This is a genomic window from Thermosipho sp. 1244 (genome assembly GCF_018588215.1).
GTDB classification, from domain to species: Bacteria; Thermotogota; Thermotogae; order Thermotogales; family Fervidobacteriaceae; genus Thermosipho; species Thermosipho affectus.
Genome location: NZ_LNGA01000032.1, coordinates 57,672 through 113,521 on the forward strand (window position 1 = coordinate 57,672; position 55,850 = coordinate 113,521).

Consider the following 55,850-nt stretch of genomic DNA (forward strand, 5'->3'; position numbering starts at 1 on the left):
AAGTTCAGCAGTACATAAAGTCAAATGTGCCAGATAGATATTCTTTGATTATTCAAAGAAGAAGTATGATGAGAATAGCAAACAAACTTTCAAAGAAAAGAAAAGCCAGTGCAATTATAACGGGTGAGAATATTGCGCAAGTTGCAAGTCAAACACTTTCTAATTTAAGAACTATTGAAGATGCTTCTGATATTCCAATTCTACGACCATTAATTGGCTTTGAAAAGCTAGATATTATTGAAAAAGCAAAGGAGATAGAAACATATGGAATTTCAATATTACCTTATATAGACAGTTGTGTGGCTTTTGCACCTAAAAATCCCGCAACTAAATCTTCGATTGGAGAGTTAAAGGAAATTGAACAAAAACTTGACAAGCTATTTGAATTAGAAGAAAAGGTATTTAATAGTATGGAAAGTTATGCGTTAGGGAGGGAATCATGAGAAAAATATTTGAGTTTTTTTATACGTTATATTTTTTGATTGGGGCCTTTGTTTATATTGTAATATACGGTGCGATAGTTTTATTTGTAGGATTTTTCATAGGTTTATTTAACAAAGAAGTATCTAGAAGGTTTGTTGTAAAGCAGATTGAAATTTTTGGTAAGATGACTTTTAAATTACTTGGGATTAAGGTGCACGTATTTGGTAAAAAGCCAAAAATAGATGAAAATTATATTGTTGTGTCTAATCATCAAAGTGCTCTTGATATTCCTTTAATTATTGGATTTGTTGAACCTGTTGCGTTTATTGCCAAAAAAGAATTGGGAAAGATACCTGGAATAAATTGGTTTTTAAAATATCTTAGAAGTGTTTTAATTGATAGAGGGAATGTGAGAAAGACGGCAATGTCTTTGAAAGAAGTGATAAGGAAACTAAATGAAGGAGTTCATTTTGTTTTGTTTCCCGAGGGTACGAGAAGTTTTGATGGGAAAGTTCTAGATTTTAAAAATAGAAGTTTGGAGATAGCTTACAAGTATAAGATTAAGATTTTACCAATTTCCATTTGGGGAGCGCATAAAGTACTTAGAAAAAAGAGTTTGTTTATAAAAAGGCATCCTATATATATTAAAATTCATGATTTAGTGGATCCCAATATTTTTGATAGTGAGAAAGCTTTAAGAGAATATGTAAAAAGTGTAATTTCAAAAGGCGTTGAGGATTTTGAAAGGAGGATTTTGGATGAAAAGGGCGACAATTAAAGCATTGGCATTGGATAAAGTAAATAATTCACCAGTTGTGATTTTATCTATTGAAGGTACTAAAAAGATACTTCCAATATGGATAGGTGCATGCGAAGCAAGTGTACTTGCTATGATTTTGGAAAATGTAACTTTTGAAAGACCGTTAACTCATGATCTTTTACTTTCAATGGTTGAAGGACTTGAGGCAAAGATGGAGAAGATATTAATAAACAAAATTGAAGATAATACTTTTTATGCAAAGGTAATATTGAAAGATTTGACTGCAAACGACGAAGAGGATGATGGATTGATAGAATTTGACGCAAGACCATCTGATGCTATTATTCTTGCTTTAAAGACATCTTCGCCGATATATGTTTCAAATGAGTTAGTATTGGATTATTCAATTGATTATCCTAATGAGGATTATGACAAAGAAGATGACGAGTTTAAAAAATTTGTTGAAAATTTGGACTTAGACGAATTTAGAAAAAAATTTGGGAAAGGTTCACAGGGGGATAATTAATGGATTTTTTAAAGAATATTTTAGGGAGAGCAAAAGAACTATTTGGAAAATTATTTGGTAGAGTAATTGAGTTATTGAAAACTATATACAAAAGAAAGCTTTTGCTTTTGTTATCTATATCTATTGTGATAGTTGCAGTGGCTTTTGCTATATTAATTGGTCAGTTTTTAAAGAAAAAGTCTCAAATTGAGATAAAGGCGCAACAAGAAACAACTGTTGTGAAAAATCTTTATATAAATATTCCAAAAGGTGCCTTTCCGTATGAAAAATCTTTTAGGTTAAATCCTATTACGCCGGATACTGATCCAGACTTATTTAAAAATTATCCGTTTATAGACACGGTGTACGATGTTATTCCAAAAGATGGGAAGGTTGATTTTGCATATAGGCCAATTACTTTTAAATATTATTTTCCATCTGATTATTATTATGGGATAGATTATAACAATGTTGCACTTGCGTACATTCCCGATAAAGGTTCTGCCTATAGGATCTTTCCCGGAAGTTATATAGGAAAAGATGAAAAAGGATATTACGTTGAAACTCAATCTTTCCATAGTTCAAAGATAGGAATCGTGGCTTTAAACCCAAAAAAACAAGAATTGGGTATAAAGGTGCTTGTTGAAAAACTCACACCAAAACCCGCTATTTTGGTTATTCCAGGCTCAGATAGAAATTTCAAGGGATATTTTAAATCAGATGATAGTCCAGATTTAAATTTTTGGTCGGTTGTATTTTCCGATAGAACTATAATGATGTATAATTATCCACTTTACGAAGTAAGATCAAAGCTATATAAAGATATGGTAGATGATTATTTTAAACGTTCAGAGTTAAAAAGCTATATTGAATTTGAAGCTGAGAAGCTTGCATCTGAGTTGAAAAGATTCAAGAATTTCAAATTTGATGTTATAGCTCAAGATATTGGAGGATTAATAATTTCTTATTGTTTATTGTTACATCCAGAAATTAACAATGTTAGAAAAATTGCATTTATTTCTGTGCCATTTAAGGGTACAAATATTTCGAATCCTGTATATTTTGGTTCACTTTTGTATGGAAAAACCCCAGAGGCGTTATCAAAGATTTATAACCTTGATGAAAACATGATTTCTTCAATTCAGACACATATTTATACTTTTATTGAGACAGTAAATACATATTGGAGTGAAATTTTACCGGATTCCAAACTTTTGGAAAAGATGAAGACACTTTCAAGAAAAGATAATGTAAGCATGATTTCATTTATGGGAACAACTCCTCCTTTTGGTATAGACGTTAAAAATAGTACTCTTGAAAAATTTTACCCTGAGCTTGTTAGTGGAAAAGGTGATGGAATTGTTTCAGTAGATTCTGCAAAAATAGATGGAATTGATCTTATTCAAATAAAAGGTGATGCTTATTCGTTTTATTCTTCTAACGAGTTTGTGGAAAAGTTAAAACAATTTTTAGAGTTTGGTGAAATTAAGATCCCCGAGTACAAAGATGATAACTATAGAGAGTATGTATCAAAGACTGAAAAAGAAAAAGAAGTGTATTTATCTAAGTTGAGACCATATAGATTTAATGGTGCAAGAATTTCAAATTCAATAGTTGTGGATTTTGACAAAAAGTTGAATTTTCCTGGAAATCAAATTGCCATTTTTAGGTCAGTTATTTACACAGGAGGACCAAATGGATTGTATGGAAATGGTACGAAACTCATGGAAGGACCTATATTTAACTTAAAAAAGAGCTTTGGTGGGGTTTCCTTTAGAACGGCAAGTGAGATTTACTTTTATAGTCCAGCTATAAAGAAAAAATACAATGTTGTTTATGTAGCAGATTTTCTTGCAACACAAGAAGGTGTGTATACAGCGGTTAATTCCGGGGAAATTGTTAGTTTTTGGGATCCATTTGGTAAGAAAATAGTAGATTTAAAAGGACAGTATGGGAGAATTAAGGTGGTTGAAAATTATCTTATTTTATATACAAATAAACAAATTTACATACCAAGATTAAATCTGCTTTTAAGTGTACCTGAACTTAAAAATAAAAGTATTGATATTTCAGATGTAATAATTTATAGGAATGAAGTTTTGGGAATTACAAGAAGTTATGGATTTTTATTTTACGATATAGGTTCGACTGTTGGAAATTATATAGGTGAAGGTTGGATAGGTAATATAGCTATTTTTAGAGTGGGAAATTATTTCTTAACTATTGGAAGAAATTTTATTACAATAATTGATATTCCAGAAAGAAGGGTATTGAGGATTATAGAGAAACTTGACAATGAAGTTTTGACAGCGGATTCAGATGGTGAATATTTGTATCTTGTAACTAAAGATGGAATATTGAAATATAAAGTAAAAAAGGATTAGGAGTGAGATGATGCTGCACCTTTTTTTAGGACATTATGTAGCTGATCATGGATTTACCCACAACAGCAAATTGAGGCATTTAAAAGGATGGAATTTTATACAACACCTAATTTGGTCTGCTTTTGCAATTTTAGCTTTTACTTTTGATACGCTACTTTATACCGTACCTGTGATTTTATTTACTTTCATAGCTATACATCTTTTTTTTGATTATCTACGTGTTAAAGTAAATAAGAAGGTGTATTATCATTTAATTGAAATAGCCGGGATGATAATTGCTTTAATATTTAATTTTGTTGTTTCAGATTATTTTAAAACTTCGTATCTTTCAAAAGAATTTGTCTTGTATATACTTGGTATGGCTTTGGTTACCACGGCACTTTCCTACTTTTTTAGGAATTTTTATCCCGCAATAGAGAATTACGAGGATTTGGAAGGTATTTCAGAGCGATTGGCATTCTTTATATTTTTTCTTGCTGGTAAACCATTTTTTGCGTTCTTATCTTTGTTTTTTGGATTTTTATTTAGATTGTGGAAGGTGAAGAAATTTGATCATGTATGGTGGATAAGTCCTGTTTTTGCTATATTTTTTAGTATTATTTGGAAGGGGATTGTGTTTTAGGAGGGGTATATTTGGAAAATAAGAAAAAATCATATTTGTATTTACTATTTATAGTTTTAAGTATTGTAAGTATAGTATTAATTATTAAGTTCACCCAAGTTGAATCTCCAAGGGTTAATCTAATATTTCCAAAAAATAATTTTATTTTGAATAGTAGGAATGTGGAATTAAAATGGGACATTCAGTATAAAAGGGAACTTTCTTTAATTTCAGAGTTGTTTTTGGGTACAAATGAATTGGAAAAGGTGTATGATGGTATAGAAACAAAATATCCTATTTTATTAAAACCCGGAACTTATTTTTGGAAGGTTGGAATAAAATTTGGAAATGATTATATTGAAACCCCTGTAAGTAGTTTTACTATTTTAAATGATATTCCCAAGATTTTAGATGCAAGAGCCACTGTAAATGGCAATAGAGTTACTTTTTCATGGGATGCAGAAGATAATGATAAGCTAAATTATACTTTGTATTTAAATAATAGAGAAATTAAATTAAAGGATAATAAATATGAAATTGTGCTTCCCACTGGAAAATACAAATGGAGTGTTCAATGTGAAGATGAGTTTGGGGCAAAAGTGGTTTCTAATACCTTCGAATTTTACGTTAATCCTGTAGATATCAATTTTGAAATTATAAAAGAAGAGGGAAAGTATAAAGTAAAATATAAGAAGTATAATGATTTTGAGTATTATTTAGAAATCAACAACGAGGAAATAAAATTGAATTCTTCAGAGTATATTTTAAGTATTAAACCAAATGTAAAATACAAGTTACGTTTGAAAGCTGTAAATTTAGCAGGAGAGTACGTATATAGTAGTTATAAAGAGATTTACGTAAAAAATGAAAAACCTAAAATTAGAATAATTTTTCCTAAAAATGGTTTAAAGGGTGTTGGGAAAAGTATAACCTTTAGATGGAATATAGAGGATGATGATGAAACGCTTTCAACTTTGTATTTTGGTATTTCAAAAGATAAGTTGAAACCTGTTATAAAAAATTATAGGGCTAATGTATATGAAATTAAAGATTTATCACCCAACTCAAAGTATTATTGGAAATTAGAAGTTACAGATGGATATAACACAATTGAAACTCCTATTTTTGAATTTTACACAAATCCTACCGTAAAGATTTTAGGTGTAATAGGTTCAAAGAAGGATGACCACGTCTATAACTATACGTTTATAGATGGAAATTACTATATTCTTGGAAAAGAAGGAAAAAGACCGTTTATTTTAAAAGATGGGGTTAAATTTTATTTTGATTTGGATGGTGAGTTGGTAGATTTAAAAAAGAAGGATGGTATTTTCTATGTGTTAGCCAATAGTGCACAAGATATAATCCTTTATGCTTTAAAGAACGATATAATTTTATGGAAAAAGATTTACGGTGGAAGATATAAAGATAGGGGAAGAGAAGTTATAGTTGAAAATGATGGGTTATTAATTTTTGGAGATACTTGGTCTGATGATTTTATTGATTTAAACGGATGGTCTGATGTTTTTTTAATGAAAGTAGATTTTGATGGAAATATTATTTGGAAGAAGAATTTTGGTGGAAAGTATTTGGATGAAGCAGTATCAATTTCTAAGGGTAATGGTGGTTATGTTATCTTTGGAAATACTTTTAGAAAAAGTCGAGATTTAATGGTTATTTTTGTAGATTATTTTGGTAAATTAAGGTGGATAAGATTTTTTGGTGGGAAAGAAGATGATTTTGCAAGTAAGGCTTTTGTGTATAAAGACAAGATTTATTTAGTTTCAAATGTTTATTTTGATAGCAGAGGGAATATTACGGATGATTCTAATATTTATATTATGATTTTAGACTCAAATGGCAATAGACTAAATGATTACGTTTTAGACGGTAGTAAAGATGATATATGCAATGATATGTTAGTTGGTGACGATGGGATATATCTTTTTGGGAAAACAGCTTCTAAAGACGGTGATTTTCATTCATTAAATTACAAAAAAGGGCTTGTTGACTTTTTTGTGATACATCTTAATCATTGGATTTTTGTGGGGGGAGGATATGGATTTGACGAAATAAAAAGGGCATTGAATGTATCTGGTAAGATAAAGTTTGTTGGTGAGACAAATTCTTTAAATGGACTTTTTGATAGACATCTTGGAGGCTTAGATATTTTTGTTGGTGAACTTGAGAGGTGATGTTTTTGATTAGAGAATTTATAAAAAAGAGATTTCTTTTTTACTTGTCTGGGATTTTTACTTTGATAATTGTTGATACATTACAACTTATAGTTCCAAAATTTATATCAAAAGCTGTGGATAGTTTGAATGTAAAAACTCCAGATATCCATGTTGCAAAATTAATGGCTCTTGGAATAATAGGTATAGCACTTGGTATGTTTATTACCAGATTTCTGTGGCGATTTTTTATAATAGGTAGTGCAAGAAAATTTACCTATGAGGCAAGAAAGATTCTTTATGAAAAAATGCTGTCATTAGACATGTCATTTTTTGATAAACATAGAAGTGGAGATTTAATGGCGCATTTTACAAATGATATGAACAACCTTGAAAGGATGCTTGGACCTGGTATAGTTATGATGGTTGATGCATCTTTTATGTCAGTTGTTACAATATTTTTCATGGCAACTAGTGTTGGTTGGAAATTAACTCTTATTGCTTTAATTCCTTTGCCATTTATAATGTTAATTTCCCTTATCTTTGGTAAATTTATATACAAAAGATCAAAAAAGGTTCAAGATACTTTTTCGGATTTAAGTGGTTTCACTGAGGAATCTGTAGATGGTATTAGAGTACTCAAATCATTTTCAATACTACCAAAGTTTGAAGATTTATTTTCAAAAAAGGCAAATAATAATTTTGTGGCAACATTATCTCTTGTTAAAGTTTGGGGTATAATGTGGCCGTTAATTCATTTTATAAGTTCTTTGTCGTATTTTATTACTATTGCATATGGCGGACCAATGGTTATAAATCAAAAGATAACACTTGGTATGTTTTTTGCCTTTAATAATTATATTGGTATGATTGTATGGCCACTGACTGCGTTTGGATGGGTAATTAATATAATTCAAAATGGTAGAGCTTCTTACAATAGAATTTTAAAGATTTTAAATACAAAATCAAAAGTAAAAGAACCAGAAAATCCCGTTGAAATAAACGAAATTGAAAATATCTTAATTAAAGAACTAGATTACAAATATCCTGGTACAGATAGGTATGTTTTGAAAGGTGTTAATTTAGAAATAAAAAAAGGTCAGCTTGTTGGTATAGTTGGTACGGTTGGAAGTGGAAAATCTACTATAGTTAAGATAATAAGTAAACTTTATCCCGTAGACAAGGGGCATGTGTTTATAAATGGATATGATATTAACGATATACCATCTGAGGTAGTCAGGACAAAGATTTCTTACGTACCTCAAGAAACATTTTTGTTTTCGACTAGTGTGAAGAATAATATAGCATTTGGATTGGAAGATTTTGATGAATGGCAGGTAAAAGAATATGCTATGTTGTCTGCTGTACATAGTGACATTGAAAAATTCCCCAAAAGCTATGATACGGTTGTAGGGGAAAGAGGAGTTACGTTATCAGGAGGGCAAAAGCAAAGAATAACTATAGCCCGAGCACTAATAAGAAATAGCGATGTGTTTATCTTTGATGATTGCCTTTCAGCTGTTGATCCAGAGACAGAAGAGAGAATAATTGAATCTCTTAGAAAAAATATGGAAAGTAAAACTATGATTATTATAACGCACAGATTAAAGGTTTTGAAGGATGCGGATGTTATTTATGTCTTTGATAATGGTCAAATAGTTGAAAAAGGAAATCATGATGAATTAGTTCAAAAAGGTGGATTATATGCAAATATGTTCAAAAAGCAGTTAATTGAGGAAAGTTTGTGATAAAATATAATTGCAAACTATAAAACAGGGAGGTGTGTTGTATGAAGAAACTCAGGTTGTTTATAACGCTTTTTGTAATATTAACAATTAGTTTGTTTGCCACAAAAATTTCTATTTTTCACATTAATGACACACATGGTCATGCATGGGCATTTAGTGAGTACCATAATCCAAATATAGGTGGATTTGCCGTTATTGCATCTATAATTGATGAAGAACGTGCAAAGAATCCAAATGTTTTGTTCTTACATGCGGGAGATATAAACACTGGTGTGCCTGAATCTGATCTTTTAAATGCATTACCAGATATCTTTGCATTGAACAGAATGAAACTTGATGCAGTTGCCGTTGGAAACCATGAATTTGACAAATCAAGAGATGTATTAATGTATCAAATGAGTATTGCAAAGTTTCCATTTTTATCTGCAAATATATATAAGGATGGCAAGCCTTTCTTTACACCATATATAATAAAAAATGTTGGTGGTATTAAAGTTGCAATATTTGGTTTGACAACTGAAGAAACAGCAATATTGGAACCGCTCTTTAGCAAAGATTTGGAATTTAAAAATGCCATTGAAGTTGCCAAACAACTTGTTCCTGAACTTAGAAAAAAGGCTGATATTGTAATTGCACTTACACATTTGGGAATGGGTCAAGCATACGAGGGAAATTACACTACGTCAGAAGAGTTGGCAAAAGAGGTGGATGGAATAGATATAATTGTAGACGGGCATAGTCATACAAAACTTAATGAGGCAAAGGTTATCAACAATACAATTTTGATTCAAGCATGGGAATGGGGTAAGATTGTTGGAAAACTTGATTTGGATGTAGAAAACGGAAAGATAAAAGAGTGGTCATGGACATCTATTCCAGTTAATTTGAAAGTTTATAAAGGTAAAGATAAAAATGGTAATTCAATGTACGAGTTTGTGGGAAAAGAATACAAACCGGCAGAATATGTAAAAGTTCCACTTGATTACTTTGCAAAGATTGGTTCTAAAAAACTTGATACTGTTATTGGAGAAACAAAGGTGTTATTAGACGGTGAAAGAAAGCATGTAAGATCTGGAGATACAAATCTTGGACACCTTATTACCGATGCCATGATGTGGAAAACAGGTGCGGATATTGCGTTCCAAAATGGAGGAGGAATAAGGGCGTCAATAAAACCAGGAAAGATAACTATAAGAAATATTTTGACGGTATTGCCATTTGGAAACACCGTTTATGTAATGAAGATGAAAGGTTCGGAAGTAATAAAAGTGTTGGAATATGCTGCAAAGCTTCCTGAAGGAAAAGGAGCATGGTTACACGTAGGAGGTTTAACCTTTAAGAGTGAAAATGGAAAAGTAACAGAAGTAATGGTAAATGGAAAACCACTTGAAATGGATAAAGTTTATACTGTTGTAACTAATAACTATATGGCAAGTGGTGGAGATGGATATTCAATGCTTTCAGAAAATAAAGCATCAGGATATGATACAGGTTTTGTTTTGGCGGATGTGGTTGTTGAATATATCCAAAAGGGATTAAATGGTTTGATTGAAAAGTACGATGATACTCCAAGATACATAAGGAAATGATTAAAAGGGAAGCTTCTTGGCTTCCCTTTTTTATTGGGGGTATAAAAGATGATTCGTAAGATAAATAAAGATGATGATTTGTTAAAAGTGGCCGAATTAATTTATGATACAGATGAGAGGTTGTTTTATTTTTTGTTTGGAAAAAGAGAAGAAGCGATTTTGAAACTTGCGGAATTAGTTAAGAGAGAAGGAAATCCTTTTTCATATAGAAATGTGTATGGCTATTTTGATGGAAAAGAAATAAAAGGTATATTAATAGCATATGATTTAGAAAAAAGATGTACAAAAGGTAAAATAAAGGATTTTTTTGAAGTATTTTCGTTTTTTAAGTTGGTTGATCTTTTTGTAAAGAACATATTGATAAATAATATAATTAATCTAAAAGGATTAAAGGGGATATATATACAAAATATTAGTGTGGATAAAAAGTCGAGGGGAAAAGGAATTGGTACGAGACTTTTAGAATATTTTATAAAAGAAACTGAAAAAAAAGGTTATAGGGATATCTATTTGGATGTTGAAAAAAATAATAGAGCAAAAAATCTTTATTTAAGAAAAGGTTTTAAAATTATTAAAGAAAAGAAAGCATTAATAGGAAAATTTAAGATATATAGAATGAAAAAAGAATAAAAGGCACAGTCCTATATGGGGCTGTGCCTCTCCTAATCAATTATTCTCTTGGAAAGACGATGAATTTTAAAGCAGTTCTAGATTCGTTTTCGATACTTACATCGGTAAAAGCAGGTACACATACAAGATCAATACCACTTGGAGCAAGATAACCCCTTGCAATTGCAATGGCTTTAACAGCTTGATTTACTGCACCAGCACCAATTGCTTGAACTTCAGCTTTCCCTTTCTCTCTGATTACTCCTGCAAGAGCACCGGCAACTTTGTTAGGATTGGAACCTGATGCAACTTTAAGAACTTCCATACTAATACCTCCTTTACGGTGATGTTATTTAAAAGTTTGCTAAATCTAAGTGGAAGAGCTCAGATGGCGCGCCCGGCAGGATTTGAACCCGCAACCCTCGGATCCGAAGTCCGACGCTCTATCCTATTGAGCTACGGGCGCATTTTATCAAAAACATTATAATATGAAAAATGGGGTGGCTAGTGGGATTTGAACCCACGACCACCTGATCCACAGTCAGGCGCTCTACCACTGAGCTATAGCCACCACACATAATAAAATATTAAATTTTGGCGCGCCCGGCGGGAGTCGAACCCACAACCCCCGGATTAGAAGTCCGGTGCTCTATCCTATTGAGCTACGGGCGCACTAGACCCCTTCGAGTCTGGAGCGGGCGACGGGACTCGAACCCGCAACCCTCGGCTTGGAAGGCCGATGCTCTACCAATTGAGCTACACCCGCTTGTGGTCGGGGCGACTGGACTCGAACCAGCGGCCTCCTGTTCCCAAGACAGGCGCGCTAGCCAACTGCGCTACGCCCCGTTTCCAGAGACCGTAAATGATTATAGCATATGTGTATTTCAATGTCAATACGTATTTAATGTAAATATTTTTGTATTTTTGTTTTAATATTATTCTAAAACTCCTGTTATCGCCTTTGTTGGGCATCTACTTTCACATAACCCGCAACCGAAACATTTTTTTATGTCTATGTTGACTTTTTTATCAATTGTAATTGCAAAGTAAGGACATACTTTTTCACATAACTTACATAGTGTACATTTTTTATTGTTGACTTTAGGATGTTTTGGTATATATTTTACTTTGTGTGTAAGTTTTGTTTCTTTAACTTCTTTTACACTGTTGAATCCATATTTTTCAAGTTTTTTCGGTAGATCATTTATTATTTTTTCATATATATCTTTACCGAATATTAGTGCTGATGAAAGAAGTTGGATTGCATCTGCTCCGGCCAACAAAAATTCAATTACATCATCTGCATTTTTTATTCCTCCGACACCAATAATTGTAATTTCAGGAAATGCATCTCGAAGTATTTTTATAATAGCAAGTGCTACAGGTTTAATTGCAGGACCTGAAAGCCATACTTGCCCCTTTTCATTTCCAATTAAGATTTTTCTATTTTGTATATCTATCTTCATCGTAGGACCAAGAGAGTTAATTGCGACTATACCGTTAGCTCCGTTTTTTAAAGCTACTTCTGTAAATTTGATTGGATCTGGAATATGTGGACTCATTTTCATAAATATAGGTTTATCTGTGTTATCCCTAATTGCTTTTACTATTTCACCAATAGTTTCATAAGTTTTTCCAACATAATGAGTGGATATTTCAAAGGCATCGGCAAATTCGTTTAATTTTGGTATTAATTGTTTCATGTCTTCTTTTGAATATCCTGCGCTTATGATCAAAGGTTTGGATAATTCCTTTTTTAAACGAGGTAGGAATTCCTCCAACCATTTTTCGGAAGGATATTCTGACCACAGTTCTGCGTTCATAGCAAAGTCGTTTTCTCCGTATATACATGGTCTTGGAACTTCGGCTGCTTTTGTAGAAATTGTTTTTGTAACAATGGCACCAACTCCAGTAGAATCAATGAATTTAATCTTTTCATAATCACCCACTAAAGGTCCTGAAGCTGGCATTACAGGATTTTGGATTTTTATGCCTGAAAGTTCTGTTGAAAGATCCACGATAATCACCCCTTTAGTTGTTTTTAAGGTTAGATCTTAAAGAAATATCTAATACAACAGATTTGTCAATTATTAAGTACAATCATTGTTTGTTTTTTAGGTTGATTGTAGAATATAAATCATTTTGATAATAACTGTTTATCAATAAAATGTTACTTTGTTTATCTAAGTTACCACTAATCATATATGTTAAATATAGATTACCATTTATTTTTAAATCGCAAATTAAATACAAAGACATTGATTTTGAAATTAATAATATTCCTTCAAAGCTTTTTGTTATATAATAATGCTTCTAGATTGTTTTTTTCTGTTTGACACCACAAATTAAGTTGCGGATAATAAAAATACACATATTTTTTCTGAAAGGATTATTATTTATAATTTTCACTCAAGTTTTCCCACAATCTTTGTGAGACTTTTCTGGCTTCTTTATAAATTTCATTGACATCATCTGTGGGAACCGTTATTTTGTAATTATCCATTAGCAATTTGCCGTTGACAATTACATGAGATGGTCTAAAGTTATCAAGCAAGCCAAAAACAACATGTCCATAAACATTTTCCTCACTAATAGGTGTGGGAGGAATATATGGAACAATTATTAAATCAGAGACATACCCTGGTTGTATTTTTCCTAATTTGATTTTAAGTAGTTTACTTGCTATTTCGTATGTATTTGATATAGAGTATTTTAGGTCATCTAACGAGAATGCAAGAGGAGATTTACCTTTTAGCTTCATTGAAAAGAATAAATTTAGTAATTCTCTTGCCAAGTTAAATCCTAAACCGTCATTACCTATTATCGTTTTTACATTATGTTTCTTCATTTTTTGGTAATCTGGAAGACCAACTCCGTTATTCATATTGGAAGAAACGTTTAAAGCAATATAACAGTTATTTTGACTGATGAGTTTGAGTTCCTCCTCAGTAACGTGGACACAATGTGCAAGGATAGAATTTTCTCTAAGTAGGCCAAATTTATTCAAGCGATTTATAACTCGCATTCCATATTTTGAAAGTGAATCTTCTACATCATCTATACTTTCTGCTGTGTGAACATGAATAGGTCCTTTGTAAAGTTCGGATATCTTTTTTAAGGTTCCATCAGACAAGCTTAAAGATGCATGTAATCCAAATAATCCTGCATACATATCAGTATTATTTTCATTTAAAAATAAAAGATTTTCTTGGATACATTCTTCTACGTTGAATCTGTCACTTGTTTCAAAACAAAAAATTCCTCTTAATCCTATTTCATCGCACAATGCTTTCCTTAATGTATTTAAACTTCCTTTAATTTGTTTTCCACTTGCATGATGGTCAATAACTGTTGTTATGCCATTTTTGATAAATTCAATCCCTGAGACAAGAGCGCTAAAATAATTTTCAGTTTTACCAAGCTCTGAATCAAGTTTCCACCATAGTTGATTTAATATATCTTTAAAGTTTGTAGGATTAAATGGTAGACTTAATCCTCTTGCAAATGTTGAGTAAATGTGTGTATGTCCAATAACTAAACCTGGCATTACAAAATTTTCATGTGCATCAATCACATGTGATGCACCTGGAAATTTTTCCATACTACCAATTTCAATTATTTTTTTATTGAATAATATATAATAATTTTTGTGAAAATTATCAAAATCAAATATGTTAGCATTAATTATAGCTTTCATCAATATTACCTCCTGATAAATTTTCCGAGGGGTGAATTTAATAATTGATTATCTATCACTAAAATACCATCTTTAATTACTTTTTCTATTTTTCCTTTTATCTTTGTATTTAAGAAGAGATCATAGTCGGCTTTTGTATGACTTTCTACTATTTTTCCGTTGTAATTAGGATTGAAAATTATAATATCAGCATCGGATCCTGGGAGTAGTGCCCCTTTTTTAGGATATAGACCGAAAAATTTTGCCGGGTTTATTGTAAATTTATCGATTATTTTCTCACCAAACAATGAGTACATTAATATGAATGAATGTTCAATTCCTCCAATTCCCATGGGAAGGTTTCCTGTTTTCTTTTTTCTTTTGTCTTTCTTGTTAAATGAACAATGATCAGTGCCAATTGAAAAGATATTGTCAATGTTTGCTTTTAGTTTTTCTTTTTCAATTTTACTTCTAAGGGGAGGTGTCATAGTGTATAGATAGGCATCTTTTTTACTGTATACTTCATCATCAAAATAAAAATAGTGCGGGCAACTTTCAAAAAATAAATTCTTGTTATGAATTTTTGCAAATCTATTTTTAACTTCTTCAATTGAAGTTCCACAAGTTGTATGCACAATATAAGCAATTCCTTTTGTTTGATAAATAAATTCGGATATTTTGATTATTTCAGAAATTTCAGAAATTTCTGGTCTTGCCTTTGAATGGAGATTAATTGAAACATTTTCAACTATCATGTCTTCATTTTCGGCGTGGATTAAAATTGGCACGTTATATTCTCTTGATTTTTCGAATAGTTTGTACAAAAGTTTGTCAGATGTTCTTCTTTTACTAGCAGAATAAGCGGTAAATACTTTTATAGACCTTGTTCCCAGTTTTTTTGACATTTTAAATAGCGTATCTAAATCACCATTGAACTGGCCAAGTGTAACGTGAAAAGAAAAATCTATTCTTGAATTTTGTGCTGCTTTTAATCTTTTATTAAACGCTTCTTCAAGTTGATCAAGAGAATTTATTGGGTCTAAAAAGTCAATTATTGTAGTTACACCACCAAATAAAGCAGAAATACTTCCACTCTTAAAATTGTCAATAGATGTATATCTTCCGAGGTTTAGTTCGAAGTGCACATGTGGATCAATAAAACCGGGAAGGATAATCTTCCCGGTTGCATCAATTTCTTTTTTGCATTTTTGATAATTTGTTGATAAATCAGATATTTTTCCTGCATTGATATATACATTTAGATGGATAAAAGTTCCATCTACAAATACTTTTCCGTTTACAATGCCAATATCATACATTCTTAAAATCTTCCTCCCATTAGCAGTGTCATAACGGCTTTAGCTGTGTGGAGCCTGTTTTCCGCTTCGTCATAGACTACAGAATGAGGACCATCTATTACGCTATCAACCACTTCTTTTCCTCTGTCTGCGGGAAGTGCATGCATATAAATGGAATGTTTTTTAGTAAGTTTCATTAATTCTTCTGTACAGATCCAATTTTTATGCTTTGCTTGTTCTGCACGAATCTCATCTGGATTATCCGATACAAAGAAACCACCCCAATTTTTTGGGATTACTACATCTGCATCTACAAATGCATCTTCCATCTTGTGAGAGATATTTAATTTTCCACCATACTTTTCCGCATTTTTATTTGCTTGTTCAACAATTTCTGGCATTAAATCAAATCCTTTCGGATAAGAAAGTGTAATGTCCATTCCAAATCTTGTAAATAATAAAATTTGAGATTGAGGGACTGATAGTGGTTTTAAATGACTCTCAGCATATGCCCAACTTATTCCTACCTTGAGACCTTTTAGATTTTTTCCAAATCTTTCTTGAATTGTTAAGATGTCGGCAAGTACTTGAAATGGGTGATATATATCGTCTTGGAGATTCATAACAGGAGCCTTTGAATGTTTGGCTATTTCGTTAAGGTATTTATTTCCTTCACCAAATTTACAATATCTTATTCCAATTCCATCTCCAAATCTGGATAGTATAATACCGGTATCTTTTGCGACTTCTCCATGTGCTATTTGCATTTTATCAGGTGTTAAGAATATTCCAGTACCTCCTAATTGTGCTATACCCGCTTGCATACTATTTCTTGTTCTTGTACTTTCATCGAAGAATATCAAAAATAACGTTTTGTAAAGTAAATATGGAGTTGCTTCACCATAGCTGAATTTTATTTTTAATTCTCTTGCAAGGTCTAACATTATATCTATTTCTTCATTTGTGAAATCTTGAGTTGTTATAAAGTGTCTTCCTCTGAAAAACGTAGACATAGTCATTCCCCCTTTAAGTTTTTGATTAATGTTTTTGGAAATGTAGCGTAAAATGCAGCAGCCTTTATAAGATGTTCAATTTCCACCTTTTCATTTGGTGCATGAGCATATTTTTCATCACCTGGTCCAAAGCCAACGGTTGGAATGTTGTAGACTCCTGCTGTGACTGTTCCATTAGTCGAGAATATCCATTTGTCTATTTTCGGAGAGGAATTAAATAGATCTACATAGTTTTTTATGGCGCTTTGGACAATAGCACTCTCTTCTGGATAAACCCATGCAGGGAAATATTTTTCCGTTGGATATACCACACCAGTATACGATGGTTTTTTGTATTCCAATTCAATAATTTGAGCATCTTCAACACCAGCTCTTTTAAATACTTCTTTAATTTCATTAAATACCACTTCTTTTGTTTCGCCTTCAGTTATTCTTCTGTCTATCTGAATCTCACATTGATCAGGTACTGCATTGTGTGAAGGAGATTTAAAAAATATTTGTGAGACTACTATTGTCCCTTTTCCCAAAAATGAGGTGCTTTCCAACCTGTAATTTAGTTTTTCAATTTTGTTTATTATTTTTGCCATTTTGTATATAGCATTTATTCCTCTTTCTGGTGCACTGGCGTGTGCGGATATCCCATTTGTTCTGATTCTAAATTCTATTCTTCCTCTGTGGCCCCTGTTTATTTTTAGAGATGTTGGTTCAGTAATGAGAACAAAATCTGGTTTTATCTTCTCTTTTTCAATGATATATCTCCAGCAAAGACCATCACAATCTTCTTCCATAACCGTACCTGTAACATAGAGTGTGAAATCATCAAAAATGTTTAGTTCTTTGAGTATTTTTGCTCCATACACCATTGAACACATTCCTGCTTTTTGATCAGATGCTCCCCTACCATATACGTATTTTTCATCAAAACTTCCGGAAAATGGGTCTCTTTCCCAAAGTGTTTCATTTCCAATATCTACAGTATCAATATGGGCGTCCATTGCAATTTTTGTTTTACCGTTTCCTATTTTTCCGATTATATTTCCCAGCCCATCGATTTTCACACTATCAAATCCGACCTTTTCCATTTCACTTTTGATAACTTGTATAACTTCTTTTTCATCACCAGAATAACTTTTTGCTTTAATTAATCTGCTCATGAAGTGTATAATGTCATTTTTGAATTTGTATGCAAGTTTTAATGCTTCGTTCAATTTAATCACCTCCGTTGTTTCACAATTATAAAGGAAGTGTTGAAATTCAAAAATATGCGAAAATTAAAAAAAAAGAAAAGAAATTTAATTTTTTTTTAGATATTATTAAAAAATGGTCAAAAAATAAAAAAGTTGACTACATGGATTATATGTGATAAATTATTAAATGTAGTTGGGGCCGTAGCTCAGTTGGGAGAGCGCTACCTTCGCACGGTAGAAGCCGTGGGTTCAAATCCCATCGGCTCCACCAAAACAAAAAACGGGTAATCATAAATGATTACCCGTTTTTGTTTTGTTTTATTTTCATTTAAGTTCTTCTAGAATTTTATCTACTATAATCTGACCAACTCTTAATTGCGCTTCAACTGTAGATGCGCCAATATGTGGTGTTGCTACAACATTGGGAAGTTCAAGAAGTCTTTTTCTAAGTTCATCTGTTGGTGGTTCAACTTCAAATACGTCCAAACCTGCTGCGTATACTTTTTTAGCGACAAGAGCATTGTAAAGTGCTTCTTCATCAACTATACCACCGCGAGCGGCATTTACAATTATAACACCATCTTTCATTTTTTCGAAAGCTTCTTTGTTTATAAGATGTGTGGTTTCTGATGTTTTAGGTACATGAATTGTGATAATATCAGATTCCCTAAAAATAGTATCCAAATCGACTAGTTTTACATCTAAATCTGTTTCTTTTATAAATGGATCATATGCTAGGATATTCATATCAAAGGCAAGTAACCTTTTTGCCACTTCTTTTCCAATGTTTCCAAATCCTATTATTCCAACTGTTCTTTTGTATAATTCATGACCTTTTAATTGTTTTTTACTCCAAATACCGTTTTTTAAATCTTCTGTACCCTTTGCTATATGTCTTGAACAAGCGATCATTAAACCAATTGCAAGTTCAGCAACTGAAATACCATTTGCTCCTGGTGTATTTAATACCTTTATACCTTTTTCTTTGGCTTTTTCAACGTCTACGTTATCCAATCCCGTACCAGCTCTTGCTATTATTTTCAACTTTGAACCAGCTTCAATTACATCTGCTGTAACTTTAGTAGCGCTTCTTACTACCAAGACATCAATATCAGGCATTTCTCTTATAAGTTCTTCTTTTTCAAGATGTGTATCTGTTACTAAGTGCCCGGATTTTTTAAGCCTTTCCATTGCGCTTTTATCAAGGGGATCGTTCACGTGTATTCTCATTACTTATTTACCTCCTTGAATAGTACCTCTTGAGCAGCTTTTACACCGGTACCAAATTCAACTTTATAACCAAGTTCGTTTAATACAAATTCCAAAGCGGAAATTCCTACGATTGTATCAAAAATACTCAAATAACCAAGTGTGGATATTCTGAAAATCTTACCCTTAAGGTGTTCTTGACCACCTGCAATTGTGACCCCATATTTATCCCTCATGATTTTTGTTAATTTTTTGCCATCTACTCCTTCGGGCACTTTAACTGCTGTTGCAACGTTACCAGGACGTTTGGAGAATAGTTCAAGACCTAGCGCTTTAACAGCAGCTCTTGTTGCATCTGCAAGCATTTGATGTCTTTTCCAAACATTTTCTATTCCTTCATCTTTGATCATTTTTATTGCTTTTCTTAACATATAGATTAAATTTACGCCAGGTGTCCACGGGTTATCTGGATATTTTTTCGCGTATGCTTTAAGATTGAAATAATAATTGGAGTTGTTGGATTTTTCCACTAAATTCCACGCCTTATCGTTTAGAGCAATAAATGCAAGACCTGGCGGAAGCATAACTCCTTTTTGTGAGCCACTTACCACAACATCGATACCCCATTCATCCATTTTTAGTGGTTCTGCAAGCAATGCGCTGACTGCATCAGTTACAAGCACAACATCTGTGTCTCTTGTAACTTTTGCTATGCCTTCAAGATCGATGACAGTACCTGTAGAAGTTTCACTGTATGTCGTAAATACTGCTTTTGCATCTGGATGTTTTTCTATTGCTTCTTTAATTTGTTCGGGAGTTACTGCTTCTCCCCATTCGAGTTTTATTGAAACTATATTTATGTTATACCTTTCTGCAATTTCTCTCCATCTTTCTCCAAATTTACCAGCTTCCACTATAATGGCTTTGTCATTTGGGTTTAAAAGATTGGTAATGGCAGCTTCAAGAGCACCAGTGCCAGAGGAGAGTAGAGTATATACTTTATTTTCCGTTTGGAAGAGGTATTTCAATTCGTTTAAAGTTTCTTCTAAAATACTAACAAATTGGGGTGTTCTGTGGTGAATTGTTTCGCGTGCTCCTTCAAGTAAGATATCAAAAGGTACTGGTGTTGGACCAGGTGCAAGTAAATAATTCTTCTTTATCATATTTCCACCTCCTAGAATTTTAATATGTTTCACACTTTAATTTTAAATAAAATAAATAAATTGTAAATACAGCATTTTAAGAGTTTTTTCTAATAAATTGCGAAAAATAAGAGATTTTAGCGTTAAACTTATCTATTTGGAGTTTTACTAATTGCTAATTATATTGTACACTTATTATAGAATTATTTCAATTCTGAAAAAATGCAAAAAATTGCATGCAAAAAATTGCAAACAAATTGAAAATAAAATATATTTTTGGAGGTGGAATTATGAATTACGATTCAAAGTATTCAAAATTAGGTAATAATTTAAGTTCCTCCTTAATTAGAGAGCTGTTAAAATATGCTTCTGTTGAAGGTGCTATTTCCTTTGGTGGAGGAGTACCAGATCCGGAAACTTTCCCTAGACATGAACTTTCCAAAATTGCTTCCGAAGTCATCGAAAATGAGTATAAATATGTTTTACAGTACAGTACTACAGAGGGAGATCCAGAACTTGCAAAGCAGATGATACGTCTTTTAAACAGAGTTTATGAAATAAACGATTTGGATGAATCCAATATAATGTTTACTACGGGATCGCAACAAGCATTGGAGCTTGCAGGTAAAGTTTTCTTAGATGAGGAAAGCATAGCCATTGTTGAAAATCCGTTTTACTTGGGAGCGGCTAGTGCGTTTAGAATGAGATTTTCGAAATTTGTTTCTGTACCTTTAGAAGATGATGGAATGAACGTTGAAGTGCTTGAAAAAAGATTAAAAGAACTCGATGAAAAAGGTGAAATAAAGAAAGTAAAATTTATATATGTTATTCCAAATTTTCACAATCCTGCAGGTGCTACTTTATCTCTTGAAAAGAGAAAGAGGATAATAGAGCTTGCCGAAAAATACGACCTTTTAATTATCGAAGATGATCCATATGGTTTGTTAAGGTTTGAGGGAGAGCATCTACCACCATTGTTTAAACTCGCTGGAAAAGAAAGGGTTATTCTTTTGAATACATTTAGTAAGATACTTGCGCCTGGATTAAGAATTGGAGCAGTTATTGGAGATGAAAAACTTGTCAGAAAATTTGTACTTGCAAAACAAGGAACAGATTTGTGTAGTCCTGCTCTCACACAGAGAATTGCTGCAAGATATCTTGAGAGATATGATTTAATTGAACAAATTACCCCCACAATTAAATTGTATAAATCAAAAAAAGACACGATGATGAAGGCATTTGAAAATACATTTTCAGATATTAAAGGAATAAAATGGATCTATCCAGATGGAGGACTCTTTACATGGGTAACTTTACCAGAGGGATTTGATACGTTGGAAATGTTTGAAATAGCAAAGAAAAAGTTGGTATTTTATATTCCAGGTCAAGCTTTTACACCGGATGATAGTGTTTCTTCTTCTATGAGATTATCTTTCTGTTTACCACCACATGAAAAAATAATAGAAGGTGTAAATAGACTTAAGGAAGTGATTGTGGAGTATGGAAAGTCTAAGGGGTTGATATAGTGTTAATATTAGTTATTAACCCTGGTTCAACGAGTACAAAAGTTGCAATTTTTGATGATGATAAAAAGTTAGTTCAAAAGACGTTAAGACACGATGTAAGCGAACTGGAAAAATTTAACGATGTTATGGAACAAGAGGGGTTTAGAAAGAAAGAGATTTTAAAGTTCCTTTCAGAAGAAGGTTATAAAGTGGAAGATTTTTCTGCAATAGCGTGTAGGGGAGGTATTTTACCACCGCTTGAAAGTGGAACTTATAGAGTAAATGAAAGTATGGTGGATTATTTAAAAAATAAGACCAAAGTCAAGCATGCTTCAAATTTAGCGGCTGTAATAGGGTATTCTTTGTCAAATGGAAAAATTCCTGTATTTATAACTGATCCTGTTTCCGTTGATGAGATGATAGATGAAGCTAGAGTTTCTGGTATTCCAGAAATTGAAAGATTGAGTCTTGCACATGCGTTAAATATAAAAGCAGTTGCTAGAGAAGTGGCAGAACAATTGGGAAAGAAATATGAGGATTTAAATATGGTAATTGCGCATCTTGGTGGAGGAATTTCGGTAACTGCCCATAGAAAAGGAAAGATGATAGATGTTAACAATGCAAATGATGAAGGACCTTTTAGCCCTGAAAGAACGGGAGAGCTTCCAGTAGGAGATGTAGTTAAACTTGCTTTTTCTGGAAAATATTCAAAAAAAGAATTGAAAAAGATGTTTGTTGGAAGAGGAGGATTAGTTGCGTATCTTGGAACAAATGATGTGAAGAAAGTATTAGAAACGGGAACGGATAAGGAAAAATTTTACGTTGATGCTATGATTTATCAAATTGCAAAGGAAATTGGAGGAATGTGTGCGGTATTGAAAGGAAAAGTGGATGCTATTGTTATCACAGGTGGTATAGCTAACAACCAAAATGTTGTTGAAAAAATTAAGTCATACGTATTTAAGTTTGCACCTGTTTTTTCTGTACCTGGTGAATTTGAAATGGAAGCTCTTGCAAAAGGTGCATTAAGGGTTTTAAAAGGCAAAGAAGAGGCAAAGATTTGGGGTGAGAAAAATGAATAAGTTAATGGAAATTCTTGAAAAGGCAAAAAAAGTAGGGAAAAAGACTGTAGCGGTTGCGGCAAGTGAAGATGAAGTTGTATTGAAAGCTTTGGATAGAGCGTATGAAGAAGGAATTATAAATGCAATACTTGTTGGAAATGTGGAAAAGACAAAAAAGATAGCGGAAAATATGGGAATAGATATTAATAAATTCGAATTCGTTCAAGCAGGTGATTATGTAGAAGCTGCTAACAAAGCGGTACAGCTTGTTACTGATGGAAAAGCACATTTTTTAATGAAGGGAAAGATTAAAACGGGAGATTTAATGAAAGTAGTATTAAAGGAAGAATATGGGTTAAGAACGGGAAGAACTCTCTCTCTTGTAAGTATATTTGAAGTACCAAATTATCATAAACTTTTAGTTGTATCAGATGCCGGAATGACTATTGCACCAACTTTGGAACAAAAAGCCGATATTATAAATAATACGGTTTTAGTTGCAAAGAAGGCTTTAGATGTAGATAATCCTAAAGTTGCTATATTAGGAGCAGTTGAAATAGTTAATCCAAAAATGCCTGCAACTGTTGAAGCGGCAATTCTTTCACAAATGAATAAGAGAGGCCAAATAAAGGGTTGTATAGTAGATGGGCCTTTTGCACTTGATAATGCAGTATCAAAGGAAGCTGCGGAACACAAAGGTATTAAAAGTATAGTTGCTGGAGATGCTGATGTATTAATTATGCCGGATATTGAGGCAGGGAATATATTCTATAAAGCTATGGTATTTTTAGCAGGGGCCAATGTTGCCTCAACAATTGTTGGTGCTAAAGTTCCAGTTGCTTTGACTTCACGAGCTGATTCAGATGAAACAAAGTTGTTGTCGCTTGCCCTTACCAATTTAATGGCAGGTGATGTAAATGTATAGAATTTTAGTTATAAATCCAGGTTCTACAAGTACAAAGCTTGCAATTTTTGAAGATGAGACACAGGTTGCATCAAGGACTTTAAGGCATACAGCAGAAGAACTTGCGCCATTTGAAAAATTGATAGATCAATATGAATTTAGGGTCAATGTAATAGAGAATTTTTTGAAATCTTTGGGATTTAAATATGAAGATTTTGATGCAATAGTTGGTAGGGGAGGACTTGTAAGACCAATCCCAAGTGGTACTTATAAGGTGGACGAGTTAATGGTAAATGAACTAAAGGAAGGAAAGTATGGAGAACATGCATCAAATTTAGGTGCTGTTATTGCATATGAGATTTCAAAAAAACACGGAATTCCCGCGTTCATCGTAGACCCGGTAGTTGTAGATGAAATGGATGAAATAGCAAAAGTTTCTGGATATCCTTTGTTTAAAAGAAAATCTATATTCCACGCTTTGAATCAAAAAGCGGTTGCTAGGAAGGCAGCAAGTGATTTAGGAAAGAAGTACGAAGATGTAAATTTAATAGTTGTACATATGGGTGGAGGTATTTCTATAGGTGCACATAAGAGAGGGAAGGTTGTTGATGTTAATAATGCATTAGACGGAGATGGTCCATTTACACCTGAAAGAAGTGGAACACTTCCGCTGACACAATTAGTAGATTTATGTTATTCAGGGGATTATACTTTGGATTTCATAAAGAAAAGGATAAAAGGTAAGGGAGGATTGGTTGCGTACCTTGGAACAAATGATGCAATGAAAGTTCAACAAATGATATCAGAAGGAAATAAAAAGGCAGAATTGATATATAGAGCAATGGCCTATCAAATTGCAAAATGGATTGGAAAGATGGCTGCAGCGCTAAGAGGAGAAGTGGATGCAATAGTGCTAACAGGTGGGCTTGCGTACGACAAAGAATACATAGTTAAGTGGCTTAAAGAACACGTGGAATTTATTGCTCAAATTTTGGTTTATCCAGGTGGTGATGAGGAAAAAGCACTTGCAATGGGTGCATTAAGGGTTTTAAATGGTGTTGAATCCCCAAAAGATTATAGTGAAGAGGTGCAAAAAAGTGTCTAAAAATTTTGTGTTTATAGGTTTATTTGGTAGTGGGAAAACAGAAGTAGCGATAAATTATGCCTTAAAATTAAGACAAGATTATGAAAAAGTTGCAATTGCAGATGTTGATACAATTTCTCCTTATTTTAGAACAAGAGATGTAGTAGATGAACTTACATTGAAGGGATTGAAGGTTATTACACCTCCGGGTGCACTAAAGCATGCAGATTTACCGATAGTTACTGGGGCGGTAGCTGGATATCTAAATAATCCGGATTATAAAACTGTTTTGGATGTTGGTGGAGAAGAAAATGGAGTAGTAGTTGTAGGCTATTTAAAACCGCATTTAAAGGATGCTGAAGTTTCCATGGTTATCAACACGAGAAGACCCTTTACTTCCAATGTAGATGGGATTGTAAAGACGTATGAACAGTTGAGTAAAGTTGCGAAAATAAAGATAGATTACCTTATTAACAACACTAATCTATCTGTGGAAACTACTAAGGAGATAATCTTAGAGGGTGAAAAGATTATAAAAGAGGCTTCTAAAATATTAAACGTTCCAGTAAAATATACAGTTATCCCAAATTTTCTTGAAGACTTTGAAACGGAGTTCCCAAAATTTTGGATAAAAAGGTTTATGAAAATGGATTTTTAAGGAGGGTGTTAAGATGCCTAAAGTAAAAGGATATATTGAAATTGATCAAGAAAGATGTAAAGGTTGTGGATTATGTATTGCCGCTTGTCCAACTAAAGTGATTGAGTTCTCAGAAGGATTTAATAGTAAAGGATACCACCCAGCTGAACCAAAACATTTAGAAAAATGTATAGCATGTGGTTTTTGTTATAGAATGTGTCCTGATGTATGTATAACAGTTTATAGGGAAGAGTGAGGAGGGAAAGATATGGAAAAAGTAATGGTAAAGGGAACAGAAGCAATTGGCGAAGCTGCTATCAGAGCAGGTTGTAGACATTTTTTTGGATATCCAATAACCCCTCAGAGTGAATTGCCGGAGTATATGGCTAAAAGATTACCAGAAGTTGATGGAGTGTTTTTACAAACTGAAAGTGAAGTTGCAACGGTAAATATGTTGTATGGAGCAGCTTGTACTGGTAAGAGGGTGATGACTTCTACTTCATCACCTGGATTTAGTTTGATGATGGAAGGCGTCTCTTATATGGCATGTGCAAAGCTACCCGCAGTTTTTGTTAATGTTGTACGTGGTGGTCCGGGTCTTGGTGATATTCAACCAGCACAAGGTGATTATTGGCAAGCAACAAAAGGCGGAGGTCACGGAGATTATAGATTAATAGTGCTTGCACCTTCTACAGTTCAAGAAGCAGTAGATTTAACAGTACTTGCCTTTGATTTAGCGGATAAGTATAGAACTCCTGCGTTAATTTTGGCTGATGGTTTGTTGGGACAGATGATGGAACCTGTTGAATTTCCAGAATTTAGGGATTTATCAACATTGCCAGACCATAGTGATTGGGCATTAATAGGGGCAAAAGGAAGGGAACCACATATAGTTACATCGTTTGATATTGATCCTTATAAATTGGAAAAGATGAACTTGGAATTAGTTGAAATATACAAGAAAATAGAAGAAAATGAAGTGAGATGGGAAGAATATAAAACAGAAGATGCGGAAATAATAATTACAGCTTTTGGAACAATTGGAAGAATAGCAAAGAGTGTTGTTGATATGGCGCGTAAAGATGGAATTAAGGTAGGATTATTTAGACCTATAACCGTATGGCCATTCCCATATAAACCTTTGGAGGAATTAGCAAATAAAGTGGATATGTTCTTTGATGTAGAAATGAACATGGGACAAATGTTAGAAGATGTAAAACTTGCCGTAAAGGACAAAAGACCTATAAAATTCTACTCGAGGATGGGTGGAGTAGTTCCAACACCAACCGAAATACTTAACGCACTTAAAGAGGAAATTAGGAGGTGATTGTAATGAAGAAAGTTCTTTATAAAATGCCGGAATCTTTGACGGGAAAAGAATTTACGTATTGTCCAGGATGTTATCATGGAATAGTTCATAGATTAGTTGCGGAAGTTATCGATGAATTAGGTATACGTGAAAAAACACTTGTAGTATCTCCTATAGGATGTTCTGTATTTGCATATCAATTTTTTAATATGGATGGTACTATTGCACCACATGGAAGGGCACCAGCTGTTGCAACGGGCATGAAAAGGGCTCGACCGGATCTTTACGTTTTTACATACCAAGGTGATGGTGATTTAGCTGCTATAGGTACTGCTGAAATTATGCATGCAGCAAATAGAGGAGAAAAAATAACTACTATTTTCGTAAACAACGCTATCTATGGTATGACTGGTGGTCAGATGGCTCCAACAACATTGCTTGGTATGAAATCTACCACCACACCATATGGTAGAAAGGCAGAAAATGATGGATATCCAATGCATATGTGTGAATTTTTAAAGGAAGCAAAAGGTGTAGCGTATCTTGCAAGAACTAAAGTTAACACACCGCAAGATGTTGAAAAGACAAAAAAAGCAATAAAAAAGGCATTTTTGGCACAAGTAAAGGGACTTGGTTTTGGAATGGTGGAAGTATTGTCAACATGTCCAACCAACTGGGGGATTGATCCTATTTCCGCTGGAAAGTGGTTAGAAGAGAATATGGTTCCAGAATATCCATTGGGAATTTTCGTGGATAAGGTTGGTGATGAAGAATGAGATTTATATTTGCTGGTTTTGGAGGACAGGGCGTAATGCTAATGGGACAAATTTTGGCATATGCTGGAATGATAGAGGGGAAAAATGTTACTTGGATGCCTTCATATGGCCCTGAAATGAGAGGTGGAACGGCAAATTGTACCGTTGTTGTTGAGGATAAAGAAGTTGCATCTCCGGTAGTGGATAAGTCTGAAGTTGTTGTAGCCATGAATATTCCATCTATGTTAAAATTCCAAAACTTTGTTGAAAAAGATGGATATCTCTTTTTAAATGAATCTGTTATTGATAGAGAACCAGATAGAAAAGATGATATACATGTATTGAAAATTCCATGTAACGAGATAGCTGATAAATTGGGAAATTTAAAAGTGGCAAATATGGTTATGCTGGGTGCTGTTATTGGAGCAACGAATGTGGTTTCAAAAGAAAGCTTGTTTAAAGCACTTGAGAAGAAATTAACGGGTAAAAAAGCACAATTAATAGATTTGAACATTAAGGCTATTGAAGAAGGTATTGCTATTTCTAAGAAACAGTAGGCGGATGAGATAAAGCCCTCATTATGGGACCCCAACGGGGTCCTGTCTTTTTTAATTTGGAATAAGATAAGTTGAAATAATAAAAAATCTTTTGAATTTTGTAAAAAATTGTGTATAATTATCTATAGGAGTGATTAAATTGAAAAGTATGACTGGTTATTCAAAATTGGAAAAAGTTTCTGAAAAATACAAGGTTTATTGTGAAATTAAAACCCTTAATTCAAAGGGGTTAGATATTTCGGTATCTATCCCTTATTATTTATCTTCAAAAGAAATAAGGATTAATCAGATAATTTCCAATTACTTGAAACGAGGAAAGGTACACTTGAGAATTGGTGTTAAATTTTTGGTTCCAATAAGTCTGAACGTGGATTTTGCCATGGCAAAATCTTATTTTGAAACCCTTGAGGGATTAAGGGAAAGTCTGGGAATACAAAATTTGTTGAGTTTGAGTGATTTGTTAATTTTCAGGGAGATTTTTAGAGGAGATCTAGATGATGAAGTTATAGAGGAATTGTGGGATTTTGTTAAAAATATTATTGTTGAAACTTTGGAAAAACTCGTTGAAGAGAGAAAAAAAGAAGGGGAAAAATTATTTGTTGATATCAATAAGATGGTGTTGAGATTAAAGAAAATAGTGGAAAATATAAACAAATTATCGCTTGATTTAAAAGAAGTAATAGCAAAAAAGATAAGGGAAAATGTTGAAGAAATTTTGCCCAATAATGTAGAGATGGATGTGAATCAATTTGAAACAGCAGTTGCTCTTATAGCCGATAAAGCAGATATTAGGGAAGAAATATCGAGGTTAAATAGCCATATCGATAGAATGCAAGAGTTAGTACTAAAAGATGAACCAGTCGGCACTCTATTGAATTTTTTAACACAAGAAGTACATAGGGAATTTAATACTATACTTTCAAAGAGTAGAGTGCTAGAAATAACGAACCTAGCTTTAGAAGGTAAATATGTTAATTCACAATTGAAAGAACAAATACAGAATATAGAATAATCCGGGAGGTGTAAATATGTTTGGTCTTATTAATATTGGTTTTGGAAATGTGATTGCTGGTGATAGGATAGTTGCTATAGTAAATCCAGAAAGTGCTCCTTTAAAAAGGTTAAAAGAGGATGCAAAAGAGGAGGGAAAACTTATAGATGCCACGTATGGTAGAAAGACAAGGGCAATCCTTATATCAGATAGTAATCATATTATATTAAGTGCTATCCAACCAGAAACAATTGCACAAAGATTTATGCAATCCTTCTTTGAAATAGAAGAACAATTAGAAAGAATAAGAAGAAAGGGATAGTATGAAAGGAACTTTAATAGTTGTAAGTGGGCCATCAGGGGTTGGAAAAACAAGTATAATAAGTGCTTTGTTGAATAAATTAGATAAGGTGACGTTTTCCGTATCATGTACGACGCGGCCCCCAAGGCCTGGAGAAATTGATGGTGTTGATTATTTTTTTATTTCAAAGGAAAAATTCATGGAAATGCGAGACAACGGAGAGTTTTTAGAATGGGCCAAAGTTCATGGGAATTTATATGGTACTCCTAAAGAATTTGTAGTTGAAAATATAAAAAAGGGTTATAGAATAATATTAGATATAGATGTACAAGGTGCATTGCAGGTAAAGAAAAATTTTGATGATGCGGTATTTGTTTTTGTAGCACCTCCTAGTTATGAGGTTTTAAGAGAGAGGTTATTAAAGAGAGGTACGGAAAATAAACAATCAATGTTAAAGAGACTTGAAAATGCGAAATGGGAAATGTCTCAAATCAATGCGTTTGATTATTTGATTATAAATAACGACCTTGAAAAATCTATAGTTGCTATGAAGTCAATAGTTATAGCTGAATCCTATAAGACTAGGCGTATTTTAGACGAAAAATTGAGAAAAAATCTGTTTAAAGGGGTGTTAAAAGATGAGACCAGTTATTAATTATGACAAGCTTTTGGAGAAAATACCGTATAAGTTTGCTGTTCCCATTGCTGTTGCAAAAAGAGCAGAAAATTTAAAGGAGTTTGCACATCCTTATGTCGAAACGTGGGACAATAATTACGTGAGCATTGCCTTTAAGGAGCTAAGTGAAGGATATGTTAGAATCAAAAATGAAGAAATTTTGAAAGTACTTATTCCAGAAGTAAAATAAATGGCTCCGTTCGGAGCCATTTATTTTATAGGAGCATTTTCAAGGAATGTTTTTAATAATAAATACGTGTTTTTATAATCATTTAGATCAATAACTATTAATGGACTGTGTATATACCTTGAAGGTATAGAAATTACAGCTGCTGGTACACCATAGGCACTTCTTGCATATCTTGCGGCATTAGTTCCTCCTGCTGTTCTTCTTTTGTATTGGAAGGGGATATTGTTTTCCTTTGCTGTATTTACCAATGTTTCAAATAATCTTTTATCTATTACATATCCAGAATGCATAAAAGTTAGAGCAGGACCATCTCCGATATGTGTAGCCCAAAGTTCTTTGTCAAGTTCTGGATTATCCCCTGCGGTAGTAGTCTCAATTGCTATTGCAAAGTCTGGTTTTATTTGTTCAACTACAACAGCAGCACCCCTTAACCCAGTTTCTTCCTGAACACTAAAGACAAAGTATAAGTCATATTCTGACTTTATGTTGTCTTCAATGAGATCTATTAATATACTACATCCACCTCTGTCATCAAATGCTTTTCCAGTTGCGAAATTGTTTATTTCTTTGTATTTTGTGGTAAATGATGCATAATCTCCTATTTTTACTTTTTTTTCAGCTTCCTTTTTTGACGAAAATCCCGCATCAATTCTTAATTGTGAAAATTCGGGGGTTTTTAGTGGATTATCTTGTAAATGTATGGCTTTAAATCCTATAACTCCTATTATTTCATCATTAATTATCACTTTTTTTCCAATTGCAACCCTGGGATCTATGCCGCCAACTGGCATAAAAGATAGAGTACCATCTTCGTTTATATTTGTTATCATAAATCCTACTTCATCCATGTGTGCATCTAATACTACTTTTGTCTTTCCATTTCCCTTTTTTAAAGCAATGAGATTTCCAAGGTTATCAACCCAAAATTTATCAACTTTATCTTTTATCTTATCAATTATAAATTCCCTGACTTTATGTTCATTACCAGATACTCCGTTAATTTCTGAAAGTTCTTTAAGATACATTATTGCACCTCCAATTCAGAGATAGTAAATGCCATGAGTTTTGATATTTTTTCTACATCATCTGTGGAAATTTTTTCGTATGGTGTGTGCATATATTTAAGTGGTATAGATAGTAACTGTGTTTTTATACCCTTTCTGGTTAGTTGTACTTCGTCTGTATCTGTACCGCTCCTACGTGGAATAGGTTCAAATTGAATAGGAATTCCATATTCTTTTGCTGTATTTTGTACCAATTCGTTGAATTTTTTATCTACTACTGGTCCAATTGCAACTACTGGACCTTTGTTTATCTCTATTTTTTCAAAGCCAGGAATATTTTCATCACCGTGTGTTACATCAATTACAAATGCATAATCTAAATCCGAAAAATACGCTGCAGTAGGTGCACCTGGGCCACCTATTTCTTCTTGAGTTGAAAAGATAAAATATACGTCAACTTCGTGTTTTATTTTTTGCAATAATGATGCTGTTTTGATTAGAGAAACACAACTTGCCCTGTTGTCGAGTGCTGGAGCAAATACGTAGTTATTTTGTTCAAAGCCTTCTATTTCATCTAAAACAACTAAGTCACCAACTGAGATTTCTTTCCAATCTTTATTGATGCTTATATCTAAAAACAAATAATTAAATGTTGGCACTTTTCCTCTTTCCTCTTTTTTTTGCAGATGAGGTGCTAAAAAACCAAATATGCCATCAAATGTTTTGTTTTTTCTAGATATAATCTTTGCACGTTGCCCAATTACCACTTTTGGATCCCAACCGCCTACTGGTGAAACATAGGCAAAACCTTTTTCATCTATTTTTGAAATAACAAATCCCAGTTGATCAACATGTGCAAATAATCCAACTTTTCCCTTTCCCTTTCCTTTTTTTACACATACTAAGCTTCCAAGTTTTGTTTTGAAAATTTCATCGGAAAAATCTTTCATTATTTCTTCAATAGTATTAACAGCATCTGATTCAAAGCCCGATGGTCCTGGAATTGATGTCAATTTTATAATTAATTCTTTTGTATCCACTTTATCCCTCCTTTAATTTTTCTAACAAGATTTTATCACAATTTTAAAGAATTTGGTATATACTAATAAAAAGAAAGGAGGAGAGATATGAGAAGACCAAAGATTGTTGAATTTGAACTTACCACAGCTTGTAACTATGCGTGTAAACATTGTTATTGCAATGCGGGGAAAAAGTCAAAAGTAGAACTTTCAATTGAACAAGTTAAACACGTACTTGATGAATTAAAAAGTGCACATGTAGAAACAGTAGATTTGATTGGTGGAGAACCTTTGGTAAGACCTGATATTTACGAAATAATTGAATATGCTGTTGGTATTGGACTAGATGTGATGTTAAATACAAATGCATCCCTTGCAAGTAAAGAAGTTGTAAAAAAAATAAAAAAGATTTATCCACAGCTTAAAGTGGGAATTTCCTTTGATGGAAGTTTGCCAGATATACACGAATTTATACGTGGAAAAGGAACTTTTGATAAAACTTACAAAGGTTTTATGAACTTTGTGGAAGCAGGTTTTGACGTTACAATTTTGCATGTTATCAACAAAAAAAACTATTTGTACTTTGAAGATATGATAAATTTTGCTAAAAGGCATGGTGTTTCACTATACGTAGATAGATTTGTTCCAGTTGGAAGGGGACAATTGTATAAAAAGATTTTGACACCAAATAAGAAAGAGATAGAATATGTAAGGCACTTGATTGAAAAGCACAAGAATAGTATTAATTTTTACGTTGAAGAAAATATTTCAGGAGGGGTGTGCTCTGCTGGAAGAACTCATGCATCAGTATTGGTAGACGGTACTGTTGTGCCTTGTGGACATTTTAGGTACGATAAAGAATATTACATGGGAAATTTGAATGAAAAATCTTTTGAAGAAATATGGAAAAGTTACGATCCAGATATTTTATTGAATGATTGTAAAGCATGTAGTATGTTTAAAAGGTGTTTTGGTGGTTGTAGGGCTTTTGCGAAAAATATGAATTTAAAGTATGATCCTATTTTTTGCGAGGTTGAGGGTAATGATTAAAAAAGACAAACAATTTAGAAAATTTCAAGCGTATGGTTTTTTGAAGAATTTACGTTTCTTTGAACCGTTTTTTATATTGGCTTTTTTGTCTGCAGGTTTAAATTATTTTCAAATTGGTGTACTTTATACAATAAGGAGTTTAGCAACAAATATTTTGGAAGTTCCAACGGGAGTATTTGCAGATTTATACGGTAGAAGAAAATCCATGATTTTTTCCATGATTTCTTATATAATTTCATTTCTTGTATTTTACTTTTTTAAATCCTTTCTTCTTTTTGTTGTTGCTATGATTTTTTTCTCATTTGGTGAGGCATTTAGAACAGGGACACACAAGGCTATGATTTTCCGGTATTTGAAATTGAACAATATGGAGGATTTAAAGGTTCAGTATTATGGTGCAACTCGTGCTGCGTCACAATTGGGTTCTGCTTTAAACTCTTTGCTTGCGGCAGTTATTGTCTTTTTTAGTGGGGATTACAAATTAATTTTTCTTTTGGCAGTTATACCTTATGTTGTTAATCTCGTAAATCTCTCTACTTATCCTAAAGACCTTGATTTTTCATCTAAGAAGTCAAAAAAGGAAACTTTGAAGGATTTTTGGGGAGCTATCTCAAACTGGAAGACTCTAAAATTACTCTTAAATGCTACAGGCTACTCGGCAATATTTAAAAGTTTAAAGGATTATTTACAACCAGTTATTGAGTCTTTTGCCTTAACTATTCCCATTTTTTTGGAAGTATCAAAGGAAAAGAGAACATCTGTTTTGGTGGGAATAATTTATTTTGGACTTTATATACTTACTTCAATGGCATCAAAAAATTCCTGGAAGTTTAAGAAGGGGTTAAATTTAACGCTCTTTTTGGGTGCGATAAATGTGATTTTAATAGGTATTTCGTATGTGTATAAATTGTATTTTCTTTCTATTATTTTCTTTTTCTTTTTGTACATTTTGGAGAATATCAGAAGACCTATTGCTGTGGCGTATATCAGCGAAAAATCGGAGGCTCTTGCTTCTGTATTATCGGTTGAATCTCAAGTAAAAACATTTTTAAGTGCTATGTTTTCATTTTTGATGGGGTTTTTGAGTAATGAATATGGAATTGGAGTAGGAATAATGGTACTAGGAGCTATTTTATTAGTCTTCTCACAAATCTTTAAATGTAAAGATTTGTAAAATTTCTTTTGTGATGTATAATTAAGTAGTACTTTTAATTTTGTGAGGTGGTATTATGGGTATAAAAAAAGGAGATAAGGTATTGGTACATTATGTGGGAAGATTTGAAGATGGAGAAATTTTTGATAGTTCAGAAGGAAAAGAACCGTTACAATTTGTAGTTGGGGAAAGACAGGTTATTCCTGGTTTTGAGGAACAAATTATTGGTATGGAGGTAGGCGAAAAAAAGACAATAAATGTTCCTTATGATAAAGCTTATGGGGAATATAGAGAAGATTTGGTTTTCCCCGTTGAAAAGGAAAAATTACCAGAAGATGTACAAGTAGGTCAATTTTTTGAGGTACATCAACCAGATGGTGGAACTTTTGTTGTTAGAGTTTCAGAAGTTAATGAAGATAAGATTATGCTCGATGCCAATCATCCTTTAGCGGGTAAAAATTTAATATTTGACGTTGAAATAGTTTCCATACTATGAAGAATATAGAAAAATATTCACTGAGTGAGGAAATTGCAAATGCAATAACCCATGGAATAGGAGCTTTGATAGCATTATTTGGGCTTGTTTGGTTGATAGTATATGCTTCAATGAGTGGTGGAGTGTTAAAAATCGTTTCCTTTACAATATTTGGTGTTACGCTATTTTTGCTTTATTTAATTTCTACATTGTATCATGGGATAAGTTATAGGAAGGCTAAGGCTATATTTGAAATAATGGATCATTCCGCAATTTTTTTACTAATTGCTGGAACTTATACCCCATTTTTGTTGTTGGTTATTAGTGGAAGACTTGGATGGATTTTGTTTTCAATAATGTGGGTACTTGCAACTATCGGTATTATATTTAAAGTATTTTTTGTCAAAGAATATATGATAATTTCTACGCTTATTTACATTGCAATGGGATGGATGATAGTGTTTTTTATAAGGAATTTATGGGTCAATTTTAATAGGCAAGGAATAATTTTGTTGTTCTTAGGTGGTTTGGCATATACAATTGGTACTATTTTCTATATGTATAGAAAGATAAAATTTCATCACATGATATGGCATTTGTTTGTAATTTTAGGTAGTATTTTCCATTATTTTGCAGTACTTTCAATTTAAAATAATTTCAATATGTAGATTTGACAAAGTCCAGGTAGCTTTGGTGTAATAAATTCAGAGCAACCTGGATTTTTTATATGCCGTTATTTGACATTTGCTGTGTAAAAATGTAAACTAATAATTGAGGTGATAAGATGAAAGAAAGATTAAAAAAGATTTTGGTGATTTTGTCTGATTCAAAAGGTCCTGTTAAAGGTAAGGATTTAGCGGAGATGTTGGGAGTTAGTAGGCAGATAATAGTTCAAGATATATCTGTTTTAAAGACAAAGGGGCACAAGATTTTTTCAACAAGAGATGGTTATATTCTAGAGAGGAAAAGGGATTTTGTCAGAAAGATGATTGCCGTAAAACATTCTGAAAACGAGATTTACGATGAACTTTTGAAAGTTGTAAATGCTGGCGGAAAAGTAATAGATGTTATAGTTGAGCATCCTCTTTACGGTGAAATTAATGGTAGGCTTGATATTGCAACACTGGATGATGTTGCAAAGTTTATGGCCCTTATGAAGAGTTCAAATGCAACTCCGCTTTTAAAATTATCCGGAGGTGTTCACATACATACTATAGAAGCTCCAAATAAAGAGGTTATGGAAAAGATATTGGAAGCTTTAAAGGATTATCTTTTGGAGGTGAAAAAGTGAAAATTGATCAAGTCATTGATAGTGTAGTTTCAAAAGAAAAACAAAGAAGTCTCTTAATTTTGACTTCTTTAATATGGATAGTAGGATCTGCTGGTGTTATGGTTATGCCATTTGTTCTTCCGGATTTAATTTCAGAATGGCAACTTTCAAAAACCATGGCAAGTTCTCTTGTTAGTGCAACATTCTTGGGCATGCTTTTTGGTGCATTGTTGTCTGGCGTGATTTTGGATTACTTTGGCAGAAAGACCGGAACTATTTTTTACTTGTTAATTTCCGTGATTTTTACGGTATTATTTGGCTTTTCGAAGGGATATTCAATAGCTTATTTCTTGAGATTTTTATCTGGTTTTGGATATGGAGGACTTTTACCTTCGGCGAATACTTATCTTTCTGAATTTACATCGATAAAACTTAGAGGAAGGTATTTAGTATATTTGGAAACCAGTTGGGCAATTGGAAGTATATTAATAGCACTTTTTGCGGTAACTTTCGGGGAAAGATTTGGCTGGAGATGGAATTTTTATATTTTTTCATTAGGGTTGTTGATATTAATAGCGCTTTTAAAAAATTCCGAAACTCCAAAGTATCTTTTTGAAAGAAATGGTATAAAAGCTTTAAAAGAGAGATATGGTGATGTTCCAGATGATATTGAAAGTGTGGAAAAGGTGAAAGTTACTTTTGGTGCTCTGTTTAAAAGTAGATACGTTAAACAAACTATTTTGGTTATGATATCTTGGTTTGTCGTAAGCTTTGTGTATTACGCACTTTTTTCATGGGCACCTAGGGTTTTTGTGGAAAACCTTTCAATTACCATAACTAAAGCAAAATGGTATACATTTTTTGTATACCTTGCCCAATTGCCTGGATATCTTTCTGTGGCTTATTTAATAGAAAAATGGGGAAGGAAAAAGACTTTATCCGTGTATTTTATAGGAATGGGACTTTCTTCGTTTTTCCTATTTCTTGCCTCTGGAAATATTACGTTTTTGTTTGTTGTTTTAGTTCTTTCATTCTTTACTTTAGGAGTCTGGGGATTAGTATATGCGTATACCCCAGAGTTGTTTCCCACCTCATTTAGAGGTACTGCAAATGGAGTAGCAGGTGTAATGGCAAGGGTTGCTGGAATAATAGCACCATACTTTACGGGATACTTTGTTGATAAATCTATAGTTGCCGCGCTTTCGTATACTGCAATATTTTCAATTATTACAGGTCTATTAGTATTGATTCTTGGTGTGGAAACTAAAGATAAACCAGTTGGATAATTTTGGGCATCTTACGATGCCCATTTTTTGTTTAATTGACTGTTCAATTTTTTTATGTTATACTATTATCAGACAAAGTATGAGAGTGATAATTCCTCTGATAAAGAGGTGGAAATATGAAAGATTTGTCCGATAGACAAAAGAAAATTCTATATTGTTTAGTTAGAGAGTATGTAAAATCTGGTATTCCCGTAAGTTCTCAAAAGATTTTAGAAACAACGAATTTAGAGTGGAGTGGAGCAACTGTTAGAAACGACATGAGAAAGTTGGATTATTTGGGATATGTTTTTCAACCCCACACTTCTGCGGGACGTATTCCTACGGATAAGGGATTGAAGTTTTATGTAAATGAAGTCTTAAAGGTGAGAAAAGAGACAAAAAAAGTAGGTTCTTCCATAGATGTTAGAACGGATTTTCCAATAGGTGATTTGGATAAAATCATCCGAGGTGCTGCAAAGCTTTTATCAAATACTCTAAAAGCTTTTGTTATTATAGAAAAACCTAATCCCATGAATCTTAGGGTTAGGAGGATTGTACTAACTCCAGTTACAAAGACCTTTTCCATTGTAAACATTATTACTGAATTGGGACTTACTTCTGTTCTTCCTATACAACATTCCGAAATTTCTAATATATTGGAAATTGAAGAGTTTTTGAATAAAAGTCTTGATGGAATACTTTTGAGTGATTTTAAATTAAAATTAAAAGAAGTGGTTGAAAAGTTTTCATGGGTTGGCGGGAGATTAAAAGAGTTTATAGAACTTTCTGAAAGAATTGCATCTGAGAAATACGATGAATACATTATTGAAGGAGTATTTAATCTTGTGAATGCAAAGAAATTTGGTGAAGATAAGTTAAGAGAAATTGTAAAAATTTCTACAAATTCTGAATTTTATCCGCAAATTTTTTCACTAGGTGAAGGGATATACATAGGAAAGGAACATAATATAAGAAATTTTGAGCAATATGCAGTTTTGATAATGCCTTATTTTGTCTTTGAGCGAGAAGTGGGGAGAATTGCCGTAATTTTTGATAAATTTAGTGATTACTCTAAGGTATTTGATAGTGTGGAATATGTGGTTAACAGACTTACTGAATATTTTACTATTGTTGCAAGAAATGTTGAATAATTGGAGGTGATTGAAGTGGAAAAAGAAATGAAAAATGAAATAAAGAATGTAGAAAAGAATGAAGAGGTAAAAGGGGAAAAAACACCGGAGAAAATTGTGGAAGAACAAAAAGAAAAAATAAAGGAATTAGAGTTACAGTTAAAAGAATTTGAAAATTATGCACGTGTATTAAAATCTCAATTTGAAAATTACAAAAAAGATGTGCTCAAAGAAAAAGAACAAATAGCAGTTTCAACGATGGGAAGGATTTTGGAAAGATTTTTGCCAATTTTAGATGATTTTAAAAGATCATTTTCAAATGCGACTGATGAAGAAAGAAACACACAATTTTACAAGGCAATTGAATTGATTTATAAGAATTTATTTAAATTGTTGGAGAGTTTTGGACTTGAAGAAGTTAAAGTAGGTGATAAATTTGATCCATTCGAACATGAAGCGGTAGAAAGGGTTGAAGATGAGGAAAAAGAAGAATATTCTGTTGTAGAAGTTGTAGAGGATGGCTATAAATTTAAAGGAAGAATTTTAAAACCTGCAAAGGTTAAGGTCTCGGTAAAGCCTAGGAGGTGACTTTATGGCCAAAAAAGATTATTATGAAATTCTTGGTGTTTCAAGGAACGCATCCCAAGATGAAATAAGGCAAGCATATAAGAAACTTATAAAAAAATGGCATCCCGATAGAAATTATGAGAATAGAAAGTTAGCGGAAGAAAAATTCAAGGAAATTCAGGAAGCATACGATGTGCTTTCTGATCCTGAAAAACGGGCGATGTATGATAGGTATGGTTATGTGGGAGATGTACCACCGAATGCCGGAGGTGGATTTGGCGGTTTTGGCGGTTTTGAGGATATTTTTAAAGACTTTGGTGATTTTATAAACAACGATATTTTCAATATTTTCTTTGGTGATCAAAGAACATCTTCAAGAAAGAGAGCAAAAAGACCAAAAAGAGGAGAAGATATAAATATTTCCGTTGATGTGTCTTTTGAGGAGTTGTTTACCGGAATAAGGATACCGCTTGAATATGATAGATACGAGGTTTGTGAACATTGTAACGGTGAAGGAGTTGAGCCTGGTAGTGGTTGGATTACTTGTCCAAAGTGTCATGGGACAGGTACTGTTAGAGAAGAAAGGAGAACATTTTTAGGTGTTATTGTAAACCAATATACGTGTAATCATTGTGGTGGAACAGGAAAAATTCCTGGGGAGAGTTGCCATACTTGTGGTGGAACAGGAAGGATAAAGAAAAGATATAAAGTTGAAGTTAACATTCCAGCTGGTATTGAAAATGGAACTATCTTGAGAATACAAAGAGGAGGAAATGCCGGGTATAATGGAGGAGAATATGGTGATTTGTATGTTCACGTAAGAGTTGTTGGATACTCTGATTTTGAAAGAAAGGGAAATGATTTAATTAAAGAGATTAAAATAGATTATTTGGAAGCAATTTTGGGTACAAAGGTAAAAATTAGAATGCCAAATGGTAAAATAAAAGAGGTAAAAATTCCAGCGGGTGTTCAACATGGACAAGAAATATATGTATATGGTGAAGGATTGCCTGATATGAGAACGGGGAAAAGAGGAGATTTAATTTTGAGGGTTAGAGTTGAGATTCCAAGTAGGGTATCAAGAACTGAAAAAAAGTTATTAAAAGAGATAGCAAAGTTGAGGGGAAAGGATGTTGAAGAGAGTTGAAGAATTTTTAGAGAATTTTTTTAAAGAGTATAGATTTTCAGGAGCTGTTTTGGGGGTAAGTGGGGGAGTTGATTCTGCGGTAGTTCTTGGTTTATTGGTGAGAGTGTTAGAAAAAAGTAGAATAAAATGTTTTATCCTTCCAGAGAGAGATAGTCCAAGAGATTCAATAAAAGATGCAAGGTTTGTTTGTGAGTATTTTAATGTTGATTATGAAGTTAAAAATATAAGTAGAATAGTTAGAAAATTTGGAGTTTATAAATATTATCCACCGGCTTTATTTGTTCCCTTTAAAATAAAAGAAAGATATGCAAAAAGTAGATGGAATAAGTATAAGAACAAAGGTAATCCGTTTGAATTTGATGTCTTAGGTATAGAGGATGAAGAATTTCTAAAAGGAATAAGTTATTATAGAATAAAGCATAGGATTAGAATGGTTTATTTGTACAAAGAAGCTGAAAAGAGAAACTATGCAGTGGTGGGTACAACTAACAAGACGGAATTTTTAACAGGTTTGTACGTAAAATGGGGGGATGATTCTACAGATGTTGAACCTTTACTTCATCTTTATAAAACGGAAGTGTACAAGTTGGGGAAACTTTTAAACATTCCAGAAAGAATCCTTGAAAAACCTGCCTCACCAGATTTGATACCTGGCCTTAGTGATGAAGAAGTCTTTGAGTTAGACTATCCTACTTTAGATAGGATCCTAAAGAAAATAGTACAAAATAAAGACTTATCCGATGAAGATCCGGAAAAAGTAAAAAAAGTAAAGAGATTGTATGAGATTGGGAAGTTTAGAAATAAAGTAAGAAATATTAGCATTGAGGGATAATATGAAGGATATAGCCAAGAAGATAATTTTAGAAACATTTGATCAAATAAGTCCGGAAAAGTTGGTTTTGGAAAAGTTAAAAAAGATGGAATTGAAAAAGGTTTATGTACTTTCTATTGGAAAAGCAGCATGGCATATGGCAAAAGCTGTATCTGAGTATTTGGATGTAGTATATGGAATTATAATTACAAAGTATGGATATTCATTTGGGGATATAAAAAACTTCGATATCTTTGAAGCAGGACATCCCATACCGGATGAAAATTCACTAAAATATACAAAGTTTGCCATTGAAAAATTGAGAAAATTAACGCAAGATGATGTTTTGTTGTTTTTGATTTCTGGAGGAGGTTCTTCTCTTTTTGAATATTTGGAAGAAGGTGTAACGCTTGAAGATTTAAGGAATATAACAAATGATTTATTAAGAAAGGGTGCAAATATTGAAGAAATTAATATAATAAGAAAAAAACTTTCCAAGGTAAAGGGCGGAAAATTTCTTTCTTTAATTAATGCAAAGGTTGTACCACTTGTGTTATCTGATGTGTTAGGAGATAAATTAGAATACATTGCTTCTGGACCTGTTTATCCAGATAATAGTACTTTTAAGGATGTAAAGAAAATAGTTGAAAGATATAAAATAAACTTAAACGAAAATATATGGAATGTTTTACAAAAGTGTGCAAAAGTCCAAAGAAAAATTTCTCATTACATTGTAGGTAATGTAGATTATGCGTGTAAAAAATTGGAAGAAAGTGCAAAAAAATACGGTTTTAATACATACATATTAACAACACAATTAACTTGTCAGGCAAGAGAAGCGGGAAAGTTTTTGGCAAGTATTGTAAAAAGCAAAAATTCCTTTAAAAAGCCTTATTGTTTAATATTTGGTGGAGAAACTGTGGTAAAGGTAAAGGGAAATGGTCTTGGTGGAAGAAATCAAGAGCTTTCTTTTTCAGCGGCTATCGAAATAGAGGGAATGGATAACGTGGTTATTGCATCTGTAGGTACAGATGGTACAGATGGGCCTACAGATGCAGCAGGTGGTATAGTCGATGGAAATACCGTTAAAATCATTAGAGAAAAAGGTTTTTTACCAGAGGATTTTTTGGAGAATAATGATACATATAATGCTTTAAAGATTGCAGGTGATTTGTTTATTAGTGGCCCTACAGGAACAAATCTAAACGATATAGGTTTTATACTTAAGAGGTGAGAATATGAAAGCTATAGTACTAACAAAGATTACTGAGTATTTTGGAAAAAAGATGGAGGATTACAAAGAAATTGAGTGGTTTACTTCAAAGGATATAGCACGTTTAGAAGAAATGGATATAGTAATTGGTGGATTTTTAACAGAAGAGCAGGTATTGAAAGCCAAAAATTTAAAGGTAATCTTTATTCCATGGACTGGTACTGATAAATTACCTTGGAAGGTTATAAAGGAAAGAGGGATAATTGTATCAAATTCACATGGAAATGGTAAAATGGTTGCAGAAAGAGCTATTGCCCTTTCCCTTGCTTTAATGGGGAGAGTTGTGGAGTACCACAATGATCTTAAAGAGGGGATTTGGCATGGATTTGCCGTGGGATTTAAGGAAGAGGACTATTGGTTTTCATTGCAAAAAAAGAAAGTAGCTATTTTGGGTACAGGGGTAATTGGAAGGCATATTGCAAAACTTTTAAAGGGATTTGATTGTTATATTATAGGTTTTAAAAACAAATTAGAAGAAATAGAGGGATTTCACAAAATTACAAATAATTTGAAAGAAGCGATAGAAAATTCACAAGTTGTATATTTGGCGTTACCGTTAACTTCTAAAACGAGGAACATTATTGATGAAGAAGTTTTGTCTTGCATGGAAGGAAAGTATTTGATAAATGTGGGGCGTGGTGAACTTATAGATGAAAAAGCTTTATATAGCATCTTGAAAGATAAGAAATTGAAAGGATTTGCATCTGATGTTTGGTATAATTACCCTTCAAAAGAAAGAGAAGTTATTTTACCGTATAATTATCCAATTAATATGTTTAAAAATGTTGTAATTTCTCCACATGTTGGTGGTTATACAATAGAGGGGCAAAATGGCAGAATTGACGAGCTTTTCAAAAATATAAATGCGTTTTTAAAGGATGGAATGCCTTTGACTGTTGTTGATCCTGATCTTATGTATTAAGTAAGAATAGGAAGCATGTTTAATAATTATGTGTAGCTTTTTTATTTAAATTTATTGGATATTTACATGGAAAGGTGGGGGATAAAGTGAAAAGTTATACAGAATATTTGTGGTTTAATACAAAGAATAGAAAAGAGTTAGTTAGGATAACAGATGTGATTGAAGAAATAGTGAAGAAGAGTGGTATAAAAGAGGGATTTTGTCTTGTATCTGCTATGCATATAACTGCTGGAATAATAGTTAATGATGATGAATCCGGTCTTCACAGAGATATATGGGAATGGTTGGAAAGGTTGGCACCTGTTGGAGATTACAATCACCATTGGACTGGTGAGGACAATGGAGATGCACATTTGAAAAGAATTTTGACACATCACCAAGTAGTACTTCCAGTAACTAATGGGAAGTTAGACTTGGGACCTTGGGAACAAATTTTTTACGCAGAATATGATGGGCAGAGAAGAAAAAGAGTAGTTGTTAAGGTAATTGGTGAATAGGTATGGAATTGATAAAGTTTTACAGAGCGGTACTTGAATCTATTGTCGAAGGGGTAATAATTGTAGACAAGGATGCAAAAATTTTATACATCAACAAACGTGCGGTTCATATATTAAAACTAAAAGAAGATTTTATAGGTAAACCCGTAGTTGATGTGGTTACAAACACTAGGTTACACATTGTGGTAAAAACGGGGATTCCGGAAGTGGATGAAGTCCAAAATGTTGGAGAAAATGTAATAATTACTTCGAGAATGCCTTTAACGGATAAAGATGGAAATATTTTAGGTGCAGTGGCAGTTTTTAGGGATATCACAAGTGTGAGAAAACTTGCCGAGGAAATTACTAATCTCCACCAAATTGAGGCAAGGTTAAAGGCTATAATAGATTCTACATATGATGCTATTTCAGTTGCAGATGAAAATGGATATGTTGTGCTAGTGAATAAGGCATATACAAAAATAACGGGATTTAAACCAGAGGAAGTTGTTGGAAAACCTGCCACTGTTGATATAGCCGAAGGTGAAAGTATACACATGCAAATTGCAAGGACAAAAAAGCCCATTTTTAACGCAAGATTAAAGGTGGGACCTTTAAAAAGAGAAGTTATAGTTAATGCAACTCCGTTGTTTGTTAAAGGAAAATTTAGTGGAAGTGTAGCAGTCGTTCATGATGTATCTGAAATATTAAGTTTAACAAGAGAACTAAAAGAAGTTAAGAGATTTATAAGGCAGATGAAGGCACAGTATACTTTTGATGATATAGTAGGGGAAAGTGAAAAAATATTGATAGCAAAAGAGCAGGCAAAAAAAGTTGCAAAAACGCCTGCTACTGTTTTTTTAAGGGGAGAGAGTGGAACGGGTAAGGAATTGTTTGCGCATGCGATACATAATGAAAGTAATAGAAAAGATAAACCTTTTATAACTGTAAATTGTGCAGCTATTCCAGAAAATATGCTGGAAATTGAATTGTTTGGTTATACAAAAGAACCGTTTTTGGATAAGAACACTCAAAAGGGATTAATTGAAGAAGCAGAAGGAGGTACGTTATTTCTTGACGAGATAGGAAAAATGCCTATCTCAATTCAATCCAAAATTTTGAGATTTATAGAAAATAGGGAGTTTTTACCAGTAGGTTCTAATAGAGTGAAAAAGGTCGATGTAAGAATTATTGCCTCAACAAATATGAATATTGAAGAACTAATAAAGAAAGGGGAATTTTTGGTTGATCTTTACTATAGATTAAATGTTTTTCCAGTATATATACCACCTCTTAGAGAAAGAAAAGAAGATATTAAGATACTTGCAAGATATTTGGCAAAGAAAATAAGTCAGCAATATGGAAGAAATATTATTAATATATCAAGCGGTGCAATAGAATACTTAAAGAAATATAACTGGCCGGGAAATGTTAGGGAACTAGAAAATATAATTGGTCGTGCGATTATAAACATGAAAATCAACGAAAATGTGCTTGAAAAGGGGCATTTTCCACCATTATTTCTTGAAGATACGGATATTTTAAAAAAAGAAAGTTCTTTAAAATCTATGGTAGAGGATTTTGAAAGAAAGATAATAGAAAATTCATTGAGAGAAAATAAGGGAGATAGAATGTTAACTGCTAAAAAGTTAAAAATAAGTTTGAGAACGCTTTACTATAAAATGGAAAGATACGGGTTGTTAAAAAGGGAGGGTGAGTATGAAAATTGATATATTGTTGGAAGGTGGGTTAATAAGTATACCAGATAGGGCTAAAGCTACCTTTTCTACTATTGCTTTAATTGAAGATGGTAAGAGAAGAATTTTAATAGAACCAGGAGACTATGTAAGCCATAGTATATTAGAAGAAAAGTTGAAAGAAAGAAATTTAAAAACAGATGATATTACGGATATAGTTTTAACTCACTTTCACCTTGATCACGCTTATAACTCCATGTTTTTTAAAAATGCAACAGTTCATATACATGAAAACTTTTTAAAGAAAAATTACGAGAAATTTGGAATGATAGTTGGAAGACAGTATAAAATGATTATAGATGCATGGAAAGCTTTCCAAACATTTAAAGATGGGGATGTTTTATTTGATAAAATTAGTGTGTATCACACACCATGGCATGCAAAGGAACACTGTTCTTTTGTAGTAGATACAGAAAATTTTGGAAAAGTCTTTTTTCCTGGAGATATCGTTATGACTAGGGTAGAGTTTTATGATATAATGAGGATGTTGAGAGATGATGAGTGTGCGAGATTTGTTAGGAAAATTGTAAATAAATGTGATTATTTGATTTTTACGCATGATAGTGGTATTTTTTTGGATAAATGGAGGTGAAAACATGAAAGTTGCGCTTATTTCTTATGAGGTTTATCCATTTGCAAAGGTTGGAGGGCTTGCTGATGTGGTGGGAGCGCTTCCAAAATATTTGGAAAAGCTTTCTGTAGAACCGATCGTAATAATGCCTAAACATAAAATTGTTGAAAAAAACGCAGAAAAATTTTTATATACTTTGGAAAAAGTAAAGGGAAATATAGAAGTCCCGTTTTTAAAAACAGATGAGAAATTTGATATTTACAAAACAATTATTCCGCGTACAAATGTTCCAGTGTATTTTATAGCAAATGATTACTATTTTTCAGCAGATGAGGTTTATGAAGGACCTGATTTAGCAGAACAGGCAATCTATTTTTCCGCGGCTGTTTTGGAAACTCTAAGAATATTAAATTTACCGATAGATGTATTACATATTAACGATTGGCAAACTGGATTAATACCTGTTTATTTGAAATCACTTTATAAAGATGATGAGTTCTTTGGGAAGATTGTTACGTTATTAACTATTCACAATCTTGGGTACCAAGGTATTTTTGACAGTAAATATATGGAGTTTTCAGGGCTTCCCAGTTATTTGTACAATATTGATGGTATAGAATTCTATGGAAAGATAAATTTTCTTAAAGGTGGTATATTATTTTCTGATATTATTAACACTGTAAGTCCTACCTATGCAATGGAGATTCAAACTAAAGAATACGGTGAAAAACTCGATGGAGTCTTAAGATTGAGAAGTTCTGATCTCTACGGTATTTTAAATGGTATAGATTATGATGAGTATAATCCAGAAACGGATAGGAGAATTTATGTAAATTATTCCTTGAATGATATTGAGAAAAAATATGAAAATAAAAAGTTATTACAGAAAGATTTAGGATTGCCAGTTGGTAAAAATATACCAATGATAGGAATGATTACAAGGTTAGTTGATCAAAAAGGCTTAGATATTTTATCAGAAGTTTTAAGGTACATTGTAAATTACAATGTACAATTTGTTATTTTGGGTACTGGTGATGAAAAATATGAGAATATGTTCAAAAAAATGGAAGAAGAATTTCCAGAGAACATTTCAGCAAATATCAAGTTTGATATTAATCTTGCACAAAAGATATATGCGGCAAGTGATATGTTTTTAATGCCTTCAAGGTATGAACCTTGTGGATTGGGACAAATGTACAGTTTAAGATATGGAACTATTCCCGTTGTTAGATACACAGGAGGGCTTGCAGATACTGTATTGGAATACGATGAAATGAAAATGATAGGGAATGGTTTTGGATTTGTAGAATACGGTTCTTCTCAATTACTCAAGGCAGTGGCTAAAGCTATTGATTTTTACAAAAATAAGAAAGTACATTGGAAAAAGCTTGTTGATAACGCGATGAAGACGGATCTTTCATGGGAGAGATCGGCAAAGGAATATATAAAATTATACAATAAAGCTATGAGTAAAAGAGTTTAAAGGAGGAATTATTATGCCGGAATATAGGAAGGATCCAGTTGTAAGAAGATGGGTTATAATAGCAACTGAACGCGCCAAAAGGCCTCACGATTTTTCAGTTCCAAGGGAAGAAAAAAAGGAGGGATTTTGTCCTTTTGACTATGGTAATGAACATACCACACCACCTGAAGTGTTGGCATTTAGACCAGATGATAGTGAACCGAATTCGCCAGGTTGGTGGGTAAGAGTTGTCCCTAATAAATTTCCCGCTGTTGATCCAAATATTGAAGTACAAAAATATGGGCATGGTATGTACGATGCTATGACTGGTTTTGGATACCATGAGGTTATCATAGAAACTCCAGATCACAATAGTACCTTTGCACTTTATGATGATAAACAAGCTCAGGAAGTTGTTTGGGCCTATGTAAAGAGATATAATGAGATAGAAAAAGATGAAAGGATAAAATACATATTGATATTTAGAAATCATGGAGCATTAGGCGGGGCATCTTTACCACATCCTCATAGTCAGATAATTGCAATACCAAGCATTCCAAAAAGAGTGCTAGAAGAAATGAATGGTTCAAAAGATTATTATGATTACAAAGAAAGATGTGTATTTTGTGACATGATATCCCAGGAAAAAATTGAAAATAGGAGAATTATTGAAGAAAATGAGCATTTTATTGCTTTTGCTCCATATGCTTCAAGATTTCCATTTGAGATTTGGATTATTCCAAAAGAGCATGCTCATAATTTTGGGGCAATTAGTGAAGAACAAATCCCTACATTTGCAAGGATATTGAAAAATAGCTTATATAGGATATATAAGGTTTTGGATAATCCTCCATATAATTTTGTGATACACACTTCACCAACGTATGAAGAGGGAAAGATTTATTACCATTGGCACGTTGAAATAATGCCAAGGCTTACAAGGGTTGCAGGATTCGAATGGGGATCAGGTTTTTATATAAATCCCGTACCACCTGAAGATGCTGCAAAATACTTAAGAAACGTTGAAATATAAATCCTCCCATCTGGGAGGATTTATATTTTTATACGCTTTATTAAATTATATTCTTGTAGTGCCTCATCGTACATTCCTGCTTCTTCATACAGTTGTGCAAGTTTTAAATGCTTTTCTTCATTCATTGGATCTTTTTCTACTATTTTTTTATACGTTAATGCGGCAATTTTCTTAAGTCTTAATGTATAAAAGATATAAAACCTTACTATTCTAAACGAGAAAATAAGTCCAAAAAGGATAATTAATAGAAATAGTTCAAAGGTGTTTGAAGATTTTGAAGGTTTTATTTCATTTTTTGTGTTATTTGTTTTGTTAATTGTGTATTGTGAATTATATTTGTTTATTTTTTGTAGCAAAATATCTTTTTTTATTGATAAATTATTTATTTGTAATTTTTCTAGGTTTACGTTTTCTATCTTATTTTCATTTATTTTTTCTAAAATTTCAACATATTTTTCTAAATCTAGTAAATACTTTGATGTGTATGTACCACCAATATTTTTTGAGAAATCAACTATTCTATTTAAGATTGGATATTTTTCCTCATCAAAGTTATTGATATTTTGTACGATGTAGTTTAATATGTTAAATCCTAAATCTTTGGAAAAAGATTTATTTTTGAATAAAGAAACAACATTGTATGTTAACATTGTGGGATATTTTAGAAAAAAATTCGTAAGCTCCTTTGCCGCTTTTTTAGTTTCTATTCTTGGATCTGTAATTTTTAGAAATATTATATTTTCTGCAAATGAGTCATATTTTGGATTTTCAATGGAATCTTTAACTAAGCTCTCTATCTGTGGAAAGAAGAAGTTTATTAGGTTCAAAATCTCTGTGCTTGGTGAGGTTTCTTTTAAATAATTCCTTAACCCATTAATGTCTTCTTTTATTAAAAAGTTTAAATTTTCGTTATCTTTTATTTGGATTTTTATCTTTATTTTTTTGCCCAACTTTTCAATTGATGTGTCTGTTGGGTTTTCAAGTACGTATTCAAGATACTTTTTCCAAGATAATTCTGGATTTTTTTTTGATAATTCGATTATTTCATTTTTTGAAATGGAAAAAGAAAAAATACTAATCATTAATAGAATGATTGTGATTTTCTTCATTTTTTCCCCCGATCCCATACGGTTCATTTTCCTTATTTTCAAATGGTTCAATATGTATAACTATATCGTATATTTTATTATTTGTAATTTTTATTAATTTTTCTTTTATGCATTTTGTAAGTTTATGTGATTCTTTAACTGTCATATTAGGATCAACTTCAATATCCATGTTTATATCGTATACATTTCCTATTTTTCTAACTCTTATTTTATGAGGATTTTTGATTCCACTACAATCGTTGCATACATTTATTATGGTATCGTATATCCACGTATCTTTAGGAGTAATACCGTCAAGAAGCACGTATGCATTTTCCGTGAAAATTTCAAACGCCACCTTTATTATTATAGCAGACATTACCATTCCAACCAAAGGATCCACCCATTCAAGTCCTAATTTATTTAAAAATACTCCTAAAAATACAAGGGAAGATAATAATATATCATTTCTCATATTTAATGCTTCTGCAAGAAGCGAAGAACTGTTGTATTTTTTTCCATAAGTGTATTCTATTAGAAAAAGAATAGTTTTAAATGTAATGGATATTAACGTAACTACTAATGGTAATATACCTATTATCTGGAAATACTCTTTTGTTACAAATTTTTTAGCACTTTCTATAAAAAGTGAAACACCTGCATAAAAAATTACAAATGAGATTATTTTTGCACCAATATTTTCTATTTTTGAATGACCATATGGATGTAATTTATCTGGTGGTTTTACCGAAAGTCTTGTCGCAAAGAAGGTAACAAGAGAGGTAATGATATCCGTAGAGCTATCTATACCATCTGCAAGTATAGCTATGCTGTTAAATAATATGCCTGTGATAATTTTTATGACCGCTAAAAATATGTTTGTTATAACCGCAAGAAAGGTTACTTTCTTTATATTCATTTTACACCTCTTTTATATTAATTTTCAATACTTCATCCATGAGTCTAAGAGAAAGTTCATGTAATTTCTGATCATAGGAATTTGTTGCATTTTTAAATAAATTTACTTTTATATCCCGATTTCTCAATTCTTCGGCGGTAAACAATACACAGATATTTGAGACTAGACCTGCAAGGTCAACTTCGGTGATATTCAAATTTTTGATAATTTTATCAAAATTTGTATTGTAAAAAGCAGAGTATCTAGTTTTTTTAATAAAATATGCATTGTTGTAATCTTTTATTAGCTCTAGTATTTCATCTATAATTTTAGCACCATCTGTATTTTTCACACAATGCTTAGTCCAAATTTTAAATTCCTCATCATTTTCTTCATGCCAATCTTGGGTAAATATAATGGGAAGATTCTCATTTTTTGCATTGGATATTAATTTTAAAATGTGTGGAATAACATCTTCTGCGCCTTTGAAATATAAAGCGCCTCCTTCTTTTGCAAAATCATTTTGCATATCAATTATTATTAATGCTTTCATGTTATCGCCTCACAAATTCCTCTTAAAACCTTCACCCAAAACGTATCTTGATTCGTTGACTATAACAAAAGCATTAGGATCTACTTTTCTTATAAAGTATATTAATTCACTAAGTTCGCGCCTTCTAATGGAAACAAATATTATATCCCTATCTTTTTTGGTATATCCACCTTTTCCTTTTAAATAAGTGAATCCTCTTCCCATGTTTTTTAAGATAAAGTCTTCAATGGGTTTATTGTTATCCGAGATTATCGTAACTGTTATTGCAAGTTCTAGACCTTTTAGTACAAAATCAATTGTAGTACCATTTATTATTATAGCAAGAATGGAGTACATACCTATCTTTGGATCAAAGGCAACCCCTGCCATAAACCCTATAAAGAAATCTATTACGAGAAGTGTTGTTCCCATTGGGCTTGAAAAGAATTTATTAAATATCTTTGCAATGATGTCTGTTCCACCAGTTGACGCATTTTGAGAAAAAGTTATAGCCATTCCTATAGCAGTTAGTATGTCTCCAAAAAATACAGCAAGCATAAGGTCATTACCATCATAGGTTGGAATTTTTACAACCCTGTCGAAAAAGTCAATAAAGAAGTTTAATAGGAAAGTGCAGTAAATCGTTTTATAGCTAAAATCAAAACCTATTATAATAAACGCTATTAAAAATAGCACAGCGTTTATTATATACATCCAAATACCAACTGGAATTGGTACAACAGAGTGTAAAATTATTGCAAGTCCGGATGCTCCACCTGCTGCTATGTTGTTTGGAATTAAAAAGATAACAAGTCCCAATGCCGTCAAAATTACACCGATAGTTGATAGAATGTATTCTCTGATTAATTCTTTGATAGGAATGTTTTTAGCCATAATACCCCCTCCTTTATATAATTTTTACTAAATCACCATACAATGGACCAGCAGTTGTTTTTTTGATTTTAACTAGTATCTTTTTTCCAATGAGAGATTTGTCACCTTCAAAGGCAATTATTTTATTTCTTATGTCTCTACCGTAATATAGACCAGATTTTGCTTTTGTTTCAACTATTATTTCTACAGTTTGATCTAAGTATTTTTCATTTAATTCTTTGTTTATTTGTTTTTGAAGGTTTAAAATATAAGCCATTCTTCTAGTTTTAACCATTCTTGGAACGTTATCTTTAAAGTATTTCCAGGCTATGGTACCTTCTCTTGGAGAATAAATCGCAAGGTTTAGCCTTTCAAATTTTATTTTTTTAACAAGTTCTACAGTTTTTTCGAAATCTTCTTCTGTTTCATCTGGAAAACCTATGATAATATCACTTGAAATTGAAGCGTCTGGGACAATTTTTCTGATTTGTGATATTAATTCTTCATATTCTTCTATTGTATATCTTCTATTCATCTTTTTTAATATTTTGTTACTTCCGTGTTGGACGGGAAGGTGTATACTTTTTGCTATTTTTGAGCTCTTTGCTATTTCATGTGCTATATCCAGTGAAAAATCCGTTGGATATGAAGTTAAAAACCATATTCTTTCTATACCTTCAATTTTTGTTGTTTGGTTTAAAAGCTTTGCAAGTGAGCTTCCATCTTGTAAGTCTTTTCCATATGCATCAACGTTTTGACCTAAGTATGTGATTTCTTTTATGCCATTTTTTGCAAGGTTTTTAACTTCAGAAAGAATACTTTCTTCCTTTCTAGATTTTTCTTTTCCCCGCGTGTATGGAACTATACAATATGTACAAAACCTGTTACAACCGTATATTATAGTTATCCATGCGTGATGTTTTGAGTTTCTCTTCAAAATATTTGGATAGTTTATTTCATCGAGTTTGTCCTCGAAATATGCACTTTTTTTTCCTTTAATGGCTTTTTCAACTGCTTTTGGAACAAACAAAATAGCACGTGTCCCAATAACAAATTTTACCCCTCTTTTAAATAGATTTTCTTTTTCTTTTTCTGCTCCACAACCCATAACTCCGATTATTTTATTTTGTTTTTTTAATTCACCAATATGACTGTAAAATTTATCTTCCGATTTTTTTCTTACTACGCAAGTGTTTAAAATCACAATATCTGCGTCTTTTTCATTTTCGGTAATTTCATAACCTGCTTCTTCAAGGTAAAATTTGGCGATTTCGCTGTCGTTTTCGTTCATTTGACAACCGTATGTTTTTATGTGAATTTTCTTCATATTTTCCCTCCCTTTTCAAGTAAATCAATTCTATCATTTATATAGGATTTTTCCACCAATAAAATTTAACAAAATTGTTAAATATGATAAAATTTTATAGGGGTGTGTTATGCGTATAAAAGAGATAGATATTGCAAAGGGCTTTTTGATGGTTTTAATTATTTTTGCTCATTCGTATGCGCCTGAAAGGTATGTTTCTTATGTCTCTAATGTTCTAGCATCCTTTATGTTTATTTCTGGATTTTTATTTAAAGAAGAGACTTTTTCTTTGAAGTTGAAAAAGATTTTTTTTAATATATTGGTGCCATTTTATTTTATGGCAACAATAGGTTATTTTTTGTATTTTGCTATAAACAAAGTTTTACATCTAACAACTGATGTTTTTTATACGTTTTTTGATTTTATAATTTTTGGATATGCTCCAATAGATATACCTGTAAACGTGTTACCGTTGTGGTATTTATATATGTTTTCAATTGCAGAGATTTGTTTTGTGATATTTGTTAGATTAAAAGTTACCTATTTAATTCCTTTGTTTTCTATTTTATCTACTATTTTAGTTAATGTACAAACTAAATTCTTTAAATTAGAAGTGGTTTTTCATGGATTGGTATGGTTTTACTTGGGATGGTTATTTAAAAGAAAAGGATTTAACTTTAAAGTAAAAAAACCTCTTTTATTACTTGGAATTTCCGGATTTTTGATTTTTTTGTTGACGGGTTTGAATGGATTTAACGACTGGAGAGAAGCAAATTATGGAAATTATCCTCTTATTTCATATGTTGTGGAGTTTTTCACTTTGATCTTTGTAATTTCCTTTTCAAATTTAGTTGTTTCAAGGAAAATAGAGGGTTTTTTCATGTTATTTGGTAAGTTTACACTCTTTGTTTTGGGATATCATATAGTGATTCCTGGGCTTTTTATGCCTTTAATAAAGGATCCGTTATTATTTTTAGAAAAATTTTGGTTGTTAAATTACTTTATTATGGTTTTTTTTATGTATTTAATAATAAGATTTGTACCAAAAAGATTACTTTATTTTTTGTCAGGACAATTTTATATAAAAAAAGCTTCGGGGTAACCGAAGATTTTTATTTTCTTTCGGGAATTACAAGGTTTGCTATTATTCCAACAATAGCTGCCAGTGCAAGCCCCTTGAGTTCTATAGAACCTATTGTAAAACTTGCACCGCCGATACCTAGTGTGAGTATTAAGGAAGAAACGATTAAATTTTTTGGCTTTGAAAAGTCTACTTTTTCGTTAACTATTGTTCTTAATCCAACTGATGCAATCATTCCAAATAATATCAAGCTTACACCACCTATAACTGCAGTGGGGATTGTCTGTAATATGCTACCAAATTTTGAAAAGAAGGACATAAATATTGCAAATATTGCGGCAAGTCTTAAAACAGATGGATCATATACCTTTGTTAAAGCCAAAATTCCCGTGTTTTCGCTGTAAGTCGTATTTGCAGGACCTCCCAAAAAACCCGCTATCATTGTTGCAATTCCATCACCAATTAATGTTCTGTGAAGTCCTGGATTTTCTATGAAATTTTTCTCTACTACAGCTCCGTTAGTTGTAATATCACCTATGTGCTCCATAAAAGTTGCTATTGCCACAGGTGCAATAAGAAGAATTGATGAAATATCAAACTTTGGAAGCATAAATTTTGGAATGGATACAAATGCAGAGTTTTTCATTGGGGTAAGGTCTACATTTCCAGTTATTAGTGAGAATATATATCCTATGCTTATTCCGATTAGTATTGGTATTAGATTGAATAATCCTTTGAAAACTGTTGTAGACAAGATAATGGTTACAATAACAATTATTGCAACACTCCAATTTTTTGATGCCATATCAATTGCCACAGGGCTCAAGCTTAATCCGATAACCATAATCATAGGACCCGTAACTACAGGTGGAAATAATTTTTTGATTTTTTCAGTTCCAATCATTTTTATCAATAGCGAAAAGATTAAATATACAGCTCCTGCAACGACTATACCCCCAGTTGCATACCTTAAATCTCCCGTTTTTTCTTTAACTAAGATTATTGGAGCAATGTATGCAAAACTTGATCCAAGAAAAACTGGAACTATCTTTTTGGTAATAAAATGAAATGTTAATGTTCCCAAACCAGCTGTGAAGAGCGCGACGAGTGGATCAAGACCTGTAAGAAGTGGAACAAGAACGGTGGCTCCAAACATGGCTAGAAAGTGTTGAAGGGCTAGAATAACCTTTTTCCATCCATTTACATTTTGATAGACCCCTAATGTGCTTTCAAAATCCATACTAATTCCTCCTTTCTGGCCTCTCAGGACCAATTTAAAGGTGCCTAAGTTAACATATCATAAATTATATTTTTTGTCAATATAAGTTGAGTCTGTTTCAAAAATAGTAAGAGACTAATCCGAAATCAAAAAATAGATACAAAAATATAATAAAATACT

Annotated in this window: 56 protein-coding genes and 6 tRNA genes (1 of these 62 only partly in view); 41 read left to right on the plus strand and 21 right to left on the minus strand. The window is 32.3% G+C overall.

From position 1 onward, the window contains the following. The 9 genes in view from thiI to AS157_RS08315 are tightly spaced (at most 48 nt apart) and all read left to right on the plus strand, a layout consistent with a single transcriptional unit that may run on beyond the window. Positions 1 to 443, plus strand: partial view of a tRNA uracil 4-sulfurtransferase ThiI gene (thiI, locus tag AS157_RS08275; RefSeq protein ID WP_077288805.1) — the final stretch only. 727 nt of this gene lie to the left of the window's left edge; the window shows 443 of its 1,170 coding nt (coding positions 728–1,170); its start codon lies beyond the left edge, outside the window; it ends in the stop codon at positions 441 to 443. Continuing rightward, positions 440 to 1,201 carry a lysophospholipid acyltransferase family protein gene (locus tag AS157_RS08280; RefSeq protein WP_077288804.1) on the plus strand — a complete coding sequence of 254 codons (762 nt, stop codon included), beginning with the start codon at positions 440 to 442 and terminating at the stop codon, positions 1,199 to 1,201. Before thiI ends, AS157_RS08280 begins: the two co-directional genes overlap by 4 nt. Further along, on the plus strand, positions 1,182 to 1,709 hold the full coding sequence (locus AS157_RS08285; protein ID WP_077197877.1) for a bifunctional nuclease family protein: 528 nt from the start codon (positions 1,182 to 1,184) through the stop codon (positions 1,707 to 1,709). The genes AS157_RS08280 and AS157_RS08285 overlap by 20 nt, the downstream gene beginning before the upstream one ends. Next, the gene (locus AS157_RS08290; RefSeq protein ID WP_077288803.1) at positions 1,709 to 4,072 is read left to right on the plus strand and encodes a hypothetical protein; all 2,364 of its coding nucleotides are present in this window, start codon (positions 1,709 to 1,711) and stop codon (positions 4,070 to 4,072) included. The genes AS157_RS08285 and AS157_RS08290 overlap by 1 nt, the downstream gene beginning before the upstream one ends. A gap of 10 nt (positions 4,073 to 4,082) precedes the next feature. Beyond that, positions 4,083 to 4,694: a hypothetical protein gene (locus tag AS157_RS08295; protein WP_197023149.1), complete on the plus strand. Its 612-nt coding sequence runs from the start codon at positions 4,083 to 4,085 to the stop codon at positions 4,692 to 4,694. A gap of 11 nt (positions 4,695 to 4,705) precedes the next feature. Then, a complete protein-coding gene (locus AS157_RS08300; protein ID WP_077288801.1) occupies positions 4,706 to 6,868 on the plus strand; it encodes a fibronectin type III domain-containing protein in 2,163 nt (720 codons plus the stop codon). A 5-nt stretch (positions 6,869 to 6,873) separates the two neighbouring features. Continuing rightward, on the plus strand, positions 6,874 to 8,595 hold the full coding sequence (locus AS157_RS08305) for an ABC transporter ATP-binding protein (RefSeq protein ID WP_077288854.1): 1,722 nt from the start codon (positions 6,874 to 6,876) through the stop codon (positions 8,593 to 8,595). Between the two features lie 41 nt (positions 8,596 to 8,636). Then, positions 8,637 to 10,184, plus strand: coding sequence for a bifunctional UDP-sugar hydrolase/5'-nucleotidase (locus AS157_RS08310; RefSeq protein WP_077288800.1), 1,548 nt, complete (start codon positions 8,637 to 8,639; stop codon positions 10,182 to 10,184). Between the two features lie 48 nt (positions 10,185 to 10,232). Then, a complete protein-coding gene (locus tag AS157_RS08315) occupies positions 10,233 to 10,814 on the plus strand; it encodes a GNAT family N-acetyltransferase (protein ID WP_077288799.1) in 582 nt (193 codons plus the stop codon). A gap of 40 nt (positions 10,815 to 10,854) precedes the next feature. On the opposite strand, the gene AS157_RS08320 is transcribed toward AS157_RS08315, so the two are convergent. The 11 genes from AS157_RS08320 to AS157_RS08370 all read right to left on the minus strand — a co-directional run bounded on the left by AS157_RS08320 (position 10,855) and on the right by AS157_RS08370 (position 17,988). Then, positions 10,855 to 11,118: a stage V sporulation protein S gene (locus tag AS157_RS08320; RefSeq protein WP_073072337.1), complete on the minus strand. Its 264-nt coding sequence runs from the start codon at positions 11,116 to 11,118 to the stop codon at positions 10,855 to 10,857. Between the two features lie 64 nt (positions 11,119 to 11,182). Next, positions 11,183 to 11,259: transfer RNA gene (locus tag AS157_RS08325), tRNA-Arg, on the minus strand. A 30-nt stretch (positions 11,260 to 11,289) separates the two neighbouring features. After that, positions 11,290 to 11,364, minus strand: a tRNA-His gene (locus AS157_RS08330). A 24-nt stretch (positions 11,365 to 11,388) separates the two neighbouring features. Then, a tRNA-Arg gene (locus AS157_RS08335) sits at positions 11,389 to 11,465 on the minus strand. An 18-nt stretch (positions 11,466 to 11,483) separates the two neighbouring features. Further along, positions 11,484 to 11,559: transfer RNA gene (locus tag AS157_RS08340), tRNA-Gly, on the minus strand. 3 nt (positions 11,560 to 11,562) lie between these two features. Beyond that, positions 11,563 to 11,639 (minus strand) — tRNA-Pro (locus AS157_RS08345). 89 nt (positions 11,640 to 11,728) lie between these two features. After that, the gene (locus AS157_RS08350) at positions 11,729 to 12,811 is read right to left on the minus strand and encodes a 4Fe-4S binding protein (RefSeq protein WP_077288798.1); all 1,083 of its coding nucleotides are present in this window, start codon (positions 12,809 to 12,811) and stop codon (positions 11,729 to 11,731) included. Positions 12,812 to 13,185: 374 nt separating this feature from the next. Next, positions 13,186 to 14,490, minus strand: coding sequence for an amidohydrolase family protein (locus AS157_RS08355; RefSeq protein ID WP_077288797.1), 1,305 nt, complete (start codon positions 14,488 to 14,490; stop codon positions 13,186 to 13,188). 5 nt (positions 14,491 to 14,495) lie between these two features. Continuing rightward, positions 14,496 to 15,788, minus strand: coding sequence for a dihydroorotase (locus tag AS157_RS08360; protein WP_077288796.1), 1,293 nt, complete (start codon positions 15,786 to 15,788; stop codon positions 14,496 to 14,498). 2 nt (positions 15,789 to 15,790) lie between these two features. Then, the gene (locus tag AS157_RS08365; protein WP_077288795.1) at positions 15,791 to 16,780 is read right to left on the minus strand and encodes an ornithine carbamoyltransferase; all 990 of its coding nucleotides are present in this window, start codon (positions 16,778 to 16,780) and stop codon (positions 15,791 to 15,793) included. A gap of 2 nt (positions 16,781 to 16,782) precedes the next feature. Beyond that, positions 16,783 to 17,988 (minus strand): YgeY family selenium metabolism-linked hydrolase, encoded by a 1,206-nt coding sequence (locus tag AS157_RS08370; protein WP_077288794.1) that lies wholly within the window; start codon positions 17,986 to 17,988, stop codon positions 16,783 to 16,785. A gap of 174 nt (positions 17,989 to 18,162) precedes the next feature. Here AS157_RS08370 and AS157_RS08375 point away from each other — a divergent pair. After that, positions 18,163 to 18,238 (plus strand) — tRNA-Ala (locus AS157_RS08375). A gap of 53 nt (positions 18,239 to 18,291) precedes the next feature. Here AS157_RS08375 and AS157_RS08380 read toward each other — a convergent pair. Beyond that, complete coding sequence (locus AS157_RS08380) at positions 18,292 to 19,197, minus strand: hydroxyacid dehydrogenase (RefSeq protein WP_077288793.1); 906 nt, start codon at positions 19,195 to 19,197, stop codon at positions 18,292 to 18,294. Beyond that, the gene (locus AS157_RS08385) at positions 19,197 to 20,339 is read right to left on the minus strand and encodes a pyridoxal-phosphate-dependent aminotransferase family protein (RefSeq protein ID WP_077288792.1); all 1,143 of its coding nucleotides are present in this window, start codon (positions 20,337 to 20,339) and stop codon (positions 19,197 to 19,199) included. The genes AS157_RS08380 and AS157_RS08385 overlap by 1 nt, the downstream gene beginning before the upstream one ends. Positions 20,340 to 20,608: 269 nt before the next feature. Here AS157_RS08385 and AS157_RS08390 point away from each other — a divergent pair, with 269 nt between their 5' ends. The 13 genes from AS157_RS08390 to AS157_RS08450 all read left to right on the plus strand — a co-directional run bounded on the left by AS157_RS08390 (position 20,609) and on the right by AS157_RS08450 (position 30,288). Next, positions 20,609 to 21,844, plus strand: coding sequence for an aminotransferase-like domain-containing protein (locus tag AS157_RS08390; protein WP_077288791.1), 1,236 nt, complete (start codon positions 20,609 to 20,611; stop codon positions 21,842 to 21,844). After that, positions 21,844 to 22,905, plus strand: coding sequence for a butyrate kinase (gene buk, locus AS157_RS08395; protein WP_077288790.1), 1,062 nt, complete (start codon positions 21,844 to 21,846; stop codon positions 22,903 to 22,905). Before AS157_RS08390 ends, buk (AS157_RS08395) begins: the two co-directional genes overlap by 1 nt. Beyond that, complete coding sequence (locus AS157_RS08400; protein WP_077288789.1) at positions 22,898 to 23,809, plus strand: bifunctional enoyl-CoA hydratase/phosphate acetyltransferase; 912 nt, start codon at positions 22,898 to 22,900, stop codon at positions 23,807 to 23,809. Before buk (AS157_RS08395) ends, AS157_RS08400 begins: the two co-directional genes overlap by 8 nt. Then, positions 23,802 to 24,893 carry a butyrate kinase gene (gene buk, locus AS157_RS08405; RefSeq protein ID WP_077288788.1) on the plus strand — a complete coding sequence of 364 codons (1,092 nt, stop codon included), beginning with the start codon at positions 23,802 to 23,804 and terminating at the stop codon, positions 24,891 to 24,893. The genes AS157_RS08400 and buk (AS157_RS08405) overlap by 8 nt, the downstream gene beginning before the upstream one ends. Then, entirely contained in the window at positions 24,886 to 25,530 is a 645-nt protein-coding gene (locus tag AS157_RS08410) for a cobalamin biosynthesis protein CobQ (RefSeq protein WP_077288787.1), read from the plus strand. The genes buk (AS157_RS08405) and AS157_RS08410 overlap by 8 nt, the downstream gene beginning before the upstream one ends. Before the next feature lie 13 nt (positions 25,531 to 25,543). After that, on the plus strand, positions 25,544 to 25,765 hold the full coding sequence (locus AS157_RS08415) for a 4Fe-4S dicluster domain-containing protein (RefSeq protein ID WP_075665346.1): 222 nt from the start codon (positions 25,544 to 25,546) through the stop codon (positions 25,763 to 25,765). A 12-nt stretch (positions 25,766 to 25,777) separates the two neighbouring features. Continuing rightward, positions 25,778 to 26,836, plus strand: coding sequence for a 3-methyl-2-oxobutanoate dehydrogenase subunit VorB (locus AS157_RS08420; RefSeq protein WP_077197866.1), 1,059 nt, complete (start codon positions 25,778 to 25,780; stop codon positions 26,834 to 26,836). Between the two features lie 5 nt (positions 26,837 to 26,841). Next, on the plus strand, positions 26,842 to 27,594 hold the full coding sequence (locus AS157_RS08425; RefSeq protein WP_077288785.1) for a thiamine pyrophosphate-dependent enzyme: 753 nt from the start codon (positions 26,842 to 26,844) through the stop codon (positions 27,592 to 27,594). Beyond that, the gene (locus AS157_RS08430; protein ID WP_077288784.1) at positions 27,591 to 28,130 is read left to right on the plus strand and encodes a 2-oxoacid:ferredoxin oxidoreductase subunit gamma family protein; all 540 of its coding nucleotides are present in this window, start codon (positions 27,591 to 27,593) and stop codon (positions 28,128 to 28,130) included. The genes AS157_RS08425 and AS157_RS08430 overlap by 4 nt, the downstream gene beginning before the upstream one ends. Positions 28,131 to 28,278: 148 nt before the next feature. Further along, the gene (locus AS157_RS08435; RefSeq protein WP_077288853.1) at positions 28,279 to 29,142 is read left to right on the plus strand and encodes a YicC/YloC family endoribonuclease; all 864 of its coding nucleotides are present in this window, start codon (positions 28,279 to 28,281) and stop codon (positions 29,140 to 29,142) included. 16 nt (positions 29,143 to 29,158) lie between these two features. Beyond that, positions 29,159 to 29,443 carry a DUF370 domain-containing protein gene (locus AS157_RS08440; protein ID WP_012056339.1) on the plus strand — a complete coding sequence of 95 codons (285 nt, stop codon included), beginning with the start codon at positions 29,159 to 29,161 and terminating at the stop codon, positions 29,441 to 29,443. 1 nt (position 29,444) lies between these two features. Further along, positions 29,445 to 30,077 carry a guanylate kinase gene (gene gmk, locus AS157_RS08445; RefSeq protein WP_077288783.1) on the plus strand — a complete coding sequence of 211 codons (633 nt, stop codon included), beginning with the start codon at positions 29,445 to 29,447 and terminating at the stop codon, positions 30,075 to 30,077. Next, a complete protein-coding gene (locus AS157_RS08450; RefSeq protein ID WP_077288782.1) occupies positions 30,061 to 30,288 on the plus strand; it encodes a DNA-directed RNA polymerase subunit omega in 228 nt (75 codons plus the stop codon). The genes gmk and AS157_RS08450 overlap by 17 nt, the downstream gene beginning before the upstream one ends. Before the next feature lie 20 nt (positions 30,289 to 30,308). Here AS157_RS08450 and AS157_RS08455 read toward each other — a convergent pair whose 3' ends face one another. Then, complete coding sequence (locus AS157_RS08455) at positions 30,309 to 31,313, minus strand: M42 family metallopeptidase (protein ID WP_077288781.1); 1,005 nt, start codon at positions 31,311 to 31,313, stop codon at positions 30,309 to 30,311. Continuing rightward, on the minus strand, positions 31,313 to 32,332 hold the full coding sequence (locus AS157_RS08460; protein WP_077288780.1) for a M20/M25/M40 family metallo-hydrolase: 1,020 nt from the start codon (positions 32,330 to 32,332) through the stop codon (positions 31,313 to 31,315). Before AS157_RS08460 ends, AS157_RS08455 begins: the two co-directional genes overlap by 1 nt. A gap of 87 nt (positions 32,333 to 32,419) precedes the next feature. Between AS157_RS08460 and AS157_RS08465 the strand changes: the two genes are divergently transcribed. The 17 genes from AS157_RS08465 (at position 32,420) to galT (ending at position 48,673) form a co-directional block, all read left to right on the plus strand. Further along, entirely contained in the window at positions 32,420 to 33,361 is a 942-nt protein-coding gene (locus tag AS157_RS08465) for a radical SAM/SPASM domain-containing protein (RefSeq protein WP_077288779.1), read from the plus strand. Then, on the plus strand, positions 33,354 to 34,535 hold the full coding sequence (locus tag AS157_RS08470; RefSeq protein WP_077288778.1) for an MFS transporter: 1,182 nt from the start codon (positions 33,354 to 33,356) through the stop codon (positions 34,533 to 34,535). Before AS157_RS08465 ends, AS157_RS08470 begins: the two co-directional genes overlap by 8 nt. A 55-nt stretch (positions 34,536 to 34,590) precedes the next feature. Beyond that, a complete protein-coding gene (locus AS157_RS08475) occupies positions 34,591 to 35,010 on the plus strand; it encodes an FKBP-type peptidyl-prolyl cis-trans isomerase (protein WP_077288777.1) in 420 nt (139 codons plus the stop codon). Next, positions 35,007 to 35,639, plus strand: coding sequence for a PAQR family membrane homeostasis protein TrhA (gene trhA, locus AS157_RS08480; RefSeq protein WP_077288776.1), 633 nt, complete (start codon positions 35,007 to 35,009; stop codon positions 35,637 to 35,639). Before AS157_RS08475 ends, trhA begins: the two co-directional genes overlap by 4 nt. Before the next feature lie 134 nt (positions 35,640 to 35,773). Then, positions 35,774 to 36,280, plus strand: a complete 507-nt coding sequence (locus tag AS157_RS08485) for a transcription repressor NadR (protein ID WP_077288775.1) — start codon at positions 35,774 to 35,776, stop codon at positions 36,278 to 36,280. Continuing rightward, entirely contained in the window at positions 36,277 to 37,545 is a 1,269-nt protein-coding gene (locus tag AS157_RS08490; RefSeq protein WP_077288774.1) for an MFS transporter, read from the plus strand. Before AS157_RS08485 ends, AS157_RS08490 begins: the two co-directional genes overlap by 4 nt. A gap of 116 nt (positions 37,546 to 37,661) precedes the next feature. After that, on the plus strand, positions 37,662 to 38,675 hold the full coding sequence (gene hrcA / locus AS157_RS08495; protein WP_077288773.1) for a heat-inducible transcriptional repressor HrcA: 1,014 nt from the start codon (positions 37,662 to 37,664) through the stop codon (positions 38,673 to 38,675). Positions 38,676 to 38,690: 15 nt separating this feature from the next. Continuing rightward, the gene (locus AS157_RS08500; protein WP_231450266.1) at positions 38,691 to 39,242 is read left to right on the plus strand and encodes a nucleotide exchange factor GrpE; all 552 of its coding nucleotides are present in this window, start codon (positions 38,691 to 38,693) and stop codon (positions 39,240 to 39,242) included. Positions 39,243 to 39,246: 4 nt separating this feature from the next. Next, positions 39,247 to 40,368, plus strand: a complete 1,122-nt coding sequence (gene dnaJ / locus AS157_RS08505) for a molecular chaperone DnaJ (protein ID WP_077288771.1) — start codon at positions 39,247 to 39,249, stop codon at positions 40,366 to 40,368. Further along, on the plus strand, positions 40,352 to 41,200 hold the full coding sequence (gene nadE / locus AS157_RS08510) for an NAD(+) synthase (protein ID WP_077288770.1): 849 nt from the start codon (positions 40,352 to 40,354) through the stop codon (positions 41,198 to 41,200). Before dnaJ ends, nadE begins: the two co-directional genes overlap by 17 nt. Before the next feature lies 1 nt (position 41,201). Further along, positions 41,202 to 42,413: a glycerate kinase type-2 family protein gene (locus AS157_RS08515; protein ID WP_077288769.1), complete on the plus strand. Its 1,212-nt coding sequence runs from the start codon at positions 41,202 to 41,204 to the stop codon at positions 42,411 to 42,413. A gap of 4 nt (positions 42,414 to 42,417) precedes the next feature. Then, positions 42,418 to 43,374, plus strand: a complete 957-nt coding sequence (locus AS157_RS08520) for a 2-hydroxyacid dehydrogenase (RefSeq protein ID WP_077288768.1) — start codon at positions 42,418 to 42,420, stop codon at positions 43,372 to 43,374. Positions 43,375 to 43,460: 86 nt separating this feature from the next. Continuing rightward, complete coding sequence (locus AS157_RS08525; protein ID WP_077288767.1) at positions 43,461 to 43,871, plus strand: secondary thiamine-phosphate synthase enzyme YjbQ; 411 nt, start codon at positions 43,461 to 43,463, stop codon at positions 43,869 to 43,871. A gap of 2 nt (positions 43,872 to 43,873) precedes the next feature. Next, on the plus strand, positions 43,874 to 45,580 hold the full coding sequence (locus AS157_RS08530; protein WP_077288766.1) for a sigma-54 interaction domain-containing protein: 1,707 nt from the start codon (positions 43,874 to 43,876) through the stop codon (positions 45,578 to 45,580). Beyond that, on the plus strand, positions 45,570 to 46,199 hold the full coding sequence (locus AS157_RS08535; RefSeq protein ID WP_077288765.1) for an MBL fold metallo-hydrolase: 630 nt from the start codon (positions 45,570 to 45,572) through the stop codon (positions 46,197 to 46,199). The genes AS157_RS08530 and AS157_RS08535 overlap by 11 nt, the downstream gene beginning before the upstream one ends. Positions 46,200 to 46,203: 4 nt before the next feature. Continuing rightward, the gene (locus tag AS157_RS08540; RefSeq protein WP_077288764.1) at positions 46,204 to 47,661 is read left to right on the plus strand and encodes a glycogen synthase; all 1,458 of its coding nucleotides are present in this window, start codon (positions 46,204 to 46,206) and stop codon (positions 47,659 to 47,661) included. A gap of 13 nt (positions 47,662 to 47,674) precedes the next feature. Continuing rightward, the gene (galT, locus tag AS157_RS08545; RefSeq protein WP_214495031.1) at positions 47,675 to 48,673 is read left to right on the plus strand and encodes a galactose-1-phosphate uridylyltransferase; all 999 of its coding nucleotides are present in this window, start codon (positions 47,675 to 47,677) and stop codon (positions 48,671 to 48,673) included. Between the two features lie 20 nt (positions 48,674 to 48,693). Here galT and AS157_RS08550 read toward each other — a convergent pair whose 3' ends face one another. From AS157_RS08550 to miaB, 5 genes are read right to left on the minus strand one after another with little or no spacing between them, the layout of a single operon-like run. Next, positions 48,694 to 49,782, minus strand: a complete 1,089-nt coding sequence (locus AS157_RS08550) for a tetratricopeptide repeat protein (protein ID WP_197023147.1) — start codon at positions 49,780 to 49,782, stop codon at positions 48,694 to 48,696. Continuing rightward, positions 49,748 to 50,680 carry a cation diffusion facilitator family transporter gene (locus AS157_RS08555; protein ID WP_077288761.1) on the minus strand — a complete coding sequence of 311 codons (933 nt, stop codon included), beginning with the start codon at positions 50,678 to 50,680 and terminating at the stop codon, positions 49,748 to 49,750. The genes AS157_RS08550 and AS157_RS08555 overlap by 35 nt, the downstream gene beginning before the upstream one ends. Position 50,681: 1 nt before the next feature. Continuing rightward, entirely contained in the window at positions 50,682 to 51,212 is a 531-nt protein-coding gene (locus AS157_RS08560; protein ID WP_077288760.1) for a cysteine hydrolase family protein, read from the minus strand. Positions 51,213 to 51,221: 9 nt separating this feature from the next. Further along, entirely contained in the window at positions 51,222 to 52,085 is an 864-nt protein-coding gene (locus AS157_RS08565; RefSeq protein ID WP_077288759.1) for a YitT family protein, read from the minus strand. Positions 52,086 to 52,098: 13 nt separating this feature from the next. Further along, complete coding sequence (miaB, locus tag AS157_RS08570; protein ID WP_077288758.1) at positions 52,099 to 53,391, minus strand: tRNA (N6-isopentenyl adenosine(37)-C2)-methylthiotransferase MiaB; 1,293 nt, start codon at positions 53,389 to 53,391, stop codon at positions 52,099 to 52,101. A gap of 109 nt (positions 53,392 to 53,500) precedes the next feature. Here miaB and AS157_RS08575 point away from each other — a divergent pair, with 109 nt between their 5' ends. Further along, positions 53,501 to 54,472: an acyltransferase family protein gene (locus AS157_RS08575; protein ID WP_077288757.1), complete on the plus strand. Its 972-nt coding sequence runs from the start codon at positions 53,501 to 53,503 to the stop codon at positions 54,470 to 54,472. A 10-nt stretch (positions 54,473 to 54,482) separates the two neighbouring features. Here the strand turns inward: AS157_RS08575 and AS157_RS08580 are convergent, their stop codons facing one another. Beyond that, a complete protein-coding gene (locus AS157_RS08580) occupies positions 54,483 to 55,691 on the minus strand; it encodes a uracil-xanthine permease family protein (protein ID WP_077288756.1) in 1,209 nt (402 codons plus the stop codon). Positions 55,692 to 55,850 lie beyond the last annotated feature (159 nt).

Bases quoted from the DNA above. Each gene is read 5' to 3' on its own strand.
- AS157_RS08280 (WP_077288804.1), top strand. From the start codon at position 440: ATGAGAAAAATATTTGAGTTTTTTTATACGTTATATTTTTTGATTGGG.
- AS157_RS08285 (WP_077197877.1), top strand. From the start codon at position 1,182: ATGAAAAGGGCGACAATTAAAGCATTGGCATTGGATAAAGTAAATAAT.
- AS157_RS08290 (WP_077288803.1), top strand. From the start codon at position 1,709: ATGGATTTTTTAAAGAATATTTTAGGGAGAGCAAAAGAACTATTTGGA.
- AS157_RS08295 (WP_197023149.1), top strand. From the start codon at position 4,083: ATGCTGCACCTTTTTTTAGGACATTATGTAGCTGATCATGGATTTACC.
- AS157_RS08310 (WP_077288800.1), top strand. From the start codon at position 8,637: ATGAAGAAACTCAGGTTGTTTATAACGCTTTTTGTAATATTAACAATT.
- AS157_RS08315 (WP_077288799.1), top strand. From the start codon at position 10,233: ATGATTCGTAAGATAAATAAAGATGATGATTTGTTAAAAGTGGCCGAA.
- AS157_RS08320 (WP_073072337.1), bottom strand. From the start codon at position 11,118: ATGGAAGTTCTTAAAGTTGCATCAGGTTCCAATCCTAACAAAGTTGCC.
- AS157_RS08355 (WP_077288797.1), bottom strand. From the start codon at position 14,490: ATGAAAGCTATAATTAATGCTAACATATTTGATTTTGATAATTTTCAC.
- AS157_RS08360 (WP_077288796.1), bottom strand. From the start codon at position 15,788: ATGTATGATATTGGCATTGTAAACGGAAAAGTATTTGTAGATGGAACT.
- AS157_RS08365 (WP_077288795.1), bottom strand. From the start codon at position 16,780: ATGTCTACGTTTTTCAGAGGAAGACACTTTATAACAACTCAAGATTTC.
- AS157_RS08380 (WP_077288793.1), bottom strand. From the start codon at position 19,197: ATGAGAATACACGTGAACGATCCCCTTGATAAAAGCGCAATGGAAAGG.
- AS157_RS08385 (WP_077288792.1), bottom strand. From the start codon at position 20,339: ATGATAAAGAAGAATTATTTACTTGCACCTGGTCCAACACCAGTACCT.
- AS157_RS08390 (WP_077288791.1), top strand. From the start codon at position 20,609: ATGAATTACGATTCAAAGTATTCAAAATTAGGTAATAATTTAAGTTCC.
- AS157_RS08400 (WP_077288789.1), top strand. From the start codon at position 22,898: ATGAATAAGTTAATGGAAATTCTTGAAAAGGCAAAAAAAGTAGGGAAA.
- buk (WP_077288788.1), top strand. From the start codon at position 23,802: ATGTATAGAATTTTAGTTATAAATCCAGGTTCTACAAGTACAAAGCTT.
- AS157_RS08415 (WP_075665346.1), top strand. From the start codon at position 25,544: ATGCCTAAAGTAAAAGGATATATTGAAATTGATCAAGAAAGATGTAAA.
- AS157_RS08420 (WP_077197866.1), top strand. From the start codon at position 25,778: ATGGAAAAAGTAATGGTAAAGGGAACAGAAGCAATTGGCGAAGCTGCT.
- AS157_RS08425 (WP_077288785.1), top strand. From the start codon at position 26,842: ATGAAGAAAGTTCTTTATAAAATGCCGGAATCTTTGACGGGAAAAGAA.
- AS157_RS08430 (WP_077288784.1), top strand. From the start codon at position 27,591: ATGAGATTTATATTTGCTGGTTTTGGAGGACAGGGCGTAATGCTAATG.
- AS157_RS08435 (WP_077288853.1), top strand. From the start codon at position 28,279: ATGACTGGTTATTCAAAATTGGAAAAAGTTTCTGAAAAATACAAGGTT.
- AS157_RS08440 (WP_012056339.1), top strand. From the start codon at position 29,159: ATGTTTGGTCTTATTAATATTGGTTTTGGAAATGTGATTGCTGGTGAT.
- gmk (WP_077288783.1), top strand. From the start codon at position 29,445: ATGAAAGGAACTTTAATAGTTGTAAGTGGGCCATCAGGGGTTGGAAAA.
- AS157_RS08450 (WP_077288782.1), top strand. From the start codon at position 30,061: ATGAGACCAGTTATTAATTATGACAAGCTTTTGGAGAAAATACCGTAT.
- AS157_RS08455 (WP_077288781.1), bottom strand. From the start codon at position 31,313: ATGTATCTTAAAGAACTTTCAGAAATTAACGGAGTATCTGGTAATGAA.
- AS157_RS08465 (WP_077288779.1), top strand. From the start codon at position 32,420: ATGAGAAGACCAAAGATTGTTGAATTTGAACTTACCACAGCTTGTAAC.
- AS157_RS08470 (WP_077288778.1), top strand. From the start codon at position 33,354: ATGATTAAAAAAGACAAACAATTTAGAAAATTTCAAGCGTATGGTTTT.
- AS157_RS08475 (WP_077288777.1), top strand. From the start codon at position 34,591: ATGGGTATAAAAAAAGGAGATAAGGTATTGGTACATTATGTGGGAAGA.
- trhA (WP_077288776.1), top strand. From the start codon at position 35,007: ATGAAGAATATAGAAAAATATTCACTGAGTGAGGAAATTGCAAATGCA.
- AS157_RS08485 (WP_077288775.1), top strand. From the start codon at position 35,774: ATGAAAGAAAGATTAAAAAAGATTTTGGTGATTTTGTCTGATTCAAAA.
- hrcA (WP_077288773.1), top strand. From the start codon at position 37,662: ATGAAAGATTTGTCCGATAGACAAAAGAAAATTCTATATTGTTTAGTT.
- dnaJ (WP_077288771.1), top strand. From the start codon at position 39,247: ATGGCCAAAAAAGATTATTATGAAATTCTTGGTGTTTCAAGGAACGCA.
- nadE (WP_077288770.1), top strand. From the start codon at position 40,352: ATGTTGAAGAGAGTTGAAGAATTTTTAGAGAATTTTTTTAAAGAGTAT.
- AS157_RS08515 (WP_077288769.1), top strand. From the start codon at position 41,202: ATGAAGGATATAGCCAAGAAGATAATTTTAGAAACATTTGATCAAATA.
- AS157_RS08520 (WP_077288768.1), top strand. From the start codon at position 42,418: ATGAAAGCTATAGTACTAACAAAGATTACTGAGTATTTTGGAAAAAAG.
- AS157_RS08530 (WP_077288766.1), top strand. From the start codon at position 43,874: ATGGAATTGATAAAGTTTTACAGAGCGGTACTTGAATCTATTGTCGAA.
- AS157_RS08535 (WP_077288765.1), top strand. From the start codon at position 45,570: ATGAAAATTGATATATTGTTGGAAGGTGGGTTAATAAGTATACCAGAT.
- AS157_RS08540 (WP_077288764.1), top strand. From the start codon at position 46,204: ATGAAAGTTGCGCTTATTTCTTATGAGGTTTATCCATTTGCAAAGGTT.
- galT (WP_214495031.1), top strand. From the start codon at position 47,675: ATGCCGGAATATAGGAAGGATCCAGTTGTAAGAAGATGGGTTATAATA.
- AS157_RS08550 (WP_197023147.1), bottom strand. From the start codon at position 49,782: ATGAAGAAAATCACAATCATTCTATTAATGATTAGTATTTTTTCTTTT.
- AS157_RS08555 (WP_077288761.1), bottom strand. From the start codon at position 50,680: ATGAATATAAAGAAAGTAACCTTTCTTGCGGTTATAACAAACATATTT.
- AS157_RS08560 (WP_077288760.1), bottom strand. From the start codon at position 51,212: ATGAAAGCATTAATAATAATTGATATGCAAAATGATTTTGCAAAAGAA.
- AS157_RS08565 (WP_077288759.1), bottom strand. From the start codon at position 52,085: ATGGCTAAAAACATTCCTATCAAAGAATTAATCAGAGAATACATTCTA.
- miaB (WP_077288758.1), bottom strand. From the start codon at position 53,391: ATGAAGAAAATTCACATAAAAACATACGGTTGTCAAATGAACGAAAAC.
- AS157_RS08575 (WP_077288757.1), top strand. From the start codon at position 53,501: ATGCGTATAAAAGAGATAGATATTGCAAAGGGCTTTTTGATGGTTTTA.
- AS157_RS08580 (WP_077288756.1), bottom strand. From the start codon at position 55,691: ATGGATTTTGAAAGCACATTAGGGGTCTATCAAAATGTAAATGGATGG.